Below are 57671 nucleotides of genomic sequence, written 5' to 3'. Positions count from 1 at the left end.
TTGGCGTCTCTCGACATTTTTGGGCAGTAGCATTTCTCTATACAGGAGCCTCACCTAACAGAGACTTATTTTTATTACATAGAAAATGTTACTCTTATTTAAAATAGATGTCAACAGTAGCCTACAATTTTTTCGAAAGGTATGGCGAACTAACGTATATAAAATAAAAACCTTTACGTCTAAACGTAAAGGTTTTAATAAGTTATACAACCAGCAATTACAATCCCAATGGAAAGCGATAAAAACATAAGAAAAAGACCGACTGCTTGATTATCTTCTTCAAGACTTTTGTTTATATTAAAGCGTGGTGTAAGCCACTCAGCTAAATAAAAGACGATAATTTGAGCCAAAATCCCAACGGCTCCCCACGAAACCATATCAAGAAGTGAAATGGAATTAGCTGCTGTCGAATATAAAATAATAGCTAACCCAAGTAATCGTCCTCCAAGTACATAGCTTACCGCCTTATTCCCTTGGGCCATTAACTTGAATTCTTTTACTTTCGTTGTCACTTCCATGAGGAACAGACCAATGCATAAAAGGCCCAGTGTTACTGCTAAATATAATAAAAAATTAATCATATACTTTCCTCCTTTTTTATACCTACCGGTAAATAGTACGATTCATTCCCCGTAATTTTTTCCCCAGCGCGAATACCGATACTACTCGCTTTTCCAGCAATTAAAAACGAACCAAACACATACGACAGTTTCTCCATCCCTTTCTCTGTTTCCAAAGATACGACTGGAAGTTCTGTATACTTTTGAAATATCGGCAGTGACGCTTTATACGTTTGGTGTGCATTTTGAATCATAATATTTTCGTCCTTATCGCGAACGGTAATTGTGTCTCCTTCTCTACCAAATGAAGGTTTTTGAACGAAAGAACCTTTTCCCAAAAATAAATCTCGTTCTAAATATGTAGGTAACATATATTCTTTAATCCACTGTTGTTCCTCATTTGTATAAAAGGCCTTTTCTTCTGCTAACCCCCAAATAAGACACTGAATTGATTTTGGCTGAAGTAAAAATGCTGACAAAGGATTTATTATAAAAAGCTTTCCGGCTTTTACAAGTTGCAACAGTTCCACACCTACGAAGTCTCCTGTTTCAGGATCTTGATCCTCAATTAAATCTTCTATCGGATATGTTTGGCGATATAAAATATCAATCTGTACTCCATCCCTATCCACTAAAGCATCTTTTGTAATTCTAAGTTCTGACATTGGCACTACTTTATTTTCAACATGGCATAACTGACTCAAATACATAGTCGTATTCCAATCCTCAATATGTTCATGATGTGCTGTAAAAACAACATTTGGGTTATCTATTCCCTTTGTCGCTTCCATTACGGCCTTTGTAACACCAGAAGATAGTAATCGTTCTTGACCCAAGTTTGGATCATCATAGCCTAGTTTTCCACAAACTTTTCCATTCATTTGAAAGCATTCCATAATAAAAGTTGGTGTATCACTATTAAACTCAAGCATTTTAATTTGGTTATCACTTGTTAAAACGAAATCAAATCGTGAAATAACAGATTCAGGATATAATCCTTTCATTCTAATAAACGATAAGCTTGCAGGAGGATACCCAAGTTCAAGAAGCTGTTCGTCACTTAAATTCCGCAAAAGTTTAGCAGTCTTAAAAAATATTTTCCCCATTCGTTCAGTTGCTAATTGCAATTGTTTCATAGTCTGATTTGTTATAGAGAAAACATGAAACAAACTATACTCACATTCATATAAATCCGACCAAAAATTCGGATATTTCGAATAAAACGCTTTTCGTTCTCTTATGTATTGCGACATATGTTAGCCCCCAAATCCTCCCTTTGAACCGCTTCCAATTCCACCTTTAAATTCCGCAGACGATTGATAAGATTTAAACGCCGATGAATTTTTAAAAGTGGATTTATTTTGATAGTAACTCCCACCATAAAAATAATGCCCACGATAACCTGACCTACTATCATCACACTGCCATACCCCAAGTTCATCATCCCAATCCCAATCTGAACAACTATTATCATTCGGTTTTGGGGGAAGATCTTGTGCGCAGCCAAATAAGGTGCCAGTCATTAAAGACGTTACGACACCACCTACTAGCCATTTCGTTTTTGTCACCTTCGCACTCCCCTTTTTAAATTCTATTCCTATTATATAAGATAGCATGATAAAGTAGAAGAAAAAGGAAGAAGAGGGATAAAATGCGCTTAGAATATCGACTTAATGATGAAACGAAAAGATATCCTGCTTTATGGAGCTACGCAAATATTTCTAACTCTGAAATCATCGCACGCATGACGTGTGAATATTTTATAAAGGATAACAAGACATATGTTGTTACTGCTACTTCAGTAGATCCAGACGGAACAGCAGTTATATATATTCAAAAAGAAGAGTTTGCAAATGACCCTTCAGATCCTACATACTCTCACATCGGTTTTGAGGTTAGAGAACTAAGTGAAACGAGTTCAAGCATAATAGATGGGAAAGATGTATGGAACTATGAAGAAATTTTGCCATCTCTTCATTCAGACCTTATATATATTCAGCGCGACGGCATGCATATGGAGTTCGCTTTAGATTCAAGAGAGATTGATGAAGATAGAAAGTGCTATATTTATTATGGAAACTTCACAGGTGAATCCAGATAAAATAGATATATGTATGCAACAAAAAAACCTTACGTATAAAACGTAAGGTTTTTATATAGCCCCACATATGCCGTTCTCTCTAGATGTCCATAAACCTGCTCTCACAGGTGGATGCTCTCACAAATGTTTGTAACTTCCTTCTTAAAAAGATGGCATGTTAGCTACATTTAAATATTGAACTTCCATATTAAACTTATTGGTTTAAGACATGCATAAGCTACGTACACCGTAGGAATTTTATATAATGTTAGTTGAAATAAGACCCCCGCACGTGCCGCTCCTCGTAAATGTCCAAAAACCCGCTACTCGCAGGTGGATGCCCTCACAGTTACCGTACATCTTCCTCCACAAGGAAGGCTTGATGATGGTCGCTAAATATTGAGCTTCCGTATAACTAACATCGGTTTTAGACATAAATAAGTTACGTACACCGCAGGATGTATTATTTACTTGTCGTTATATTATCACATTGTTTCCAATGTGTAAAATACAAAGTTTTTCGAGCAATTTCTTGCTTGTGACCTTATTTTAATACAAATTATTTTTGCATGCAAGTGATTAATCTTCTTCTTTTGCAATTTGATTTTCTGGATAAGAAATCCAATCACTCCAGCTACCTGCATACAATTTAACATTTTGGAATCCAGCTAATTTCAATGCAAGGATATTTGGACAGGCTGTAACACCAGAACCACAATATACAATTGTTTCCTTATCTTTCGAAAGATTTCGGAATCGTTCTTGTTGCCCAGCTTCATTCTTAAATTGCCCTGATTGTACAATTCCATCCTTCCAAAAATAGTTTACTGCTGTCGGAATATGTCCTGCTTTTGGATCAACTAGTTCCTCTACACCAGCATAACGTTTTGGCTCTCTAGAATCAATTAACGTAACATCTGCACCTGCATGAATATTCTCTCTCACCGTTTCCATCGTTACAAGCATATGATCTTGTACATTTGCTTTGAATGTTTTTCGTATAGCAACAGGAATTTCCATTGTTATCGGTAGTCCATTCTCTTTCCAAGCTGGAAATCCACCATCTAATATATATACTTTCTCATGTCCTACATAGTTTAATAACCACCAGAGACGAGAAGCATTTGCACCCGCTTGACTGTCATATGCAATTACTGTCGTATGTTCATCAATACCAGCTTGTGAAAGCTTGTCTGCAAACTCCTCAATATTCGGCAATGGATGGCGACCACCATGTTCTGTTACAGGACTTGATAAATCTAAATTCAAATCAAAATATAATGCATGAAGAATATGTTCTTCCTCATACTTTTCTCTACCCCAATTAGGATTCGCTAAATCAAAACGACAATCGATTATACGGACATTCTCATCTTCTATATGCTCACGTAACCATTCGACTGTAACTATCATCTTTAACGACCTTCTTTCTCTTGCAAACGACTTACATACTCCATAACCATTTCTTCTGTAACATATTTACGCTCTAGTGTAACACCATTTTTTGCAAGATCATTAATTTGCTTTGTTACAACATTAATGACATCAACCGAAAATTCTTTCCCATTTGACGCAAGAGATACGGCTGCTTCAATAGCTGCTTCACGCTGCGCATCTAATTGTAAACATGCTTTTACACTTTCATTTTGTTTACGAGAATGTGCTGTAATTGCTTTATGTACTTCCATCTTCTCTTCCCCCTAAATAAGTTATACGTTCTCATTCAATTCCATTGCAAGCCGAATCATATCACGGCATACAATCCCATTTTCAATAATCTCTTCTTCATAATGCTTCGAAAAGTAATCAAAATCAATAGAAAAAATACGAAATCCACATTTTTGATATAAAGCAAGTTGTGAAACACTAGAATTGCCCGTACCAACTTCAAGTTTTGACATACCATATCCTTTAGCAGTTTCTACGGCGTGACTTAATAGCTGCTTTCCAATCCCTTTTCCTTGCAAATGCTCTACAACCGCAATATTCATAATTTCCATCGTCTTCGGCCTTGTTTCCAAAAGAACATATACACCGACAACTCTCTCCTCTTGCTTAGCTACATATGTTTTCCCTCTTTGTACATATGTATCAATTTGCCCCTCACTTGGATCAGCAAGCAATAATAAAGGTTTCGGTATAGCTTCTTTCGAAATATACTCTATTACTACACACATAAAAAACTCCCCTTTCTCTATTGTTCTAAACCCTCCTTGTCTACCATAAATAATAGAAAGGAGGGATTCACCATGGACAACAATGAGAAAAAGTGCAACGTCATCTCTATTGATGGAAAGAAGAAGAAAAGCGACACGTATTCCTACCCAAAATTAGTAGTAGAAAACAAAACATATGAATTTTCTTCATTCGTCTTATGCGGTGAAACACCAGACGGCAGACGCCTCGTTCTTACTCATATGATTTCTACCGATGAATTTGCTGGGTTTGTCAAATCTTTAGATACAGTATTGCAAAAGAAAATTGAACGAATCTTTTTCTCATAACGACTATATCACATAAATTTCTTTTTCAATCTCTACTAACTGCTTTTGCAATTGTTCTTTACTTTGTTCATATAGTGATACATCAATTGTTTCAGCCAATGCAAATAATACACTTTCATAATAATTCATCACATCTTGCTGCATCACTTTTTGGAATAAGTTCCATTTCAAATCCCACTCTTGCTTATAATGATGAACAAATAAATCTTTTTCATCAGCTACATAGTTTGATACGAAAGGCTCTAATACAACTTTAGCCTCTTCTTGCATGAAAGCTTTATCATTTTTTTCAAAAAAGCTTTTTTCATTTTTAAAATGCGCCAGTGCTTTTTTGAAATCTTTTATTTCAACTGAAGGGAACGGTTCTTTATGTGCAATATCTTTATATTCATAATCCACTGTTCCACTCATAGAAATTGATTCATTTTCTACTTTACAGTTCACCACAATTTCATTCTTTGCACGCTTCATCGCTTCATCTATCCATTTCTCAAGGCGTAATGATGTCGCACGCATTTCTTGTAGTAAATCATGCTGAATAAATGCCACTAATTCCATAACGCACTGTTGCAACTGCACTTTCACATTCCCATCCGTTCGCAGCGATGCTGGATTAATAAATTCAGTAAACACATCGTTATAGCGTAGGAATAGACGCTGTTGCACGTAATAAAGCAATTCTTTCACTTCATTTTGCATCGCCTGCTCTTCAGCAAGCACACTATATGATGAAATAATATGAAGTAGCTGATCACGCTCTGCTTCATATTTTTTCGTTTGCTTCTCTTTCTCTTCATTCCCCTGCTTTGCACCGTTTATCATATTTACTAAAAGCTGATCTGCGCCTTGCAATGTACCATATAAAGCATGAACAGATACGAGCATTAAATCTCTCATCATAAAGGATGTAAATGATTCCTCGAACTTAGCAACCCCAGAGTTTTGTAAAATACCGTACTTCTCTTTTTCAATATTCTTTCCTTGCTTCTCTTCAAGTGCACATAAACTTGAAATTGCAAATAAACGCGGATTTCTAATACCGTATTGCAGTAGCTGGTCTGCGATATAACCTTTTACCATTTCAAGTTCTTCTTCAGACTCTGCTAAATCGGCCGCATTAATTAAGAAGAACATTTTATCAAGTGCAAAAGTATCCTTTACACGACCAAGCTGGATTAAGAATTCACGGTCAGCACGAGAGAACACATGATTATAATACGTTACAAATAAAATAGCATCTGCGTTTTTAATATACTGGAACGCAACGTCCGTATGGCGGGCGTTAATAGAATCCGCTCCAGGTGTGTCTACAAGCGCTACTCCTTGCCTTGTTAAAGCACAATCATAATAAAGCTCCATGTACTCAACAAAACATGATTTTTCTTCATTCGCTACATAATCAGAAAACTCTTCTAATGTAACTTGTACTTGCTCCCCTAAATGAGCAGAAACCGTATCATACCCTTTTTGTACCGCTCTTAAAAAGCTAAATGTTGTTTTTTGCTTCCCAGTTGGTGAAGGATATTTCATAACTTTATCAATTTGTGCTAACGCTTCATCTAACGTAGTAATCTCATAATGAAACAACTTATAAACAGCTTTCATATCTTCTAATAGAGCTTGCTTTGATTTGAATTGAACCATTACTGTTCCGTGTGGTTTTTCCTCTGTAACCGGCAAAATTTGATTAATCGTTGCCGTCGTCGGATTTGGTGATACAGGAAGTACATTCCCACCAAGCAATGCATTGGCAAATGATGATTTCCCAGCACTAAAAGCTCCGAATAACGCTACTGTAAATTGTTTCGTTTCCACACGACGCCTTTTTTCTATTACCTCTTGCTGTACATGTTTCAGCGCTGGCAATGGCTCTAATATCGTTTCAGCTTTCTTCACTTTCTCTAATATACGCTGAATATTTAAAGCTGCTGTTCCTTTCATCTCTTCCTCACAAGCCATTACGTTATCGTTTACGCTTTCCTGCTCTTGTAGTGTGAATTTCTCACTAACAATTTGTATTTTACTTTGCAATATCTCCTCTATTTGCAAGCCTTCTGGTGTAGCAACACGCTCGTGCCAAACATTTTGCAAATAACTTTCATATGTCTCTAAATTGTTACTGTATTGCAATTGCGTTTCTTTTGCCGTTTGCAACATCATATATTTTTCAATCTCTTCTTCAATGCGTGCAACTGCTTCCTTCACCTTTTGCTTTAAAACGACTGCACTTTTATCAAAAATTTGCTGCGCTTTTGTAAAATAACGTTTCTTCAGTTCATTCGCTACATCCGCTGTATAAAGAAGTAAGTAATCACCTGTGAAACCTGCACCTTGTTTAATGACTTCAGCTAACATTTCTGGTCCAAAAGCAATTTCTAAAGCATATATGTCTTTCCCAATTTCCTCTGTGAACAATCCTTCTTCTTTTAAGAAGGCAACAATAAATTCTTTCACATGAAAATCAAGTTGCGTTTCAACAGTCTTTTGCAAAGCAGAATAAAAAGCATCTAAACGTCTCTGTTTTTCTTGCTCCGTCTTTCCTTTCGCAAACAACAAACCGACCTTAAATTTAGTTAATTTCGTTTCTAAATACGCATTTGCCAATTCTCTCATTTCAAATGGCATTAAATACGCGTTATCTAATATAGCTTGTAAGCCTTTTATAAATTCGTTTCTCACATGAGATTCTTTACTAGCCTCGCGTTGTTTAGTTTCCGTTAGCTCTTCTTTCTTTTCAACTATCTCTGAAATAGAAAGCGGCGATGCTAGCTCTTCCTCATAGTTCAAAAGAGCTTTTTCATTTTCTGAAAGAATAAATGAAAAATGTTCCCCCATTAAATATTCTGTTTCTCGCTCCATTCCATCTCTTACATACTGCACTTTTTCTTTCATAATAGAAGTAATTAATGTTTCTAAGCTCCCAATTTCATTATGTGTATGGTTCATCATTCGTAATGAAGTATAATACACTCCATCTACTTCAATATCCCAGTTAGAGAACGATTGTTTTACACTATCTTTATAATCCTCAAACGATAATTCATTTTCTTTATGTTTATCTATTTGATTTACAACGAGATAAACCGTTTTATTACGTTGTTTCAATTCTTTAACAAATTGCAAATTCACTTCCGATTGGACGTGATTATAATCCATCATATAAAAAATTACGTCTGCTAGATGCAGCGTTGATTCTGTCGCTAATTGATGGGCATCATCTGTTGAATCAATCCCTGGTGTATCAACTAACATAACACCCTCAGGAATTGGCGCATCATTCCGATAAATATGAACACCAATTACCTCATCACCGTCTTTACAAATTTGTTTTAATTCTTCAGCTGAATATGCACCATCATATTCGTACTGTTCTCCAGATTTAACTGTTACAACAACACGATCCATTCCTTTTTCAATTTTGACAACGTTAGCGCTTGTCGGAATTGGACTTGTTGGTAACAACTGCGCTTTATATAGATGATTCATCATCGTTGATTTCCCTGCAGAGAAGTGACCGCAGAACGCTATCATAAGCTGTTCTTGTTTATATTTTTGAATCACCTCAAACAACTTTACACTATTCTCTGCATCGCCGTGTTTTTGCCACTCTTCATAAAAACAAACAAGTTTTTTCATACCGTTTGTCTGTACTATGTTTGTCATCCCCTTGTTCCCCTTTATCCAAGATGTATATACTTTTTCCCGCTATTTGCGAGCTCATAATCATCAGGAGATACATCCCCTCATCGATTACAGTTTCACTTTACTATCATACTAAATTTTCAGCATATTCTCATTAAAAATAAAAAATCCCTTTCATTCTTTTTACAAATGAAAGGGATTTTATGTCATATCACTCATTTTGCTGTTCCTACTCCATTTAAAACATACTTTGCAATAACTGCATATACAGTGACTGTACCTGCTACTAATGCATATACCATACTCATGCACCAACCTTTTTTGATAATGATTATCACTTTTAAATACATTTTATCATTAAAGAGAATCATTATCAATACTTTTCATAAAGAAAGCCCCTTATAGAAAGGAGCTTTACTGCCTGTTTTGAAGAAGGTTAAAACTTGTTGTGCACTCTTATTATATCTCATAATACATATCTTAACAGTTTTAAAAATTGGAAATTACCTATATACCCTCCTCTTTACATTTTGTATAATAAAAGGGAATTACTTAACAAGGAGGAAAATAATGACACAAAATATTTCACAAGGCGAGAGGATACATTCCATAGATATTATTAGAGGAATAGCTGTACTAGGTATTTTTCTTGTTAACTGGCCAATTATCGCCGGGGTTGACTCACGTGATATTACAGGAATTTACGAAGGGATAGACAGCTATATTCGCCTATTTTACGATATGTTTATTCAAACGAAATTTTATACAATTTTTTCGTTTTTATTCGGATTAGGTTTTTATATTTTTATGAATCGTGCTGAGGCGAAAACCGATCGTCCAAAAACTTTGTTTGTTCGCCGCTTACTTATTTTATTATTATTTGGTTTCTTACACTACGTTCTTTTATGGGACGGGGACATTTTACATACTTATGCAATTACCGGATTTTTCTTATTTTTATTTTACAAGAGAAAGCCACGTACTATTTTAATATGGTCAATTGTACTATTAAGTTTCATGCAATTGTTCACATTAGTAGGTTCTCTTCTCATGTTATTAGTGCCGGTAGATGAACTAGGCCTTTCCATAGCCATTATGCCGGTAGAAAACTGGGGCTTACAAATTACAGACAGATTCCATTCTTTCTATTCTGAAGCAATAAGTAACAGTCTTATTATGCTTCCTGAAACACTAGGATTGTTTTTACTAGGATTATATGCCGGTAAAAAAGACATTTTCCGCCGTGCTAAAGAATTAGATCTAAAACTTAAAAAATGGCAAATCATTATGTTCATTTTAACATTACCGATGTGGTTTATTATGGTTTACTTCTTTATGAACAATCAACCATACACACCATTTTCACTTATGGGTATTACGATGATAAGCGGAAAGACATTGTTCATCTTCTACATTGTCACGTTAATGCGTTTATTACAAAAAGAAAGATGGCAAACATTATTACGTCCGTTCCAGTATGTTGGTCGAATGGCGTTAACAAACTACATTTCACATACAATTGTTACATTACTTGTATTTGGACTATTGTTCAAAAATGATTATCTTGCTCCATTATGGGTAGGTCCTCTATTTTGCATTAGTTTCTATACGTTACAAATCTTTATTAGCCGCTGGTGGCTGTCACGTTATCAATACGGGCCACTTGAGTACATTTGGCGTCTTGGTACGTACGGGAAAATGATGCCACTTAAAAAGAAAAGCAAGGTCTCATAATGAGACCTTGCTTTTTTACGCTTCTCTTACTGCACTTTGCATAGACACTGGCTCTTCTTTTACTTTCACTTTACGCTGCGGCACCATATTAAATACGATATTTAAAAGTACTGCTGACGCACTTCCAAGTACAATTCCGTTATCTGTTAAAATACGAATGTTTTCAGGAAGTTGTGAGAATAATGTCGGAACAACTGTAACCCCAAGCCCAATTCCGACAGAACATGCAACTATTAATAAGTTTTCTTGTTTACCAAAATCAACGCTACTTAACATTTTAATACCATATGCCATTACCATACCAAACATCGCTAACATTGCACCGCCAAGTACTGATTTCGGGATAATAGTTGTAATAGCTGCGATTTTTGGAATGAACCCAAGAACGATTAACATACCACCACAAGTATAAATAATAACGCGATTTCTTACTCCAGTTAATTGAACAAGTCCTACGTTTTGAGAGTATGTTGTATATGGGAACGCGTTAAAAATACCACCTAACACCATCGCTAATCCTTCTGCTCGATAGCCTTTTGTTAATTCTTTTTCACCAATCTTTTTATTGCAAATATCAGATAATGCGAAATATACACCTGTTGCTTCTACAATCCCTACGCAAGCAACTAAAATCATCGTAATAATTGGCGTTAATTCAAATGTTGGTGTACCGAAGTAAAATGGCTGAATACCGTGGAACCAATCCGCTTCTCCAACCGCTTGCAAACTTACTTTCCCCATAAACGCTGCAACAATTGTACCGAACAATAGACCTAGTAAAATAGAGATTGAACGAATAAACCCGTCAAAGAAACGATACATAATGATGATAAATAATAATACACCAAATGCTAACCCTAAATTCTCAAGACTACCGAAATCCTTACTTCCTACTCCCCCAGCCATATCATTAATCGCTGCTGGAACAAGTGTAACTCCAATTACGGTAACGACAGATCCTGTTACAACAGGTGGAAACAGTTTTACAAGCTTTCCAAATAATTTCGCAAAAATAACAACGAATAACCCGGCAGCAATAATCGCTCCATAAATAGAAGACACACCGTATTGTTTCCCGATTGCAATCATCGGCCCAACCGCTGTAAATGTGCAACCAAGTACAACGGGAAGTCCAATACCGAAAAAGCGATTTGATAATGCTTGTAAAATCGTCGCAACGCCGCACATTAATAAATCAATCGAGACTAAATATGTTAACTCTTTTTGATTTAAACCAAGTCCGCCGCCCACAATAAGCGGAACGATAATTGCGCCAGCATACATCGCCAGCATATGCTGCATACCAAGCGATGCGATTTTAAATGGATGTTGCTTCATCGTTTATTTCACCTCCGCAGTTTCTTGCTGTACAAATGTAACTGTGCCGTTATCAAGTGATGCAATTTCTGCTAGTGACTCAACACGAACTCCTTGTTCACGAAGCTTCTTTCCTCCATCTTGAAATGCTTTTTCAATAACAATACCAATTCCTGCAATACTTGCTCCAGCTTGCTCTACTAAACTCATTAAACCTAAAGCAGCCTGACCGTTTGCTAAAAAGTCATCAATAATTAAAACACGGTCATTTTCATCGATATGATTTCGAGATAATGAAATTTCATTCGTTTCTTGTTTCGTAAATGAATATACGTTTGCAACGTACATATTATCTTGTAACGTTAACGATTTACGTTTTCTTGCAAAGATTACTTTTACACCAAGCTCTAATGCAGCCATAACTGCTGGTGCAATGCCTGAAGATTCAATCGTTACGATTTTTGTAATGTTCTCTTCTTTGAAACGTTTAGCAAATTCTTTTCCAATCTCTTGCATAAGTACTGGGTCAATTTGATGATTCAAAAATGCATCTACCTTTAATACGTCACCAGATAAAACCTTTCCTTCGTTCAAAATCTTTTCTTGTAATACTTTCATGTTTGTTCCCCCTCTTATGCAATAAAAAACTCCAAAAGCCGCCACCACTCGTTACAAGTGAGAGACGCGCTTTTGGAGTTTCGCAAAAAAGAATGCTAAACAAGCAAATATATTCGTCCTCACTCATAGTCAAAGTATTTACGGTACTTCGGTAGAAACTTGCAGGCCATATCCCCGCGATTATATGAGTGTAGCTAACTATTTATTTTATAGAAGGATTATAACGCACTTTTTATACTTTGAAAAGCATTTATCGAAAAAACACGTACAAAATTTTAAAAAGAACTGTTTTCGTTCGAGTTTTGTAAACTCTTACATATTATTTCAAAGTGTCGTTAAAATAATCGGCCCATCTTTTGTAATCGCAATTGTATGCTCATATTGCGCTGATAATTTCCCGTCCATCGTTCTTGCAGCCCATCCATTTAAATCTACTTTCGAATATCGCATACCTACATTGACAATAGGCTCAATTGTAATTACCATTCCTTCTTGTAGTTCAGGCCCTTGTCCTTGTTTCCCAAAATGAAAAATTGCTGGTTCTTCATGAATCTCTTTACCAATCCCGTGCCCCGTAAAGTCTCTTGCAACCGAAAAACCTTCAGTAGCTACATAACTTTCAATTGCATAGCCAATGTCTCCTACATGATTACCGATTACCGCCTGATCAATCCCTTTATATAAAGCATTCTCAGCTACTAACAATAACTTTTCTGCTTCATCAGAAACATTTCCAATTCTATACGTCCAAGCAGAATCTGAAAGACCACCATTTAAGTTTACTACCATGTCAATTGTTACAATATCTCCCTCAGTTAAAGGAACATCGGCGGGAAACCCATGGCACATTTCAGCATTTACAGATGCACATATCGCATATGGATACCCGTTGTAACCTTTCTGCTGAGATGTTGCACCATGCTTTTCTAAATAAGTTTCAACAAACGTATCAATTTCTTTTGTCGTAATACCTGGTTTCATCATTTTGGCAATTTCCCTATGACATGAAGCAAGTAATTTCCCAGATTCATGCATCAAATCTATTTCATTTTTCGTTTTAATTGTAATCATTCTACCTCTCCTTGCTAAACCTGCTATTTGCTACTAAAGTTCAATCATACACATCCTCTGTCAAAATTTCAAAACTCTCAATTACAACAAGTACAAAAATATGTATCCTATACTTCTAAATCAAAATAAAGAAACAGAAGATCCCCTCTGTTTCTTAATCATTTTTACATATATAATTCATTTTCAAAAACTCAAAACAACTACCATTTGTTTTCTGTATAAACGTTCCAACAGCTTCAAATCCTGCTCTTTTATACACTTTAATCGCTCTCTCATTACATGTCGCTACTGATAGTGTTATATAATTGCAACCATATTTTTCTTTACTAAAAGCTAGTCCAGCGTTTACGAACTGTAAACCAAATCCATTTCCAGTTATATCAGGTCTCATTCCAAGACCTATATCAACCGTTCCATCATTTATTTTACAAACAGTAAAAAAACCAATGAGAGCGCCGTTTTCCTTCACAGAAAATGTATGATTTCCTCTACTCTCATCATGTAAAAACTCAGCTAAATCTTCTTCATCTGCACCTATATCGTAAAAGGAATACCTCCCTTCATAATGCCAGTTATATGCAATTTCTTCTGCTTCTTCTTGCGTCATTACTGTATATGTATAATCCATTCTTCTATCCCCCCTTGAAAAAAAGAGCTGCAATTAAGCAGCTCTTTTTTATAACTCATAGATTTCTTTATACTTCGCTTCTAAATAATCTGCTAAGTAGTTTGCATTTAATCCTTCACCTGTCACATCTTCTAAAATTTCAAGTGGCTTTTTCGTTTTACCGTATTGGTGAATATTTTCTGTTAACCATTCACGAATTGGTGTTACGTTTCCTTCTTCTAATAATGCATCAAAGTTCGGAATGTCTTTTAACATTCTTTGCTTAAATTGCGCTGCATACATATAACCAAGCGCATAAGATGGGAAGTATCCAAATGAACCACCAGCCCAGTGAACATCTTGCAATACACCTTGTGCATTGCTTTCCGGACGAATTCCTAAATATGCTTCCATCTTATCATTCCAAGCCGCTGGCAAATCCTTCACTTGTAATGTACCATCAAATAATTCTTTCTCAAGTTCATAACGAACCATGACGTGAAGCGGATATGTAAGCTCATCTGCTTCTATACGAATGAACGATGGCTTCGATTCGTTAATTGCATCATAAAACTCATCTACTGATATATCATTGAATTGACCATCGCTATACTCTTTTAATAAATCATAATTTTTCTTCCAGAATGATTTATTACGACCGATAAAGTTCTCAAAGAATAATGATTGTGACTCATGAATACCCATAGAAGTTCCACTACATAGCGGTGTACCTTCGAATTTTTCTGCAACATTTTGTTCATATACAGCATGGCCACATTCATGAATTGTTCCAAACACTGCCATACGGAAATCTTTTTCATCATAGCGTGTTGTAATACGAACGTCCCCTCTATTTAATGTAATCTCAAATGGATGTACCGTTTCATCAAGACGACCTGCTTCAAAGTCATAATTCAATTGCTTTAATAACTCTAATGTAAAGCTCTTTTGTTTTTCTTTTGAAAAATGTTCTGATAAAGCACTTGTCTTTAATCTCTTTTGTGACTCCGATATTTCTTTTACGAGCGGAACGATACGCTCACGAAGTTGACCAAATACGTGATCTAACACTTCTACTGTAATACCTGGCTCATACATATCTAATAATGTATTATATTTATATGTTTCGTAACCCCAATATGTAATGAATTTCTTTTTAAATTCAACTATTTGTTCTAAATACGGACGGAACATTTCGAAATCAGATTTTTCCCGAGCTTCTTCCCACACACTTTCCGCTTTCGCTTCTAATTTCACATACGCCTCGTATTCCGCTTGTGGAATTTTCTTATTTCTATCATATTCTTTACGACACTCTTCAACCATTTTCTTCGTCGTTTCAGAAAGTTTATCTTCACTTATTAAAGCTTCAAGCTCTGTTAAATAATTTCCCATCTCATCTGAAGTTGACATGACAAACACTTCTGATGAAAGCATACCAATTACTTCTGAACGCTGGTCTACACCTTTTTTAGGCGCACCTGTTCTTAAGTCCCAAAACATTAAGCTTAATGCTTCACCGTAATTTTGTATCTTCTTCACATATGTTAAAAATTGTTTTTCTACTTCATATGTAGCTACTGTCATCGTATAAAACCTCCCTTTTCTACCTCAAACTTAATTCGACATGGAAACCTAAATTCCTTTTATAATAGAAAAAAAGCTTGGCAAGCGCCAAGCTTTCTCCTTATAATTCTTTACCTTCTACTGGTAGTACGTTTTTCACCGCTTCTATCACTTTCTCATCTTCTGTACCAGATAAGAAGATTGATATAGCCCCTTTATCGTCGCTCGTACGAATTAAACGTCCAATCCCTTGACGAAGACGTAAAATCATATACGGTACATCTACATCCCAGAATGGATCATTTACATGTTTACGCTTCGCTTCAAACACAGGATCGTTTGGAGGGAATGGTAATGACCAAATAATAACATGCGATAATGATGAACCAGGAATATCTAAACCTTCCCATAAATGAACAGCACAAAGTACAGTCTCTTCTTCATTTTGGAAACGAGAAACGAGCTGACTAATTTCTTGATCCCCTTCATATAGGAACGGAACGGACATTTGTTCTTTACTTACATAGTCTTTAAACGCTGCAAGTTCTTGTGTTGTACGGAATAATACAAGTGTACGTCCATTTGTTTTCTGTATATTTTCAAGTGTATATTGACACTTTCTTTCCCATTCGTTCTCTTTCGTATGCGATAGTAAGTTTACTGCCATTTGCTCCTCATAATCAAACGGTGAGGCAACTGAGAATGATAAGTAATCTTTTACCCCTAGGCTATTTGCTGTAAATGCAAATGAATCGTTGTTAGATAATGTAGCAGAAGAGAAAATATACGGGATTTTCTTCGAGAATACTTTCTCTTGTAATACTTCTTCAACTGCACGTGGCATAATCACTAACGTGAAGGCTCCATCACCTTCTTCACCCCATGTAATTACATTTTTCTCGTGCATGAACAGACGAAGTGAATGTTCTAATACATCTAAATGTTCATCAACGATATTTAAATCATACGTGTTTACTGTATGCATTTCACTTTCAAATACTAATGCATCACCGACTTCACCAATTTTCGCATAAAGTCTATTCGCTTCAGCTGTTACTTTTTCTGTCACAGTAATTTCTAAACGATCAGAACCGGCGATTTCCTTTTTATTTTCTTGTAACACATCAAAGAATCGCTCTGTTTGCCAAATTGTTTCTTCTACTAAATGTGCAAACTCTTCACGAATATCGTTTTGCAACAATCTTGTTAAAAGTTGCTCCATCATCGTTTGCTTTAAACGATATGTTAAAGCTTTTTGAGCTGCATATTCTACAAGATGTCCTTCATCGAATACAACGCAGCTACTTTCGGGTAATAACGGAATTTGCCCTTCACGCTTACGAGCATCGTACGTCCAAATATGATCCATGTAGAAATCTTGAGAACAAATAATTAAATCTGCCGCTTTACGATAATGTTCACGAGAAAGAGTTTGACCACAACGATGACGAGAATCACAAGTGAAGCAATCTTGGAAGTAATCCCAATTTACTTTTGACCATTCCTCATCATTTAAAAGTGGAAATTCTTTTCTGTCGCCGTAGTGAGTAAAGTTTTGCATCGTACCATGATCGAATACAAACTGTGGTAATTCGTAGTATACATCTTCAATTACTTCTGGAGCTCGTCCACTCATAACATCTTCAAGTTTACGTAAACATAAATAATTATCCATTGATTTCGCAAGTCTAACATCAACAGATAGTCCTAATGCTTCAGATAACTTAGCAATGTCTCCTTCTTCTTTCACAAGCTGCTCAATTAACGTTTCATCAGCACAAGCGATAATAGCTGGTTTTCCAGTATAACGCGCATAGCAAATTGCATATAGAAGATATACAATTGTTTTCCCTGTTCCTACACCCGCTTCTGCGAACATTACTTTCTTTTCTTGGAAAGCACGCTCTAATTGAAACGCCATAAAAATTTGTTCATCACGCTCTTCAAAGCCTTTTTCCGGAAGGATATCGTAAAACACATCTCCAATCCATTCATTCAACTTATCATAAAAATTATCTTGTTTTCCTACTTCAAATGGTAATCTCTTCTCAGTAAACATCCTTAGCCTCCAACCAAAAAGTTTTTCTATAAAAAGATATAGCAACTGCTACTCATATGTGTGCAGCCACTTTCCCCTGTTGCCATACATAGAAATACACGAAAAAAAATTTTCCTTTCGAAAAAGGAAAATTTTTTTCTATATTAATGACTTTAAATACCGTTTATCAATCGCTGTTTCGTGTGAAAGAGCTGACAAATATTCTTCTTGTGCTTTTTGTATTTCCTCTACAATCGCACCTTGGCTATCCACTTCTTTCCCGATCTCATCATACGTACGATGAATAGCTTTTTGAATCATAGATAATTGGAAACTATCCATATCACGTCCTCCTTTACGCATTACATAATAGCCAGTATATGCGCGCTGGAGGAGTTTTATACTATGAATTACGCGGTGGACGTTTTCCGAAGTATTGGTAGTAATCTGTACGGATAAATCCATTAAACAGTTTACGTTTCTTCGATGCATCTTTTCCATAACACTTTTCAAATGCTTCGTAGCTTGTTAATACATACGCTGACCATGTATCTAATGGGCGGAATACTTGTCCCATTTCTTTGTACAATTGTTCAACGAGTGCTTTTTCACTTAAACGTTCTCCGTATGGAGGATTCGTTACAACATAGCCATAATCCTCTTTTGTTGTGAAATCTTTTACTTGCATTTGTTTAAATGTAATTAAATCACTTAAGCCCACTTCTTCTGCATTATCTTGAGCAACTCGGATCATACGATGATCAATATCTGATCCAATGATTTGTAGTGGTTGATTATAGTTCGCTAAATCTTCAGCTTCTTGACGAGCTTCACGCCAGTTTTGTTTACCAACCCAGCCCCACTCATCTGATGCGAAGCCACGGTTAAATCCTGGTGCAATATTTTGTCCAATTAATGCTGCTTCAATCGGAATTGTACCTGATCCACAGAAAGGATCCACGAAAGGACGATCCGGCTTCCAGTTTGTTAACTTAATTAAAGACGCAGCCAATGTTTCTTTTAATGGGGCTTCCCCTTGATCCATACGGTATCCACGTTTATGAAGTCCAACACCACTTGCATCAATTGTTAATGTTGCAATATCCTTGAGCATTGCGATCTCAATACGGAATAACGGACCATCTTCTTCAAACCAAGTTGTACGTTTATATGTTGTTTTTAATTTCTCAACGACAGCTTTTTTAACGATACGTTGGCAATCTGAAACACTGAACAACTCAGATTTTAACGATTTACCAATTACAGGGAATTCCCCATTCTCTGGAATATAATCTCCCCAGTTTAATGCTTTCGTCTTTTCAAACAGCTCATCAAATGTTGTCGCTTTGAATTCGCCAACTTTAATTTTCACACGGTCCGCAGTACGTAACCATAAGTTCGTGCGACAAATCGCCTTTTCATCTGCTTCAAATGTTACTTTGCTGTTTTCCACTTGGCATTCATAACCAAGATCACGAACTTCTCGGGCAACTAACGCTTCAATACCCATTGCCGCTGTTGCAATTAAAGTAACTTTTCCCATTTGCATTCACCTCTTATGTATAGTTAAACAATAATTAATAGCAATTTGTCCTATTAATTATTACATTTTACGAAGAATTTTCTCATTAACCATTTTAACTCATAATTTATAACTTCATACAAATAAAAAGCCCTCCTCTAACAAAGGAGAGCTGAGTTATTTCATAGTTGGTTCATAACGTTCTGTAAGCCATGTTCTGTTCCTTTGTACTGCAAACGGCCCACGCCTCGTACTCCGGTGGCAATCATCTATCTACAGGTTATACAACCTGTCCTTTCCCATCGTTCATTTCCTTGGAAAAGATTCCCCTACCATTATTTGGGTTTCTCGCTCGTGGGGTTTACCTCGTTCCACTCCTATCATTTCTTCAAGGACTTCGTCACTGTGGCACTTTAAAGGTAGTCAAACCATATCCGAAAGGACTTAGGTTTTTTCCCTGCCGTTAAACCAGCCTTACAGCCAGAATACCCTAGCTTATGAATTGGCTAGGCACGAACACTACAGCCATCTCAGGCCGTGCGAGCATGGACTTTCCTCTACAACGTTGGCGTTGCAGCGATTACCCAAACGTTATGACATCCATTAGTATAGTGGAAACAAAAAGATTTTGCAATGTTTTTTTCTATGTAAAATGCTTTAACCTTTTTACCACTAGAAATTATTCGTATAACTTACTTCCAAATACAGCTTTTTCTAAATTAGATAGACGTTTTAAAATGTCCGTATTCGTGTTGTTATATACAGGTTGTGCAACTGGTGTTTGTACAACTGGTTGTTGTGGCACTTGCGTTGCTACTAATTTTTGTTCCTCTAATTCACGCTTTAAACGAGCATTTTGTTGCTTTAATTGATCAAACTCCTTGTGGAAAGCTTCATAGTCTTTAATGATCATATCAAGAAACTTGTCTACTTCTTCTTGTTGATAGCCTCTCATGCCTGTTTTAAATTCTTTTTCTAAAATATCTTTCGCCGTTAATTTAATTTTATCCGAAATCATTTTCTTCACCTCAAATTTTTGCCAAAACTTTCATTACCTAAATTTTTTCAGAAACAATGCCTTTTGTCAATCATATATACGAGTACTATATTACATATTACTCAGCATTATTCCACTGTTCCTCTTCTATTATATCTTGTAAATCAGAAAAAAGAATAAAATAACTGTGATAATTTTCTATTTCTCCTTTTTTCTTTGCTGCTTCTACAATATATTTGGGACTCCCTGGTTTTTCTTCATCATATACAGCTAAAAGTGCATCACTTTTTTCAATAAAAAATTGATTTTTTAATTTAAATTGTTCCGGGCTTTCGTACTTCCGTTTCGTAATACTATCAATATGGTCTGCTTGAGAGAGAATACATTCGTAATATTCACGGTTATCTTCCTTCCAGCTTTCTTCTTGTTCTAAAAACGGAGTAAATACCGCTAATTTTAGATCTGGATATTCTACTTGAATTTCAAAAACAACTTCAGCAGCCCATAATTCGACTCCTAACTGCCCACTTATTATCACCCATTCCAAACCTTCTTCTACAAAAGTAATTAATTTTCGATGCAATGCTTTTTTTATACATTCCACCCCTGGATGATCATTTTTAAATATACCAAGTTCAAATGGCTTATATCCCGTTACAGCAATAACTTTCATATCAACACTCCAATTACAAAAAAAGAACTAGCATTTCGCTAGTTCTAACATATCATTTACTTTTTAAATATTCCACCAACGTTTGGTCCAATATTCGGACCTACTGGTGATACATTATTCGGTAAGAATGGTGATACATTTGGTCCTGGACCAAATGGAGATATTTGATGTCCAAAATGTCCATGATGTCCAAAATGTCCATGATGCCCATGACCACATGGTCCACATCCACCGCCGAATCCTGGATCAACTGGGTCTACCACATTTACATTCGAGTTTGTTTGTGGGAAGAAGTTTTGGTTTTTAATTTGTTGATGGTGTACATGTGTTGTATGCGTTGGGAAAATGTGTGGCACCACCGTTGTTGAAAAAGAGTGTGTTACGCATTGTTTCGTCGGATGAATGACAGGAGCAGTTGTACAAATAGGTCCTACAGGCTTATGCCCTCCAAAACAAGGATGACAATGATGCATAGTTTTTTCTCTCCTCTCTCGTTAAAAAAATCTGACTACACTTTACAATATGAGAAAAGAGAGAAAGCCGTTTGTTATATATACCCATTTATTACAAGGAAATTTGTCTAGCCTTCTGCTTTATACGTAATGCTTTTTATAGACAACCCCCAAAATTACTTACCAAAAAAACCTCCAACTTGCTTTACAATACCTGTCACTTGGTTCATCGCATTCATCATTTGTCCAGCTGTATTCATCATTTTATTTACATCATAGTTACCATCTGAGTTTTTAAATTGGGAAACAAAACTAGAAAATTGACTCGGTTGCTGTTGTTGTTTTTGTTTATTCTGCGTCGGGTACGGTTGTTTTGGTGGATAAAACATCGCTTGTTGATTTCCATAGGGAGATGGTGGTGGCATATAGTATTGTGAATTCATATAAGGTTGCTGTTGTTGATCCATATAAGGCTGCTGTTGTTGATTCGTATAGGGTTGTTGCTGTTGCTCCATATAGGGCTGCTGTTGTTGATTCGTATAGGGTTGCTGCTGTTGCTCCATATAGGGCTGCTGCTGTTGTTGTGGTTGATTCATAAACGATACTTCAAATGGCTGGTAATAATTTTGATTTCCATAATTAGGCTCGAAAGGATACATATTATACCGTAAATATGTATCCGTATTATATTGGTACATATTTTGCTGTGCATATGGATAAGATTGCTGATATACGTTAGATTGTTGAAACATGCATTCTCTCCTCCTTCACATAAGTTTCTACATATATAATATGTACTTGTAAAATAATTTGTGTGACGGAGTATCTGTCTATTTTTGTCGGAAGTTTAAATTTTTAAAAAATTAAAAAAGAAAACCCTTCCATGCTATGATAATGAAGAAGAAGATTCTCATGGGGGAGGAATCAACATGGTATTAGGGGATTTAAAACAAGCGTTTTCTCAAAAAAAGGGGTATTACACAGAGAATGTAAATGAATTGTTAGACTTTGCGAGACATTGGTATCTCGAAGGGAAAATATGCATTTCAGATTACCGAACATTAATAAAAGAATTAGAAATAAACGGTGCAACAAAACCTACAACAATGACAGAAGCATAAAAAAAAACAAGAGGGTTTCCCCTCTTGTTACTTACATTGCTCAATTATATTTTGCAAAGTATACGAAATGGCTTGATGTGTTTCAAAGAATCGCTTACCTTTACCTTTATTTACAAAACATTGCAACACATTTGTCTGTAAATTATCGTACACTTGATCAATTTGCTGTACATGTATATACTTCGGTTTTTCTTCCTTAATCCATTTATAAGCTAATTCTTTCCACACTTTTAATTCCTCATCTACCATATCTACAAATGGTTTCATATCCTTATAAAAATCGTACTCAATCATTTCTCTTTTTTTCACATTCGCTTCATTATTATACTGCATGAGTTTTTCTGAAGATTGTATCAATGCTTCATACTTCATTTTATTCCCACCTTATTATGCACTCACTACGACGTTTTGAAATGCCTTCACCCAATTCCCTTTTTCTTCGTGATGCACTAATTTATTTTCCATATGCTCAATATGCATTTCTGTTATTTCTATCTTATTGCATATTTTTTCACCCGTATCCTTCAATGCATGATTCATTCTAATCCCTATATTCATTTCCAGCAAATCGAGAGAACTTAACATTTGATCCATTGTTTTCATTACATCTTCCTTCTGAACCATCGCCATATACAAAACGCCCCCTTCTTTGCTTTTCCTTTGTCATGTAATTTCGCCGAATGACTCCTCACTCCTGCTCACATGACAAAACTAGTTGTTATTCGTCAAAGAAATCATTTTGTATGTCATTTATAGAAATGGTAACAATACAAAAAGGAGGTGTATGAAAATGACAAAGAACAAAAACGACAAAAAGAAAAAACAAAACAAACAAAATAAACCCGAGACTGGCAACCCTAAGTTAGATGGTCCAAACTTCCCTGCTACATAAAGTGAAACTTTAATCAGCGGGGTTTTGTTCATCCCCACTGATTATTAGCCTTCTCAATCGGGCTTTTACGGGCAGTTGATTCACACCTAAATTCTTTGCTTTCACTGAATTTTGAGACGTGGGTCTTACTGCCCGGCAAGTAGCGGGATAAAGTGAAACTTTAGCACTTTTACAAAAAGCTAATTTCTGAAGCATCCTTAATCTCTTATATTCATTACGTTTTGAGATTAAATTGTTAGCATACACGGCAGGATTACTTCACATTAAGAAGTCCCGTCTTCATTTATGAAGACGGGACTTCTTTTTTATTATATCACGAACTCATCCATCCTTTTAACAAAACGATTTACGATAGAAGCAACATAGATTTGCTCCCTCTTTCTTTTATACCATTCTGTTATATCAACTTCACCCTTATACTCTTCCAGTAGAAACAACTCATTTATTTCCATATCTCTACAAAACCAATCTCTCATACTTATTTCCTTATGTGCAACGACAGGATAAACCTCTCTAAGGGCTGGCGTACAAGATTTTCTAGCGTCTCTTACATAATATTCATAATCTGCTCTTGATCCTGTGTGTATAGTTTGCAATGCAAACCTATGGAATAAACTTTTATAATTCGGATGAAACAGTAACTCCGCTAATTTCTGCCCTAGTTCTATACGCTTTTGTAACGTTTCAAATTGATAAACTGAAAAACCATACATCCTCCCTTCAACAGTCGGAAAAATAACAGCACTAATATGAAGCATTTCTTGCAATTTAAAAAGTGCAGTATGGAATACATGTTTTTTAAAATATGTATTCTCAATAACTGGTTTTTGAATTTTATTTTGCTCATTTATAATAAGCGCTGTCATGAGCCTATTTATATCTTTTTTTTCCCAAAAATAAATCCATTCTTTTTCCATAAAAATTGATACGTTAAAATATTGTAACAAATAGAATAGTGGTACCTGCCTCCTCTTACTTTCTTCGTATAACAATAGCTGAGGAAATGCATCTAAAAAAATAATCCAATTCGCTTCTTCATAAGTCAGAAACAAATGTTTTTTTACTGTTTGAGGTAAAACAGTAGCATAATATCTCCCTTTTAAATCAGTCATATTCCATCCAGCATTTCTCGAGACCATACTTGCTAAAAAGGCCCACCTAATTTCACTGTTCCTTACATAATATTCTTGATAAGACTGTGTTCGAGAAATATTGTCCATATTAGCCATTTCTATTTTCCTCTTAATGTTATAAACGATTGTTTTTTCTTCGTCTGTACAAACCATATTTTTACGATATTGTTTAATTTTCTCATAATCATTCCATGTAAACATAAATAAGTCATCATACCTTTCTTCAAAAAGGTCACATCTTTTTTCATTTTTTGTTATAATCACCTTTGTAAGTAATTCTTAGCAAGTTGGGAGTGGACACACTATGACCATTCGTTACCCAAACGGAAAACGGTACAATCAAGCTTCACAACCTCATAAAACACCAATTAAAAAACATACTTATAGTAATAGAGGTATGTCCCTTGAAGAGGAATTGAATGAAACAAATGAATATTACTTAACCCATAATATTGCATGTGTACATAAAAAACCTACACCTCTTCAAATTGTAAAAGTAGATTACCCCGCTCGAAGTGCTGCAGTGGTAAAAGAAGCGTATTTTAAACAACCTTCTACAACAGATTACAACGGTGTATACAAAGGGAAATACATCGATTTTGAAGCGAAAGAAACAAAAAATAAAACCAGCTTTCCACTTCAAAACTTCCACCTTCATCAAATTGAACATATGAAGCAAGTAATCGTTCATGATGGAATTGCATTTGTTATTATTAAATTTACACTTTTTGATGAACTTTATTTACTAGATGCAAAACATATTATTGCATTTTGGAATCGTCAAAATACTGGTGGACGGAAATCGATTACGAAAGAAGAAATAGAAGAGCTTGGATCTTTATTATCATGCGGTTATCACCCTCGGATTGATTATATCCGTGTACTAGACACGGTTTATTTTTCGTGATAGAGTCATCACTAAGGCTCTTTTTTCGACTTTTGGGGAGAGAATGAAAGGTAGGAGAAAGTATAATGTCAGATAATTATCGTTCTCGTACAGAACGAAATCATGTAAAAAATCAAAATCAAAAGCAAGAAACAAATAAAGAAAAAAAACCAAAGAAAAAAGGCTCCTTTTTTAAAAAATTCCTTATAGGTTGTCTACTTCTTGGTATCGTTGGTCTTATAGCTAGCGTTTCCGCTTTCTTTGTTATGGTGAAGGACGCTCCAAAATTAGACAAATCAAAACTTGTCAATCCTTTATCAACAAAGTTTCTTGATAAGAATGGGAACTTTTTCTATGAATACGGTGCTGAAAAACGAACCCACGTTACGTATGATCAAATTCCAAAGGTAGTTGAAAGTGCATTCCTTGCAACTGAGGATTCACGTTTCTATGATCATAATGGAATTGATTTTAAACGAACTACAAAAGCAGTTATGGAAAATGTCACTGGAGGGTTCGGATCTCAAGGTGGTAGTACGATTACACAACAAGTAGTCAAAAACTATTTTCTAACGATGGACAAAACTGCGAAGAGAAAAGTACAAGAATGGTACCTATCTTACAAATTAGAGCAACAATACTCTAAACATGAGATCTTAGAAATGTACTTAAATAAGATTAACTTAGGTAACCGTTCGTACGGTATTGCAACAGCAGCCCAAAAATATTATAACAAAGATTTAAAAGACTTACAGTTACATGAAGCTGCTATGCTCGCTGGTTTACCCCAAGGTCCAAACATTTATGATCCAACCAAAAAGGAAAATGTTGAACGAGCAACAAATCGTCGTAATGTCGTATTGTCATTAATGAATCGACATGGTTATATAACAAAAGCTGAAATGGATAACGCAACGAAAATCCCTGTAACTGAGGGTCTTCAACCATCTTCAGAAGTAACAGAGATGAAGTATCAAGCATTTTTAGATGCTGTTGTAAAAGAAGTTGAAAAAGAATATCCCGATGTAAATATCGGTTCAGATGGTTTAACAATTCATACAACACTTGATCAAGATGCGCAAGATTATGCTGATAAAATTATGGATGGCAATCTTATTAAGTATCCGAACGATCAATTCCAAGGATCATTCGTATTTATGGATACACAATCTGGAGAAGTTCGAGCAATTGGAGCTGGGCGTAAAGAAAGTAAGTCTACTTTCAAAGGTCATAATATGGCCACTGATTTAAAACGCCAAGTTGGTTCAACAATGAAACCAATTTTCGACTACGGTCCAGCAATTGAGAATTTACAATGGTCTACATATCATCAATTAAATGACTCAGAGTATACGTATTCCACTGGTAAAAAAATACGAAATGCAACAAATAGTTACAAAGGTGACGTTTCACTACGTGAAGCTTTGAAAAAATCATTAAACATCCCAGCTTTAAAGACAGCTCAAGCGGTTGGTCTTCCTAAGTCACAAGCGTTTGCTGAAGGTTTAGGTATGACATTTAAAGACGGCAAAACATATGAATCAACAGCAATTGGTAGTAACGATAGTTCTCCATTACAATTAGCGGGGTCATATGCAGCCTTTGGTAACGGTGGGAACTACAATAAACCGCACTTCGTAAAAGAAGTTATCTTCCCAGATGGGAAAAAGAAAAGTTTTAAACCGAAAGAACAACGTGCGATGCAAGACTACACAGCTTACATGGTGACTGACGTTCTTCGTGACGTAGTAAAACCTGGTGCTGGCGGTACTGGTCCAACAGCATACGTTTCAGGTGTTGATGTTGCCGGTAAAACAGGAACACAAAACTTTGATGAAGACGTTATTAAAAAATATGGTATTCCAGCTGATGCAAACAGAGATAGCTGGTTCGCTGGATATACACCGCAATATACAATGGCAGTATGGACTGGTTACGAAAAAAATGGCCCAGAAAACTACATTAGTGATCGTTATACTAGAATTGCACAACAAATGTTCCAAGTAATGATGAGCAAATTCGCTACAGATAAATCCCGTTTCGAACGTCCTTCTTCTGTACAAGAATTAAATGGTGAATTGTACGTAAAAGGTGCTAAGAAAGATGCAGTGAAACAAATTAAAGTAGATGCACCTAGTGGTCTTAATGTTACTTTCGATGGGGCTAGCACCGTTACACTAAACTGGTCTGGACCAGCAGAAGTTGATGCGTATGCAGCAAGCTATAAAGCAACTGACGGTTCAAGTGGTAGTTTATCAATAAATGGTACGACAGCTTCTCTTGGTGGTATTAAACCAGGCGTTACTTACAGCTTCTCTGTGGTAGCGAAAAAAGGTACTGGAACAAGCCCAGCAGTTGGAGCATCCTTCACTGCGCCTGGCGGAACTCCAGATGCGAAGAAAACTGAAGAGGAAGCTGCCAAAAAGAAAGCCGAAGAAGAAGCTAAGAAAAAAGCTGATGAGGAAGCTCAGAAAAAGGCTAATGAAGATAAATTAAAACAAGAAGAAGCCAAGAAAAAAGCTGAAGAAGAAGCTAAAAAAAGCTGAAGAAGAAGCTAAAAAACAACAAGAACAACAACATAAACAGCAAGAAGAAGCTCAAAAGAAAGCTGAAGAGGAAGCTAGAAAAAAAGCTGAAGAAGAAGCTAGAAAAAAAGCTGAAGAAGAAGCTAAGAAACAACAAGAGCAGCAACAACAAAATACAGGTGAAGATACACCACACGCAGACGGAAATGTTGTTACAACAGAGTCTTAATACAAAAAAAGAAGTCCTTTCTCTTAACGAGAAAAGGACTTCTTTTTTGTTATCATTTTCTTTACATATAGCTTTTCTATTTCAATATACAACTGCGCTAACTGAATATAAGAATGATAATTATTCGTTTTTTTTATAATGAACGAATATCGCTCTATAAAATTAACTGGTTGTACTTCCAATTTACTCGTATAAGCTTCCATTTCATTCAAACTATCAACAGGTTGCTCATTTAGCCAATATACAATCGATAACAAATGTGCCGCAAAAAGAATCATTGGACCTTCAACTTCTTGCTTATTTCTGTTTCGAAATAGTGTAGCAATGTCTTCATGCTTACTTTTCCATACATTCAACAGTACAGGAATACTATTTTCAATTTCATTCCACGGCTCATATTGTCTTTCAATATCAAATATAAAGTAAGTATTTTGTATTATTTCTTCAAAAGACTGATCTGTATGATACGTAATCGAAGTTACGCTTTCTGTAAAAAATGGTAAGCACCGAAATTCTTTCGGTATTTCTATAACTACTCGCTCCATCCTTTATTTCCCCTTCATTCGCTTCTTTCCTTCACGACACACTTCTAGTAATCGGCACTCTTCACATTGTGGTCGCTGTGCTTTACAGTGGTAACGCCCAAAGAAAATCATACGATGATGTGTAACGCCCCATTCATCCATCGGAACTTTCTTCATTAATGTCTTTTCTACTTCTAACACCGAATCTTTCCACCTACAAATCGCTAACCGTTTACTCACTCTCTCTACATGCGTATCAACAGCAATCGCTGGAATTCCAAATGCAACCGAAACAACTACATTCGCTGTCTTTCTTCCTACTCCTGGTAATTTCGTCAGCTCGTCACGGTCTTCTGGAACTTTCCCGTTATAATCATCTAGCAACATCTGGCACAATTTTTGAATATTTTTCGCCTTATTTCTAAACAATCCAATGGAACGTATATCTTGTTGTAATTCTTCTAAAGACACGCTTAAATAATCTTCTGGTGTTTTATATTTTTGAAATAAATTTTTCGTCACTTTATTTACAAGTGCATCTGTACATTGTGCAGATAACGCCACCGCGATTACTAATTCAAATGGATTATCATGAATTAATTCACAATGTGCTTCTGGATACATATCCGCCATTGTGTCTAAACAATAGCGAATTTGCGTTTTATTTAACATATACTTCCTCCTACATTACTGCTCCAACCAATTATAAAAAGGCACTTTCCCAGTAAATTTCGTCTCTTGTTTTGTCGTTTGCTGCGTTCGTTGTTGATTTGCTCTAAATTTCCGTCCTTGGTTTTGGGCTTGATCTACTGTTTTAATACCATTCTTTTTCCACTCAAATAAAATACGATCAATATATCGGAAATTAAGCTTACCGCTCATTACAGCTTCCCTGAGGGCCGCTTGAATTAAATTCGGATGATGTTGATCTTGATCTTCCCACATACCCAACGTTTCACATTCAAACGGAGAAAGTGGTCTTCCAAATTCTTTTTCAAATACTGTATATAAATTTACTTGCAGTTGTTTTATTTCTTTTTGTTCTTCCTCTATTGATTCGTTCATTAAGAAATGCAATATTTTTTCCCATAGCGGTTGTAAAGAATAACTTTCACACATCATCGCTTCTGATTTTTGTCCACCTTCTAGTGATAAAAAACCTTTTTGAATCAATGTCTGAATTACTTCCATACATTTCATTTCAGTAATCGTCATCCGTTCTGAAATCTCTGACGGAGTCGGAAACGAATTGCCCGATTCTAAAAATGTGTGTACATGAAGTACAACCATAAATTCCATTTCATTTAACCCTAATTTTTTATAATGCATCATAAGTAATTTTGGAATTGCAATGCTTCCCTGCTCAAACCACTGTAACATCATTTTCTTTTTCATCACCAAACACCTCGCTCTCTAGTATAACACACCTTTCGCTATTTCTTTTTGCCACAATTCGTCAAAAAAACCTTCCTATTATGTAGGAAGGTTTTTTGTATTGCGTTAATAAAATATACAATTAAGCTTGCACTTTACTTTTCATAAACGTATGAATGCGTTCTAATGCTTTCTCTACTTGTTCAAGAGATGTCGCATATGATAAACGAACGTTATTTGGAGCACCAAATCCTGTACCTGGTACAAGAGCCACTTTTTCCTCTTCTAATAGAGCTTTTGCCCAATCATCCACAGTTTCGTATCCTGATAAAGCTACAGCTTCTTTTACATTAGGGAATAAGTAAAATGCACCTTGTGGTTTTATGCAAGTAAAGCCAGGGATTTGAATTAATTTATCATAAATAATGTTTAATCTTTCTTCAAATGCTTGACGCATTGTTTCTACAGGTTCTTGTGAGCCTGCATATGCTGCAATTGCGCCGTATTGAGCGATTGAAGTAGGGTTTGACGTACTATGACTCGCTAAGTTCGTCATCGCTTTAATAAGCTGCTTATTTCCTGCTGCATATCCAATACGCCATCCTGTCATAGAATGAGATTTAGATACACCATTAATAATAAGTGTTTGTTCTTTTAATGCATTAGAAAGCTGGGCAATCGAAGTATATTCTGCTCCACCATAAATTAATTTTTCATAAATTTCATCTGAAACGATTAAAATATCGTGTTCTAAACATATTTCTCCAAGCTGTTGTAATTCCTCTTTGCTATAAATCATTCCTGTTGGATTGCTCGGTGAATTAATAATAACTGCTTTCGTTTTCTCTGTAATTGCCTCACGCAGCTGCTTCGCTGTAATTTTGTACTCATTGTCTTCCAGGCCTTCTACGTAAACTGGCTTACCTCCAGCAAGCTTTACTTGCTCAGGATAACTTACCCAATAAGGAGTTGGGATGATAACTTCATCTCCTTCATCAAGTAACACTTGGAATAATGTATATAATGCATGCTTTGCACCGTTACATACAATAATTTCAGATGGATCATACGCAATTCCTTGATCACGTGTAAACTTCTTCACAATTTCTTGTTTTAACGCTTGTAATCCACCTGTTGGTGTATACTTCGTATGTCCTTCTAACATCGCTTTATGTGCAGCATCCATAATATGTTCTGGCGTATTAAAGTCAGGTTCTCCTGCCCCTAATCCAATTACATCATGACCTTCTGCTTTTAATGCTTGTGCCTTTGCTGTAATTTCTAAAGTTGCAGATGGTGTTAAAGCAGCTACTCGCTTTGCTAATTTCATTTGTAGTTCCCCCTACATCTATTTTTCAATGCTATATCGTTTTAAAAACTGACCATCTTGAAATGCAAGATTGTAGTAACTATAACGATTGTCATCATCAATATATGTAACTTCCCATAGTGGTATATTGTTTTCAACGCCTAATTTTACTTTTAAAATTTCTTTAGGCTTACTCTTGGACTCTTTACTGTCATCTCCGACTTGTTCAATCGTTCTTTGTAAAGCATCTTTTTCAGAAATACCTTCGCTCTTTTTCCTTACTATAGTTTCCCCTTTTTTCTCAGGCACCCAAACGATAAGTTTTTCTCCTTCTTCATCTGTACCTTGTACGACTGTATATGAAGATTCTCCATTATAATAATCAACAGATTTTACTTTTGTAAGCTTTGCCTTTTCTTTCGCAATTTCTATAGATTTTGCCTCTTTAGGGATTTTCTTTTCCATTGCTTTATTGTAAACATACGCCCCATATATTCCGCTAGCAACGATTACGATAACGATTGCAAAGATCCACTTTTTCATTGTATCACTACGTTCTGTAAATCGTAAATACAGCTATTTCTTTATCTTTTTCGTCTAATGCTAATCCGAACATGAGGTCCTGTTCTTTTAACGTACGATTCAAACTATCAACAATTTTATACAAGTCAGACGAATATTTAATACGCGTCGTTGATAGGACTTCGATTTTCTTATCCATGAAAAAACTCCTCCGTTACACAAAAATTTCTAATTATAGAAGAACGCAATACGGTTACAATAAGAGTACATTCTTTACAACCCCTGCTTCATCACCCATCTATTATAGCAGGACATGTACTGCAAAAAAAGGTTTCAAGTCGAAAACCAATACATTTTGTATACAAGAAGTAAGAAAAATAAAATTCCTCCTACCCACATTTTTTACGCCTGTAGCTTAAATGTACTTCAGGCGTATTTTTCTTCCAATTTTATTTATTTGGCCACGCCTTTAATTGTTCTAATAATTCTTCTAGAGGGCCTTCATAAAGCGGAACAGTTGGGATTGATTGTAAAAAACGTTTTCCATAAGAAGCGCTTATCAAACGACGGTCTAATACAAATACTGTTCCGGTATCTGTACTTGTTCTAATCAGACGACCAAATCCTTGTTTGAAACGCAAGATTGCTTGCGGGAGTGCTAACTTAGCGAATACGTCCTCTCCTTGATTTTTTAACCACTCTCCTTTTGCTTCCATCATCGGTTGATGAGGAGGCGTAAAGGGAAGCCGTACAATAACAAGACAACTAAGGGCATCTCCAGGTATATCTATCCCTTCCCAAAAACTACTTGTTCCTAACAAAATCGATTTGTCGAACTCTTGAAATTTACGAATGAGACGACTTCGGCTCTTATTATTTACACTTTGCGTTAATAATAAATACCCCTCTAATTCCTCATCATTTTTCAAATTCGTATACGCTTCTTTCAACATTTCATACGAAGTGAATAAAACAAGCATTCTACCTTTTGTAGCTTTCGCGATTTTTGCAATATGTGCCGACACAGATTCAATATATTCTTCATTACTTGCTTGCTTAATAAAAGGCACATCTGTTGAAACCATTAATTTCATTTGTTCTTCAAAACGGAATGGTGATGGAACCTGTAATGTATTGGGAGCAAAATCATGTAAACCTAGCTCCTCTTTTATATAGTCAAATGAATCGTTTACTGTTAACGTTGCTGATGTGAAAATAACACTCTTTTTCTGTGTTAAAAATTCATCCGCAAGCCTTTCACCAATATGAACAGGCTGTGCATATAAAACGGTTGAATGAATTGTTCCCTTCGTTTCAGTCTCCATCCATGTCACATATGAATTTTTTTCTAAAATGAGTAATTGTAAAGATTTTTCCATCTTTCTCAACAACTCAATTAAATGCATAAATTCACCTGTAACAACATGCATCTCCCATTCTAATTTACTTTGCAATATATCAACTTGCTTCTCAAGTATAGTCAATAATTTTCTTACATCGTATACAAAACGATTTGTTAACTCGGTAATGCTATCCCATAACTTACCTTTCTCTACTTCCGTGTTATATCGATAAATGAGTGGCATATTGCTTATCCCTTGTTCCTGCTTTGTTTGTTTAAAGATGAAAGCACGTAACATTTGGAATAGCTCATCCGCATCAAATTTCAATTCCTTCAAACTATGACTCACCATACGGAAAGTCGAACGAGAGGCTTGCTCTGATTTTTTCATCATTTTATATACTTTAGAAAGTACATCATCTGTTTCTAGCGTACCAAGGCGAGATAAAACTAATTGAAAATACATACAGGAGAACTGTTCACCTAATATTCTACTCGCCGCTTCCTCGATATGATGAGCTTCATCAAAAATAATATGTTCACATGAAGCAAATAGTGGTTCTTCACTTGAAAAATCTTGAAATAATAACGCATGATTTGTAATAACGATATCTGCAAATAATGCTTTATTCTTTGCTCGTTGATAAAAACAACGGCTATACCAGTTGCTTTGCATCCCGCCTGGACTATGTACATCACTACAAATACGGTTCCAAAGTAACTTTCCGCCCTCAGGAATATTTAATTCATCACGATCGCCAGTTTCTGTTTGCAATAACCACACTAAAATTTTTGCCTTTGTGAGCGCCATATCATAATTTTTCTCTTCCTCTTGCAAAGCATATTCAAATTTATGTAGACAAAGATAATGCTTTCTTCCTTTCAAAAGAGCTACTTCAAATGAAAATGGCATTATTTTCTGTAATAATGGAATTTCTTTTTCTAATATTTGTTGTTGCAGTTGTACTGTTTGGGTACTTATGATGACAGGTTCTTCTTTTTTCGTTGCAAAATAAATACTTGGAAGTAAATATGCAAGAGTCTTTCCTGTTCCTGTTCCTGCTTCAATTAGTGAAAACCTAGAATCTCTTAGTGCTGTATATATTTCCTTCATCATAATCTGTTGGCTTTCTCTTTTTTCAAACCTTGGCATATTCAATTCAAGTTTATCGATTGCCTTATGCAAGAAAGCATCAAATTTAGATGAACATGTTTCACTGAGATTTAAAGCATAATTCCGTTTTCGAAGCGCAATATTTCGATACACTTCATACCCCTCTGCCACTTTTCTACCATGCATCATTTTCTTTAAAATATTTTCAGAAAGTACATCCGCTATATCACTTTGAAAAACATCGCTCAATTCATAAAGCGATTGCAAGGTGACAAGTGGTAACTTTTCAATTTCATTTAAAAATTGTAAAAATAATTCCGCTGTTGCAAGAGCATCACTATCCGCACGATGCGGTTGATCGTGCTCTAATTCATGTTGTTTAGCTAAATCACGTAATTTATAACTATCAGCTGTCGGCAAAAGAATTTGCGCCAACTCCACTGTATCAACTTTGGGACAATGTACTTCTGTATATCCAGCCCACCTTAATTCTTCCGTTAAAAAATTCCAATCAAAGTGAACGTTATGTGCAACAAAAGCTGCACCTTGCAATAGCTCAACAACCATCGGGGCTACATCATGAAATAACGGGGCTTGCTTAACCATACTCTCATCAATCCCTGTTAATTCTGTAATAAATGGCGGAATCTCTCTCTTCGGATTAATAAAAGATGAAAAAATCTCTAGTATCTCTCCATCTTCCACTACAACAGCTGCGATTTGGGTAATTTTATCCTTCCCGTCCTTCCAGGAGTTCCCTGTCGTCTCTAAATCCACAACGACATAACGTTTACTCATATATGTAACACCTCAATTTCTTACCTATCAATCACAAAATTATATAATGTTACTATACCACGTTTTATCTCATCTTAATGAAAAGATGCACAAAAAAGCTATCTCCGTAATAGAGATAGCCTTCTTACTTATAATATCGTACCCGCTTTTTCAGTGCCTAACATTTGGATAATTTGATTATCATCGTCTAATACTGCAATTTTCGGCTCTTGGTTATGAATATTTTCTTCTGCCACTAAACCGTAGCAAATAATAATAACTTTATCCCCTGGCTGTACAAGCCTTGCAGCTGCACCATTTAAACAAACAACACCGCTACCGCGTTCTCCTTTAATAACATATGTCTCTAAGCGCGCACCATTATTGTTATTTACAATTTGTACTTTTTCATTTTCTAAAATATTTACTGCATCCATTAAATCTTCATCAATTGTAATACTACCTACATAATTTAAATTTGCTTCTGTTACCGTAGCGCGATGTAACTTCGCTCTCATCATTGTGCGAAACATAGATGCTCCCCCTTATTAAACCGTTAATGTTATATTGTCAATTAATCGTACATTCTCAAATTTAACTGCAATTGCTAAAATGATTCGTCCTTCAATTTTATCTATTACTTGTAGTGAAGGATAGGCATATAAATCAGCATAATCTACAGTGCCTTTCGTATACGTCTCAATATACTCTTTCACAAGAGTTGTAATGATTTCTGCATTACGTTCGCCTGCTTCAATTTTTTCTTTCGCTATACATAGACTGCGGTATAAATGAGGAGCCTCTTCACGCTCTTCTTGTGATAAATACACGTTACGAGAACTTTTCGCTAATCCATCTACTTCCCTTACAATATCCACTGGTACGATCGTAACCGGAATATTAAAATCAGCGACAAATCCTTCAATGACAGCAACTTGCTGTGCATCTTTCATACCAAAATAAGCACGCGTTGGCAATGTAATATTAAATAGTTTCATTAGTACAGTCGCAACTCCAGCGAAATGACCAGGTCTTTGTTTGCCACATAATACATCGGTACGCTTCACAACTGCTACTGTTGTCGTTTGTTCTGCTGGATACATTTCTTCTACGCTCGGATAAAATAAATAATCTACACCGTTTTCTTTTGCTACATTTTCATCTCTATCAATATCACGAGGGTATCGATCTAAATCTTCATTCGGCCCAAACTGTAGCGGATTGACAAACACGCTTAAAACCACAATTTCATTTTCTTCTCTTGCCTTACGTAATAAAGTCGCATGGCCTTCATGTAAATAACCCATCGTTGGAACAAAACCAATACTTTTTCCACTTATACGAAGTTCGTTTGTAATTTGCTGCATCTCTTGCACTTTAGTTACGATTTTCATTATTGTTTTCCTCCGTATAACGCTAAGCATTCTTCCTCTTTCATTGTGAATGAATGTTTTTCTTCTGGAAATTGCCCTGTCTTTACTTCAGTAACGTATTGTGAAATCCCTCGCACAATCTCCTCTTGAACAGACGTATATTGCTTTACAAATTTCGGAACACGATTTACGCCGTATGAGATAAGATCATGATAAACAAGTACTTGCCCATCTACTTTTTTCCCTGCTCCAATTCCAATCGTCGGAATTGTTAGTTGCTTCGAAATTAATTCCGCTAACTGCATTGGCACACATTCTAACACAAGCGCTATCGCACCAGCTTCCTCACATCTCTTCGCATCTTCTATTAATTTTTTTGCACTTTCAGCATCTTTTCCTTGTACTTTATACCCACCTAGTACTCCTACAGATTGAGGAGTTAAGCCTAAGTGTGCCACGACAGGAATTCCCGCATTCGTCAAGTAATGAATAGTTGATACCACTTCCCCTGCACCTTCTACCTTCAGTGCATGAGCACCACTCTCTTGAACAATGCGGCGGGCATTCACCATCGTATCTTGAGGCGACACATGATACGACATAAATGGCATATCAGTTACAATAAATGTCTCTTTCGCCCCTCGGCGTACAGCTTTCGTATGATGAATCATATCCTCTACTGTTACAGGTACTGTTGAATCGTAGCCTAGCACAACCATCCCAAGGGAATCTCCAACTAGAATCATATCAACTTCAGCTTCTTCTGCTAACTTAGCAGATGGATAATCATACGCCGTTAGCATCGTAATCGGCTCACCTTGCTCTTTCATCTTCAAAAAATCTGTTTTTGTTTTCAAAAACTACTCCTCCTTTATACAGGAGAGAGGAGATGGCCGAAATCATATAAAAAACCCCTCTGGCCATAAAAGGGCAGAAGGGTTGTGTGTTAGTCGGCATTATTCATCCCTCTGTCCCAGTCCGTTATTGGATCAAGGCAGAATCCAAGTTATTATTTTTCGTATTGCTTCGAATCATGGTGCAGTTCGCTTTGATACTGCCCACATTCGAACTAATTATAGCAAACTCCAAAAAGGAATTACTACATTTTTTTGAAAAAATAATTTTTTATTCCTATTACGGTATGTGAAATTTTTATAAATAACTCAATCATAGAAAGATACAGCTTTGTTTAAAATGCCTCGTATAACTCTTAAACTAATGATGCAGGTTAATTGAGAAAAGTACTTACAAAAGGAGAATTGCGAATGTTTATGAACAAATGGTTATTTCCATTCACCGGTTTGCTTCTGATGATTGGAGGGATGATAACTTTTAGCTCCTTCCATGCATTTGCCTCAGTTAACGTCTTAACACAACCTATCGATTCAACGAAAGTAATTGAGGTCGAACTGAATGATGATTACTTTCATCCAAACGTCATCACCATTCCAATTGAAGAGTCAACAACATTGTTATTAAAAAACAAAGGTAAGAATGAACACACCTTTACAGTAAAAAAACTCGGCATTGATGTCGTAGTCGAGTCAGAAAAAGAAAAAAACATTACCGTGAAACCTAAAAATACTGGTACATATGAATTAATATGCCGGTACCACCTTCTTAAAGGAATGGAAGGCAAAGTGATAGTCAAATAAAAAGAAGTTCCAAAAAGGAACTTCTTTTACTTAATTTCGATATCCGCAGAATGAATGTGATGTACTTTCCCTTCATGATCCTCCAGAAGCAATACACCATCCTCTGTAATTCCTTTTGCTACCCCTGTAATTGTCTCTCTCATCGTTCGAGCGATAATTTCTTTCCCGATGCTCACAGCGTAACTTTCCCAAAGAATTTTAATGACAGAGAAACCATTTTGTAAATACTCTTCATATAATTTTTCTAGTTGTAAAAAGATTTGTTGCATCAGCTCTGCACGAACAATTGGCTCACCGGATTCAATCGCTAAAGAAGTAGCAATATGCTGAATTTCCTCATCAAAATGTTCTTGCTTTTGATTCGCATTAATACCAATACCCATAATGACAGCATTAATTTTATCAGGGTCCGCTTGCATTTCTGTTAATATACCTACAGCCTTTTTACCTTGAATTAAAATATCATTTGGCCATTTTATTCCTACGTTTACACCCGTGCATTTTTCAATTGCTTGTGCAACACTAACAGCCGCTAATAAAGTAAGTTGTGGTGCATGATGAACCGGGATTGATGGACGTAAAATAATACTCATCCAAATTCCTGTTCCTTTTGGTGAATGCCATTTCCTACTTAAACGGCCTCTGCCCGATGTTTGTTCTTCTGCCACAACAATCGTTCCTTCTTCTGCACCTTCATAAGCAAGTTTTGCTGCAATATGCTGCGTAGATTCAACAGATTCTTCAAAACATACCGTTCTACCGATATGTTTTGTTTGTAACCCTAACTGAATTTCATTAGCAGTCACTTTGTCTGGCTTACTCGCAATTCGATAACCTAATCGACGCACAGCTTCAAGTTCATATCCCTCATTCCGAAGGTCCTCCATATGTTTCCACACAGCGGTTCTTGAACAACCAAGTTTATCACTAATCGTTTGGCCAGATACAAACGCGCCATCCGCTTCTGAAAAAACTTGCAATAACTGCTTTCTTATAGTAGATTGCATTCTTGCAGCCACTCCCTTATACACTCTTTCTCATTACCTACGTTTCCTTGTACGATTGCTTCTTCAACCTTTTGAATCATTTCAGCAACCCACGGACCTGGCTTTTTATTTGCCCAGTTTAATAAATCATTCCCAGTCACATTCATTTCTTGTCGATTCTTGATTGGCAATGCTTCAAACAACGTTTGTACTCGTTTCACAGATGTATTATCATAGCTTTCAATCATCGCTTCATATACTCTTTCTGCCATTTCAGCGATATGAATTCCCGTTTTATAAAGAAGGACTGTATCCCAATCCTTCTCCTTTCTCGTACGGAGTGTTAATAAAACTGCGACGATATCTTTTATTTTTTTATTCGAAAACTTCCATTGACGTAAAAAGACAGATGGATGCTCTTCCCCAATACAATATAAGAAGAATGCCCATGCCTCAATGTCCGTTTCAAAAGAATCCCAGTTATACTGCGTAGCTTTTAATAATCTCTCTTCTGACATTTGTAAATATGGCAGATGAGAAAATAGCTTCGTTTCTACTAATTCTTGCAAGCCCTTCACGCAATATGTACCAGTTAACAGTTTCTCAAACTCCACTGTAATTCGCTCAATTGCAATATGTTCTAGCAAATGTCCATATGTTTCTATTGCTTGTTTCGTTTTCATTTCTAAAGAAAAACCTAACGTACTTACGAAACGAATACCACGCATCATTCGCAGGGCGTCTTCTTGAAAACGATCCGCAGCATTGCCAACCGTCACAATTTCTCTCTTTTGAATCGCTTGCTGTCCAGCAAATAAATCAACCATTTTGCCTTCTTCTGTCATCGCAATTGCATTCATTGTGAAATCACGACGTTTTAAATCCTCTTCTAATGAACGAACAAATTGAACACTACTAGGTCTTCGAAAATCTTCATATTCGCTCTCTGTTCGAAAAGTGGTTACCTCATAAGATTCACCATTTTCTACCACAATTACAGTTCCATGCTCAAGACCAACAGGAACATGTCTTGGAAATATAGCCATCACTTCTTCTGGTAAAGCAGATGTCGCAATATCAATATCTCCAATCGGCCTATCGATAATAAGATCTCGTACGCTTCCACCGACAAAGTAGGCCTCATGTCCTTGTTGCTTTAAAGTCTCAATAATAGAACTAGCTTTTTTAAATCTTTCCATTTTTGTCATCCCTTAGTACATCATAGTAAATCGTTTCATATTGTGAGACGATTTTTTCAGAGCGGAACTGCTCGTAAACACTTTCTCTTGCTCGCTCTCCCAAATTACGGTGAAGTTCTTCATTCTTTAATAGCTGAATGGCTTGATTTGCCACTCCTGTTGGATCGCCAACTTCACATAAATATCCTGTTTCACCATGTTGAATGACTTCTGGAATACCTCCAACCCTTGTTCCGATACAAGGTACACCACACGCCATCGCTTCTAATAAAACAAGACCAAAACTCTCCTTCTCTGAAAGAAGCAACATTAAATCACTCATCGCAAGTAGCTCTGCAACATTATCTTGCTTCCCTAAGAATAAGACGCGATCTTCAATATGTAAATTTTTTACTATCTGTAAAATCGTGCAAAATTCTGGTCCATCTCCAACAAGAAGCAACTTCGCATCTACTTCTGTAACAATTTTAGCAAATGCCTGAACAACATCTTGCACACGTTTCACTTTACGGAAATTTGAAATGTGAATCAGTATCTTTTCACTCTCACTTATACCGTATTCTTTCTTTAATTGAGACATATCACGCTTGAAATATACACGCTCGTCTATAAAGTTATATACCGTTTGAATGTTTTTATTTGGTTTTACAAGCTCATGCGTTTCGTTAATCAATGAATGCGAGACAGCCGTCACAACATCAGATTGCTCAATACCAAAACGAATTAAATTATTTAACGAAGGGTCGGAACCTAACACAGTAATATCTGTTCCATGCAAGGTTGTAACAATTTTAATACGCTCTCCAATCATTTGTTTTGCTAAATAAGCACAAATGGCATGTGGTATTGCGTAATGCACATGTAAAATATCTAGGTTCTCTCTTTGTGCAACCTCTGCCATTTTACTCGCTAACGCTAAATCGTATGGTGGATATTGAAATACAGAGTATTGATTTACCGTCACTTCATGAAAATAAATGTTTGGATACACTTTATTTAACCGGAATGGTAAACCCGATGTAATAAAATGAATTTCATGCCCGCGTTCCGCTAATTGCTTTCCTAATTCTGTTCCAACAACTCCAGAACCACCTACAGAAGGATAACATGTAATACCTATTTTTAATTTCATTTACATCCCCCCTATTAAATCAGCATGTAATAAAACCGGTTTCTTACTCATAAATCCCTCGGCATATAAGACTCCAACTTCTTTTCCAAACATTTTCTCTCGAGCGACCACAGTTTCAACGTAACCTTCTGTTAACGGTGTTTTCACACCATCACTCCCTGTTGAAAACTGACTTTCATACGCTTCTAATGCTTCCACTTTTATAGAAAGGTACTCACTTATATCTATACAAAAATTCGGTTTATGAAAACCATTAATCATATAATAATAAAAAGACTCCACGCGATGTGGCGAAACCTCTGGCATATATTTACGAATTCCCGCTGAAAAAATAGCTTCTTCCACAAGTTTTGCACAATTTGCATGATCTGGATGACGATCTTCATAATACGGCGCGAAAACTAGTTTCGGTTTATATGTACGAATCACCTTTACAATTTCACGTATATACTCTTCTTTCATATACAAACCACGGTCTGGCATCGCTAAATTCAGTCTCGTTTTTACTCCCATTATACGAGCTGCCGCCTTTGCTTCTTCTTTTCTCAATTCTATCGTTCCATTAGAAGAAAGGTCAGCTTCTGTTAAATCACAAATACCTACTTCATACCCTTGCTTCGTATATTTAGCAATGGTACCAGCCATGCCGATTTCAACATCATCAGCATGAGCACCAAACGCTAATATATGTAATCCACTCATAATTGTTCCCCTCATTTTCTAAACTTGCGGTAATCTAAATCTCCTCGCTCTAATGCGTGCATTAACATTTCAGCACTTGCCATATTCGTTGCAAGTGGAATCGCATATACATCACATAAACGAAGCAATGCATTTACATCTGGTTCATGCGGCTGAGCAGTTAGTGGATCTCGGAAAAAAATCACCATATCCATATCGTTTTTTGCAATCATGGCACCAATTTCTTGATCGCCACCAAGAGGACCCGACTGAAATCTTGTTACAACTAAACCAGTTGCCTCCATAATACGAAGTCCTGTCGTCCCTGTTGCAAATAATTCATGTTGTTCAAAAATTGGTTTATATGCGTATGCAAACGAAACCATGTCATCTTTCTTTTTGTCATGTGCGATTAAGGCAATTTTCATCCGTTGTCTCCCCTTTAGTCGATAATATTTTCTAAACCGTACACAAGATGATCTAGATTCATTACTGTATCAATTGATAGTTTTACACCCGACATAAATGATGCACGATTGAATGAATCATGACGAACCGTTAACATTTGTCCATCTCCACCAAACATTACTTCTTGGTGTGCAATAAGTCCTGGTAAACGTACACTATGAATGTGAATGCCGTCTACATTTGCACCACGAGCACCTTCTAGTTGTTCTACTTCATTCGGATGACCTTGCTGCTTTGATTCACGATTTTGACGAATTAATTCTACTGTTTTTACTGCTGTACCAGATGGTGCATCTAACTTTTGATCATGATGCAATTCAATTACTTCAACATCTTGGAAATACTTCGCTGCCATTTGTGAGAATTTCATCATAAGAACTGCACCAATTGCAAAGTTTGGAGCGATAATTGTTCCTACTGCTTTTTCTTTCGCATTCTCTCTTAATTGCTTTAGTTCTTCTTCTGTAAATCCAGTTGTACCAATAACAGAACGAAGTCCACGCTCAACTGCTAGTGTAACGTGTTGTTTCCCAACTTCTGGCGTTGTTAAATCTAACAACACATCTGCTTCTACTTCCTCTAAACAAGTATGTAAATCTGCGTAAATTGGCGCTTGTAACGCTGGCATGCCCGGTAAATCAGAAATTTTCTCTCCACCATGCTTATAATCCACTGCTGCTACCAAATTAAAATGTTCCGTTCTTTCCATAAGAAGGACTGCTTCATGTCCCATACGTCCTCTTGGTCCAGCGATAATTACTTTAATTTCTTTCATTATTCTTTCTCTCCCTCATCAATACGTGTCCAGCGATCTTTATCACGTGTATTAAATTTATTCATTACAATGTTATGTGCCGTTTCTAAATCAATATTTAAACTATTTGCCATACAAATCATAACAAATAATACATCTCCAAGCTCTTCTTCCAGACTACGTTCTTTTTCAGTTGTTTTCTTCGGTTTCTCACCATAATAATGATTTATCTCTCTTGCAAGCTCCCCCATTTCTTCCGTTAAACGAGCCATCATTGCAAGTGGACTGAAATAACCTTCTTTAAACTGACCAATATATGCATCTACTTCTTTCTGCATATCCTTCATCGTTTTTGCTTCCATACAATTCACCTCTAATCCTTCCTCTTTCATGTTAGCCAATTCATCGCGATTTGACAAATATTATTCCCCGCCAAACACCTATTTGCGACCCTTTTTTGGATAGACTATAATAAAGTGAAACTTTCTTTTGCGTTTTTTGCAAAAGATCAGCCAGAACCAATCGGGTTCCTACGGCTGGTTTGTCCTTCTTCAGAGCTTTATCTCCTACCAGCCGTTGGAACGAGGTAAATGGAAACTTCTTTTGCGTTTTTTTTACAGCCTTCTCTATTTTTACTAACAACTAGAAATTACTTATCATTATGTTTTACCGTATCAGCGGAGCAATGCAATTTACATAATTAGGAGGATTTCTATATGACATCAAATTTGAAGATTCGAAATATCATTTTCATTTTAATCGGTTCCGCTATTTTTTCTTTCGGTATTGTGAATATCAATATTGAAAATCACCTTGCAGAAGGTGGATTTACCGGTATTACACTATTATTGTATTTTCTATTTAAGTTTGATCCTTCTTATTCAAACTTAATTTTAAATATCCCTATATTTTTTATTGGTTGGAAGTTACTTGGAAGAACGACATTTATCTATACACTAATCGGCACCTTCAGCGTATCTTTATTTCTATGGATTTTTCAACGTTACGAAGTTCTTAACTTACATTTAAACTTACAAAATGATATGACACTCGCGGCTTTATTCGCCGGGGCATTTATCGGTGTCGGTCTTGGCATAATATTTAAATATGGCGGGACTACTGGCGGTGTAGATATTATCGCAAGACTCGCTCATAAATATGTTGGCTGGAGTATGGGGAAAACGATGTTTATGTTTGATGCTATCGTCATTATCGTCTCTATTCTTACCTATTTATCATACCGCGAGGGCATGTATACGTTAGTTGCTGTTTTTATTGGGGCGAAAGTCATTGATTTTATGCAAGAAGGAGCCTATGCGGCAAAAGGAGCAACGATTATCTCAGATAAAAACGATGAAATTGCTGCCAAAATTTTATCTGATATGGAACGCGGAGCTACTTTTTTAAAAGCTGTTGGATCGTATACCAAAGTGGAACGGAACGTATTATATTGCGTTGTTGCTAAAAATGAAATCGTGAAATTAAAAAATATTATTACTTCTGTAGATCCTCATGCCTTTGTTGCTGTAAGTGATGTACATGATGTAGTTGGTGAAGGTTTTACGTTAGATGAAAATAAAAATCCGTTACATAAATAAACGCAACTAGAAAAGCTCTCTAGCTTTTCTAGTTTTTTATTACATATTTTTTAAGTTTATCTAGATCCTCATAAATAAGCTCCAATAAACCCCGATTATAGAAAATGGAAGCAGGATGAAAGGTCGGGAAAATATGATATTCTTCCTCTGACCATGTAAACGCTGCACTTTGCATATTCTTTAATTTTTGAATAGGCTGTTTTAATAATTGTCCGTGTACATCTGTGATTTTTTTATTTTTTCCTGTTAAACGTTGAAGACCGATATTTCCAAGGGTGACGATAAGCTTCGGGTTTATTTTCTCTAATTCATAATCTAACAAAGGGGCATGGGCAAGTATTTCCCCTTGATTTGGCGTTCTATTATACTTTTTCTGTACGATCTCACCATTTCGTTCTTTTTTCTCTCGCCACTTATACGGTCTGCTTCGTACAGCGCTCGTAATATATACTTCTTCCCTTGTAACATGAATCCGTTCTAAAAAACCCATTAATTGTTTTCCCGCTCTCCCGCTAAACGGAATCCCATTATGAATTTCTGTTTCACCAGGCGCTTCTCCTAACAGCATAAATTTTGGATTTTCAGGACCTTGTCCACTTAAAAAGCCTTCTAACTGATAAGAAGCGCTTTGTTCTTTCACTTGTTTTACTAAACGACTTGGATATTTCACTTCCCCCACCGCCTTTCCGCATTACTTCTATTCCTTCTATTATTTCTATTTGCAATACATTATATAATTCAATCCACAAAACAAAAAAGACTATCAAAATTGATAGTCTTTAGTCGTCGCTACGCTGCATACCAGTATACATTAATACGAGACGTAATAATTCAAATACTGCTACAGCTGCAGCCGCTACATATGTTAATGCTGCCGCATTTAATACTTTACGAGCTTGGCCATATTCATCTGTTGATACGATACCTAACGCTTCAATTTGTTGCATTGCACGCTTTGATGCATCAAACTCAACAGGTAATGTCACAAGTTGGAACACAACACCTGCTGCCATTAAAATGATACCTAATAACAACAAGTTAGACATAGATGCAAAGGCACCAATCATAATAAATACCCAAGAAATATTCGATCCAAAGTTTGCAACTGGCACTAACGAATGACGAATACGCATAAAGTTATAATCTTTTGCGTCTTGAATTGCGTGTCCTACTTCGTGTGCTGCAACTGCTGTACCAGCAACTGAATGACCGTAATAGTTATCTGTTGATAATCGAACTGTTTTGGCAGTTGGATCATAATGGTCTGATAAATGACCTGGTGTTTCTTCTACAGCTACGTTGTATAATCCGTTCTCATCTAAAATTTTTCGAGCCACTTCCGCTCCTGTCATACCTGAAGTTGAATAAACTTGTGAATACTTGCTATAGGCACTACGTACTTTTGACTGTGCATACAACGGTATGATCATTATAATCGCGAAGTAAATTAAATAAAACATCATGAACCTCTGAACCTCCATTGAAGTTTTAATTATAGTACTTCTCATTCTATTTTCTTCTGACATCATTGTCAATGAATAAACCTTACAATCCGTATCTTTATTTATTGCATTATCTATTCTTAGAGTGTACATTACTTTTTCTTTTTTCTCTCTCTCCTTTATACTTTCTCCATCCAACATAAGTTAATGTGAATAAAATAAGACCTCCAGTAATTGTCATAAACCAAATGAGAGAGGGTGCAATTTCATCTTTTTTTACTGTGTGAAATATTTTTTGCAAATCCCCCTTAATGATTCCTACTTGCATTTGCCCCCCTTTCGTATTTAACATAACGTTACGAAACTCATCCAAATAAGATAAATGGGCATTTACAAGCTGCACTTCATTTTCTGGCAGGGCGATCATTAAGCTTGGATAAATAATATTAAATTCATGTAAAAATGTGTTTAACGTTTGTTGAAACTGTCCCGTATCTTCTTTTTTCATCGCTTTTTCCATTTGAGAAAAGGCACCCATTACTTTTCTTTCTCTTTCCATCCAAAGCGGTTGATATTTCGACACTTGCGCATCAACAGCGAGCTGCAGGGCTAACACATTATCAATTTTAACTTGTTTACCTAAATCTGTTTCCGAGAGAGATTGTTTCGCCTTGTCGTAAGCTAAAGAAATAACTCTAACCTGGTCTGGCGTTACTTCTTGCTTCTTTTCATTCCCCTTTATAACAAACTGCTCGGAGAAATGTTGTAATACTTGTACTGCTTTTTCATCTTCATTACGCTTCACTAATTGTAATGAGTCGTCTAACAACCCTGTTAGTTCACTCCACTCTTCAGCATATATACGTAACGGAAACATTATAATTAGAAATGCTATTAATCCAATTAATGTTCTCTTCATCACGGTCCCCCCTATAACTACTAGTACAAAATATGTTAATTTGGACAAGAATAGAACAGTACTGGACCGAAAAATATATTATCGTTTTACAAACAAAAAAATTCTCTTTAAACAGAGAATTTTTCCTTTGAAATCCTTTTCTTTTTTACGAAATATCTATACAAGCTGTAACAAAGTATGCTGCCGCATAAAATAAATAATAAAATAGCACACGCCGCATGCATAAAGAATTCTTCTGGTAACATTAATATAATCGGATCTGTTTCAATATCAAACATCCAATAATCATTACTAAATAAAAGCTTATGGAACAACACAAAACTCTTTTCAAAATTAATAGCGATTGGTAACATAAGCGCTATCGGAAAGATAATTGTTAAAATTGATCCGTGTAGTAAAAACTTTTCATTTTTCTTTTTTAATAAATAAATGCCGCCTATTATTGCAATCATAATTGTCGCATACATCACATATTGAATTTTCACTAAAATATTTTTAACATCTACAAAATGAATACGGCCATTTGTGGACATATCTAATGTTGGAAACTGTAATGCTCCGTCATAAAACGGAGATAAATATGTGATAAGCACATCATAATTTCTTTTAATATCATCCTTCGTCATATCCGCTAAGTCTGGAATGTTTAAAAAATCAATTTCAAAATAATATAGCCATTTTCCGTACACCACCACCGTTGTTGCGAGTGCAAATATAGAAAATGCTATGCTATATGAAACAACTATCGTAATCAATCGATCCAATATTTTTGTACGACTCTTATTCTTCTTCATTTTCTCCCCCTAAATGTTCATAAAGAAAACTGTTTTCGGTTCTCACGTAAGCAATAATAATATGTAACACAAAGCACTGCGATACTTAGCCAGAACGTAAAATAACCAATTTCTCCTACAAACAAATGCATAATTCCATATCTCGGCATTTGCCAAAATAAATAATCAATTGCATCATTATGTAATGTCCATATAGCCGCTACCGCAAAATGCCATTTTTTTATACGGTAAAACGGCGCATATAGCACTGCTTGTACTGCCATCGCAAAATGCGAAAGCATTAACATATACCCCATAAGACCAATAGGACCTTTTACATAGATCATAATTGCATTTACAACAACAGCCCATATACCATATTTCATTAAAGTAACAATCGCTAGCGCCTCTATTAATCCCCAATTTCTCTTTCTTAAAAAAGCAATTAAAACAAAGACAAAAAAGAGACTCGCCATCGGGCTATCGGGTACAAACGGCCAAAATATAGGTGAGGTTTCTTTTAATTGATTTCCATACCATATAAATCCGTATATTGTACCTAATATGTTAACAACTAATAAAAATAATAATATAGAGCGTTGTCTTAACATTGCATACAAATAAACCAAGCTGTATGTCCAACACCTTTCAAACAAAGTCATTCTTTCCTCAAACTCTACTCTATTATATAGTAAACTTTCTTTCATCAAAATAAAAAGCTGACTACAAATTTTTGTAGTCAGCTTTTTATTATTTTTTATTATACTTTGCAACGAATTCCGAAAGTTTCTTCAGTTCCTCATCTGTACCTTTAAATACTCCTTTAGGCATTGAACCTTTTCCATCTTTCGCAATTTTAGCAATTTCTTCTGGCTTTAAAGTTAAATTTTGCAGTGCCGGTGCTGCTGCCCCGCCTTGTAAATTGTCACCGTGACATGTTAAACAAGTATTTTTTTGCATTAATTTATAGCCGTCATCATTTTTATCAACTGGTGCTGTTTTTACAATTGCTCCTTGTTTTTTTGCAGCTTCCCAGTCGTGGTGTGCTACAGATTCCCAAGTTAAAAAGATAATCGATGCAATTGCTAAAAGCATAAATCCAGTTGCTACAGGACGCTTCAATGGGCGTCTTTCTGGGCCTCGATCAAGAAATGGAGCTAACAATAATGCGCCAAACGCAATCCCTGGCATAATAAACGCTCCAATTACAGTAAATGAACCAGAAGCATAAGAATACTTTAATAACTGATACAAGAATAAGAAATACCAATCTGGAAGTGGTATATATCCGGCATCAGTTGGATCCGCCATTCTCTCAAGTGGTGACGGATGCGCCACTGTTAAACATAAATAACCGATTAAAAAAACTGCACCAACCATCCATTCTTTTAACAAGAAGTTCGGCCAAAACGCTTCTGTTTTTCCTGGGTATTCAGAATAGTCTTTTGGAATATTTGGTTTCCGAGCTACTGGTACCCGAGAATCTCCTACAAACTTCATCCCTTTGCCTCGATGCATAATCTCCCTCCTTTAGTTCTTTCCCCTTTAATTTAGCAATCTCTTATAGCGGACCGGAAATACCTTGTTTGCGAATCATGATGAAGTGGAAGGCCATTAAACCTAGAAGTGCTGCTGGTAAGAAGAAGACGTGAATAGCAAAGAAGCGAGTTAATGTTTGAGCGCCAACAATTTCGGAATGACCAGCGAGTAATGTTTTAATATAAGGACCAATGAGCGGCGTTTGCTCTGCAATTTGAATCCCTACTTTCGTAGCAAATAATGCTTTCATATCCCACGGTAATAAATATCCGGTAAAACCAAGACCTAACATAACAAAGAAAATAAGAACACCAACAATCCAGTTTAACTCACGAGGCTTTTTATACGCACCCTGGAAGAAAACTCTAAGTGTATGTAAAAACATCATTACAATGACGAGACTAGCGCCCCAGTGGTGCATACCACGAACAATTTGCCCATATGCAACTTCATTTTGTAAATAATAAACCGATTCCCAAGCATTTTTAATATCAGGCACATAATACATCGTCAAAAACATTCCTGATAAAATTTGAATTACAGTAACGAAAAAGGTAAGTCCTCCAAAGCAATAAACGAATGCAGAAAAGTGATGTGCCGGGTTTACATGTTCAGGTACTTCATGATCAGCGATATCACGCCATATTGGTGTAATATCTAACCTTTCATCTACCCAATCATAAATTTTATTTAGCATCTACTTTGCACCCCCTTTTGGCTTCGCTTTGCCTAAATACAGCGTTCCATCTTTTACTTTGGACTCGTATACATCAAGCGGAGCAAGGGGCGGCGTGCCTTTAATGTTCATCCCGTCTTTTGTGTAACGGCCCCCGTGACATGGACAAAAGAATTGATTCGGATGTGCTTTGTCCGAATTCCAGTTAACTGTACATCCTAAATGTTTACATACTGGAGAGAACGCAACAATGTCTCCGCTTTCATCTTTATGAACCCAAGCTGATTTTGGCTCTTCGGACTTGTACCAACCATCAACCTGCTTCACCTTAAAGTCGAAACGTTTCGGCTCTGTTGTAATATCCTTTACTTGTGCAACAGCAACCATATCCGTTCCCGCTTCTTTTCTTAACACCGGATCAAGCGCAAATCGCGTCATCGGCATTAAAATACCCGCTGCCATAAAGCCTCCTACCCCTGTAAGGGTGTAATTTAAAAACTGTCTTCTTGATACACGATGTTCTTTCTCGCTCACGAAAATTTCCCCCCTCTATCAGAAATTGTCCCCTCGTGATAAATTATATAAAAAATAAAAACTAGGACACTATCATGATATAATACGCTTAGGTACAGGTCAATATCATACTACTCATAATAATAAGAACTTTCTGTTTATTACTACTTTCCCCATTTTTCTTCTAACATCACCATTATATTTTTTATATGTGCATGAATAACTTCTCTTTTCGCTTGATCACTAAATTGTTCTAACGCTAATGAAGGAAACCAAAATAAATCTCCTTGTAACTCTTGCATATCTTCTTTCCATGAAAAATCACTTGTAACATAAGCAATATGCTTAAAACCTTGCTTTTGCAAATGATTTGTCCATTCTTGCAAACGACCTTTTTCATTTTTTTGACTTTCTACTAAATACGTAAATGCAGGTAGTAAAAGTACTCTTCCTTTATATTCTCTTTCCAACTCCATACTCAACAATTCGATAAATTCACCTTGTTCTACTACCATTTTCATTTCTTTTGCTGCCGAAATTGATAAAAGTGGTATAACACCAGTATCTACATAATCTCTTGCTTGCTCAAACTGCTCCACATCTTTTACACTCCATTTCAAATTTCTTCCCTCCCTTCATTTTCAAATGACAGAACTTTCACTTTATATATATTAAACCATACTAAAAGAGGTAAAAAAAGAAAAACTACCTATATTAAGGTAGTTTTTCTTAAAAAGTCTGAAATTTGTAAAATTTTATGAATCCAAATGAATTCTATAACATCTTTAACTCAGCTGTTAACTTATGAAACGCTTCCTTATCTTGCTTATCCAGCGCTTCATCAATTTGTTTCAAAAGACGTTCTCTTCTAAAAGAAAATACACTTTCTTCTAAAAATCTTTCTGCAAGTAAACGATCTTTTTCATTTACTTCAATATGCTTTGGTAAATACGGGTTTTCTTCTAATACAGCTACATAATTGGCATTTTGAAACGATGATTTAAAATTGAGTTGAATATAAATATCTTCATCTCGATTTAAACGAATATCATGAAACGATTTTTCAGCATCTGTTGTCATAACATTTTGTTTAAAAAAGTGAAATGGTGTGTCTTTCACACAATTCGCGGACATCACTAAACCACGCGGACAATATTTTGCATGCTCTACGAAGTGGACTTTATGCATCAATTGGTCATGACTCATTAAATAATTCAAAATCCATACACATTCACGCTGTTTCAGTTGGTAATTATTCAAAAACCATTTTACAAAATCCTTCTTCTCGTTTACAGAAACAGGGGTATTCATAGCAATTAAGTCCCTCCTCTGTCTTTCTCTTTTCTTTTTAGATTCAAGAAGCGGTATTCAGTTTCCTTCCAACTTATGAAAAATCCTCTAAATTATATAACAATTCTTCAATATGAATTTGTGTCGGGTCTAGTTGTATTAACTGAGTAAATACTTCTTTCGCCTCTTTTCGCATACCTTCTTCCAATAAGAAATAACCGTACTCTTCCAAGAAGTCTGGATGATTCTTAAAAGAAGTATATGCACTTTCATAGTGTTTTAATGCATCCGAATACATTTCTAATTGTTTTTTTGCAAACGCAAGATCCCAAAGTAGTTGTGTATCTGGTTCTCCGCTATCAATCGCACGCTCTACAACTGCAATTAACTCTTCATATTTTTCTTGTTCTTTTAAGATATACGCATATTTTAATATCGCACCTAAATGTCCTGGATCTAACTCAAGCGCTTTTTGAAGCACTTCCTCTGCTTCCGCTATTTTTCCTAATTTCGCCGCAATGTTCGCTAATTCTACATAAAATGGTACAGAAAGCTCATCTACTTTAATTCCTTCTTGAAGTGTTTCATAGCTTTCTTGAAGCATTCCTTCTTTTTCATAGCTTTTCGCCAAATACATGTACAGCGATGCATACTCCGGATCTAATTCTTTTAGTTCTTGCCAAGCACCAATTGCTCTTTGATATTCTTCACCTTGGTATAATGTGAAGGCATATCCAAATAATGAGTGGATATCTTTTTGTTCCTCTAAACCTGCTTCATAGTAAGAGATCGCTTCTTCCCAATTTCCAATCGCACTTAACGTTTCTGCGAGGCGAAGTGCAATGACAACACCACCCATGACTTTATGTTCTGCTAATAGCGACTCATAATGAGTGATTGCCTTTTGTTCTTCACCTTTACTACTATATAACTCTGCTAATCCAAACGTAATAACAGGTTCGTCAGGCATCATTTCTTTCGCCTTTAATAGTTTTTGTTCTGCTACATCATCGAAACCTTGCATTTGGAATAAATCTGCAACAAGTAATAACGATTGAACATATAAGTCATCATTTTCTGGAATATCATGAAGCACTTCAATCGCTTCATCTTCTTTGTCTAGATCAATATATAATTCTGCTAAAAATACAGTGAATTCACTTTCTTCCGGATACAATAAACGCAAGTCTTCTGTAATAGCTAACGCTTCATCCGTAAATCCAAGTGTATGATAATAGCGAGCGATATCATACTTCTCTTCATCATTCGCAATTTTTAATTGTTCTTTTAATAATTGTAATCCTTTTTCCGCTTCACCATTTTCAATATATGAAACAGCTTGTTCAAACTTTTGCATAAACGTCTCCTTTAATTCTAACAAATATTATTTTCTGTTCATTTACCCCGATTGGTGCGGGCTAATAATCAGTGAGGGGATGAGCATCCCCTCACTGATTAAAGTTTCACTTTATCATAAGCAACTAGGTGTACGAACGCAACCTTTAGAATGAGCATACTTCATCTTGTACTTTCACTGACAACGATTCAAACATGACACCGATACCGCATTACTACTTTCTATTGTACCGTTTTCTTTCATTACCGTGCAAATAACTTCCCTTATTAATTATTAACACGCACGGATCAAGCTTTACAGGCCTTCATTTAAATAAAAAAGACTCCTATATTAGGAGCCTTCACAAACTCTTAAGAGTATGTTTCTTCTTTCTTTACTTGCTCGTTTACAAGCTCTTTCAATAATTCTATAATTTCATCATTTTCTTCTTTCAAACCGACAGTAATACGAATACCATCATGTATACCAAATGCAGCACCAGAACGAACAATATATCCTTTCTTCATTAATCGTTCGAAAGCCTCATTACCAGGAATACCGAGTTTTAAGAAAATGAAATTTGTTTGAGATGGATAATAGAATACGTTATATTCCTTACAAAATGCGTAATATTGATTTAATCCTTCTTCATTCTTTTTCACACATTCTTGTAAAAATACTTGATCTTCTAATGCAGCGAGTGCTACAGCCTGCGCTACAGTCGATGTATTAAATGGTAACCTTGCTACTTCTAGCTGCCCGATTAAATTCGCATTACCAACCGCATATCCGATACGGAAAGCAGCTAAACCATATGCTTTTGAAAACGTGCGTAAAACCATAAGATTTTCATACTGTTCAAGAAATGGTAATGTTTGCGGATAGTCTTCTGCCCCAGCATATTCATAATATGCTTCGTCCATAATAACGAGCGCTGACTTAGGAACTGATTCTAAAAATGAAAGTAAATTTTGTTTCTCTACATATGTACCTGTCGGATTATTCGGGTTACAAATCCATACAATCTTCGTTTTATCATCTACTTGCTGTAACATCGCATCTAAATCGTGAATGCCATCTTTAAGTGGTACTTCACGAACTTCTGCTCCTTCAATAACAGCATGGTGATGGTATTGCGAGAATGTTGGATTCGCCATTACAACATTTGTTCCTTCATGTAGTAATGCACGACTAATCATTTGAATGACTTCATCTAATCCACTACCAAATAACAGTTGTTCTGCTTTGACACCTAACTGCTCTGCTACTTTTGTCCGAAGTTCAAATGCATATCCATCTGGATAAAGAGCGTATTGACTCGCTAAAGAAGTTAATGCTTCTGTTACGCGTGCTGAGCAACCGAATGGATTTTCGTTCGATGCTAATTTCACAATTTTTGATAATCCATATTCCCTTTTTACTTCTTCAATATTTTTCCCAGGTACATATGCTCTCAAAGTTAACAATTGCTCTTTCACTCTCATTTTTCTTCCCCCAGTCGTTTTATTCAATTCAATTACAATAAGGTTGTAATTTCTCACTGTAATCGTTTATCTTAACCGTCACTATTACGAGGATACCTTTAAACAAGCACTTCTTAGCTCTTAAACCATATCCTTTTGAAATGCCTCTAACGCAATATGAACAGTCTCATCTGGAATAGATACGACATTCACTACCCCATATTCCTGCATTAACACCATATGAATTGCTCCAGCGTTCGCTTTCTTATCTTGTTTCATCAATTGAACGAGACGCTCTACACTCAAATCACTTGGCATTTTTGGATATCCGTACTTTAAGAACCACTGCTTCATCTCTTCATAAGAAAGATTAACCTTGTACACTTGCTCACTTAAAAACAAGGCAAATAACATTCCAACCGCTACTCCGTCACCGTGAGTAATATTTCCATATCCTAGTTCTTTTTCAAGAGCATGGCCTAACGTATGTCCAAAGTTCAAATGAGCACGTACACCTTTTTCTGTTTCATCTTGCGATACAATGTTTGCCTTTACAGGAATTGCCTTCGTTAATATATGGATTAACTTCTCATCACGAAGATCCGCTAATGTTTGCACTTCTTCTTTTAACCAATGATACAGCTTTACATCACCAATAAGAGCATGTTTTATCACTTCTGCATAACCTGAACGCCACTCTTTTTCAGGAAGTGACTGTAAAAACGGCGTATGATATACAACTACTTCCGGTTGATGGAATGCACCGATCATATTTTTACCTAACGGATGATTGATCGCTACTTTCCCACCCACTGCGCTATCGTGAGCTAATAAAGTCGTTGGAACTTGAACGAAGCGAATTCCACGCATAAACGATGCAGCAACAAAACCAGCTAAATCTCCAATCATCCCGCCTCCAAGTGCAATAATTAAAGAATTTCTATCTAATTTATTTTCAAGAGCTGACGTATGAGCCGCATAGAAATTTTCAAAAGACTTCTCTTTTTCGCCACTCGGTACGACAAATGAAAATACTTTTTGCTTTATTTGCAACGCGTCTACAACTGTCTGTAAATGTAAAGACGCAACAGCTTCATCTGAAATGATCATGATGTTTGACACAGATGGCTGCATGTTTTGAACAATCGTTGTCAACTTTGACAACGATTGTTTTCCTACATGTACATCATATTCTTTTGATTTCGTTTGAATATGTATGTTTCCCATTAAAATCCCCTCGCATATTCATTATGTTTCTCAGTATTTTCACGAATAAGGTCCATACGATCTAATCCGAATTGTTCTATTAAAGCTGTCGCTAATTCCCAAGCCACAACCGCTTCTGCAACGACACTAGCTGCTGGCACAGCACAACTATCTGAACGTTCAATACTTGCTGTAAAAGGCTCTTTCGTATCAATATCTATACTTTGAAGAGGTTTATATAGTGTAGGGATCGGTTTCATCACACCGCGCACAACAATTGGCATTCCAGTCGTCATACCGCCTTCTAATCCACCTGCATTATTTGTTCTTCGTGTATATCCATGTTCCTCATTCCACAGAATTTCATCATGAACTTCACTTCCCGGTCTATGCGCTGCTTCAAAACCAATTCCAATCTCGACACCTTTAAAAGCATTAATGCTCATAATTGCAGCAGCTAATTTTGCATCCAGTTTTCGATCATAATGCACATAGCTACCGACCCCAATTGGCATTCCTTCCACAATCACTTCAACGATTCCACCTATTGAATCACCATTTGCTTTCGCATCATCAATTGCTTTCATCATTTGGTTACTTGCTGCTTCATCTAAGCAACGTACTGGTGATGCTTCTGTAATACTTTTTAATTCTTCAATTGAACTATAGGTAAATTCCTGAGCCTGTACACCGCCAATTTCAATTACATGGCCCGCCACTGTAATACCAAGTTCTGCTAACACTTTTTTAGCAACCGCACCAGCAGCAACACGCACTGTCGTTTCGCGTGCTGAAGAACGCTCCAGTACATTTCTCATATCTCTATGACCATATTTAATCGCACCATTTAAATCAGCATGCCCAGGTCTTGGTTTTGTTACTTTCCTTTTCATTTCTTTTTCTTCTTGTTCCGTTAAAGGCTCTGCGCCCATAATTTTTGTCCAATGTGCAAAATCACGATTTTCAACAACAAGTGCAATTGGAGAACCTAATGTCTCTCCATGTCTAACACCACTTACAATTTGCACTTGATCTGTTTCAATTTGCATGCGTCTACCACGCCCATGCCCCTTTTGCCTTCTAGCTAACTCTTCATTTATATCATCCGCTACTAAAGGCAGTCCTGCCGGAACACCTTCTATAATCGTTGTAAGTTGTGGACCATGAGATTCACCAGCTGTAATATATCGCATACGTTATTCCTCTTTTCGTATATGTATTTATCCCGCTATATTAAGCAATGATATTATCTTTCCTTACTCTAAAAATATGAAAGAAATTATATATTTGATCAGCCATTCGCTTATTCTCCGATAGGCCTTTTACTTTACATATCAATATATCATAACAGCTCTAACTTCGTAACTAATTGAAACAAAAAAAGTGCAAGAAGAATACCCCTATTCTCCTTGCACTTTCTACTATTATCACAGTGATTAAAGCGTTTACAAATTATTTCAAAATAATTAGTAAATCCATTCATTCATTAATTTTGAGTAGTCAACTAATTCTTCTTCCTTAAAGAAAATAGCAATCTCG

Annotated in this window: 62 protein-coding genes, 3 other RNA genes, 1 pseudogene and 2 riboswitches (2 of these 68 running past the window's edge); of the genes and pseudogenes, 9 read left to right on the top strand and 57 right to left on the bottom strand. The window is 36.0% G+C overall.

From position 1 onward, the window contains the following. Positions 1-69: riboswitch (M-box (ykoK) riboswitch) on the bottom strand (it extends 97 nt beyond the left edge of the window). Positions 70-194: 125 nt separating this feature from the next. Genes DM800_RS17650 through DM800_RS17640 form a run of 3 tightly spaced genes read right to left on the bottom strand, consistent with a single transcriptional unit; the run spans position 195 to position 2128 of the window. Next, a complete protein-coding gene (locus tag DM800_RS17650) occupies positions 195-581 on the bottom strand; it encodes a DUF350 domain-containing protein (RefSeq protein ID WP_147787281.1) in 387 nt (128 codons plus the stop codon). Beyond that, a complete protein-coding gene (locus DM800_RS17645) occupies positions 578-1813 on the bottom strand; it encodes a glutathionylspermidine synthase family protein (RefSeq protein WP_088062737.1) in 1236 nt (411 codons plus the stop codon). The genes DM800_RS17650 and DM800_RS17645 overlap by 4 nt, the downstream gene beginning before the upstream one ends. A 3-nt stretch (positions 1814-1816) precedes the next feature. Beyond that, entirely contained in the window at positions 1817-2128 is a 312-nt protein-coding gene (locus DM800_RS17640) for a hypothetical protein (RefSeq protein WP_000169026.1), read from the bottom strand. Between the two features lie 83 nt (positions 2129-2211). Here DM800_RS17640 and DM800_RS17635 point away from each other — a divergent pair, with 83 nt between their 5' ends. Next, the gene (locus DM800_RS17635; protein WP_147787280.1) at positions 2212-2661 is read left to right on the top strand and encodes a hypothetical protein; all 450 of its coding nucleotides are present in this window, start codon (positions 2212-2214) and stop codon (positions 2659-2661) included. Positions 2662-2715: 54 nt separating this feature from the next. Here the strand turns inward: DM800_RS17635 and ssrS (DM800_RS17630) are convergent. The 5 genes from ssrS (DM800_RS17630) to DM800_RS17610 all read right to left on the bottom strand — a co-directional run bounded on the left by ssrS (DM800_RS17630) (position 2716) and on the right by DM800_RS17610 (position 4817). Then, a non-coding RNA gene (gene ssrS / locus DM800_RS17630) (6S RNA) lies at positions 2716-2899 on the bottom strand. Between the two features lie 21 nt (positions 2900-2920). Next, a non-coding RNA gene (gene ssrS, locus DM800_RS17625) (6S RNA) lies at positions 2921-3103 on the bottom strand. Between the two features lie 116 nt (positions 3104-3219). Beyond that, complete coding sequence (locus DM800_RS17620; RefSeq protein WP_000637539.1) at positions 3220-4053, bottom strand: sulfurtransferase; 834 nt, start codon at positions 4051-4053, stop codon at positions 3220-3222. A 2-nt stretch (positions 4054-4055) separates the two neighbouring features. Next, positions 4056-4328 carry a YpbS family protein gene (locus DM800_RS17615; protein ID WP_000451816.1) on the bottom strand — a complete coding sequence of 91 codons (273 nt, stop codon included), beginning with the start codon at positions 4326-4328 and terminating at the stop codon, positions 4056-4058. Positions 4329-4349: 21 nt separating this feature from the next. Continuing rightward, positions 4350-4817, bottom strand: a complete 468-nt coding sequence (locus DM800_RS17610) for a GNAT family N-acetyltransferase (RefSeq protein ID WP_087985571.1) — start codon at positions 4815-4817, stop codon at positions 4350-4352. A 72-nt stretch (positions 4818-4889) separates the two neighbouring features. Between DM800_RS17610 and DM800_RS17605 the strand changes: the two genes are divergently transcribed. Further along, entirely contained in the window at positions 4890-5144 is a 255-nt protein-coding gene (locus DM800_RS17605; RefSeq protein WP_000369740.1) for a DUF3931 domain-containing protein, read from the top strand. A 3-nt stretch (positions 5145-5147) separates the two neighbouring features. Here the strand turns inward: DM800_RS17605 and DM800_RS17600 are convergent, their stop codons facing one another. Then, on the bottom strand, positions 5148-8807 hold the full coding sequence (locus tag DM800_RS17600) for a dynamin family protein (RefSeq protein WP_147787279.1): 3660 nt from the start codon (positions 8805-8807) through the stop codon (positions 5148-5150). A gap of 549 nt (positions 8808-9356) precedes the next feature. Here DM800_RS17600 and DM800_RS17595 point away from each other — a divergent pair. Continuing rightward, positions 9357-10520 carry a DUF418 domain-containing protein gene (locus DM800_RS17595; RefSeq protein ID WP_147787278.1) on the top strand — a complete coding sequence of 388 codons (1164 nt, stop codon included), beginning with the start codon at positions 9357-9359 and terminating at the stop codon, positions 10518-10520. A 15-nt stretch (positions 10521-10535) separates the two neighbouring features. Here DM800_RS17595 and pbuX read toward each other — a convergent pair whose 3' ends face one another. The 13 genes from pbuX to DM800_RS17525 all read right to left on the bottom strand — a co-directional run bounded on the left by pbuX (position 10536) and on the right by DM800_RS17525 (position 22133). Then, positions 10536-11858, bottom strand: a complete 1323-nt coding sequence (gene pbuX / locus DM800_RS17590; protein ID WP_088608767.1) for a xanthine permease PbuX — start codon at positions 11856-11858, stop codon at positions 10536-10538. A gap of 3 nt (positions 11859-11861) precedes the next feature. Then, positions 11862-12455 carry a xanthine phosphoribosyltransferase gene (locus DM800_RS17585; RefSeq protein ID WP_000866483.1) on the bottom strand — a complete coding sequence of 198 codons (594 nt, stop codon included), beginning with the start codon at positions 12453-12455 and terminating at the stop codon, positions 11862-11864. A 106-nt stretch (positions 12456-12561) separates the two neighbouring features. After that, positions 12562-12663: riboswitch (purine riboswitch) on the bottom strand. Between the two features lie 116 nt (positions 12664-12779). Continuing rightward, positions 12780-13526, bottom strand: a complete 747-nt coding sequence (locus DM800_RS17575) for a type I methionyl aminopeptidase (protein WP_147787277.1) — start codon at positions 13524-13526, stop codon at positions 12780-12782. 154 nt (positions 13527-13680) lie between these two features. Beyond that, positions 13681-14154: a GNAT family N-acetyltransferase gene (locus tag DM800_RS17570; RefSeq protein ID WP_147787276.1), complete on the bottom strand. Its 474-nt coding sequence runs from the start codon at positions 14152-14154 to the stop codon at positions 13681-13683. Between the two features lie 48 nt (positions 14155-14202). Further along, positions 14203-15720, bottom strand: a complete 1518-nt coding sequence (gene ypwA, locus DM800_RS17565) for a carboxypeptidase (protein WP_147787275.1) — start codon at positions 15718-15720, stop codon at positions 14203-14205. Between the two features lie 100 nt (positions 15721-15820). Then, positions 15821-17758, bottom strand: coding sequence for an ATP-dependent DNA helicase (locus DM800_RS17560; RefSeq protein ID WP_147787274.1), 1938 nt, complete (start codon positions 17756-17758; stop codon positions 15821-15823). A 138-nt stretch (positions 17759-17896) separates the two neighbouring features. Then, positions 17897-18079 (bottom strand): DUF3921 family protein, encoded by a 183-nt coding sequence (locus DM800_RS17555; RefSeq protein ID WP_000376888.1) that lies wholly within the window; start codon positions 18077-18079, stop codon positions 17897-17899. 61 nt (positions 18080-18140) lie between these two features. Then, a complete protein-coding gene (locus DM800_RS17550) occupies positions 18141-19280 on the bottom strand; it encodes a THUMP domain-containing class I SAM-dependent RNA methyltransferase (RefSeq protein WP_000521230.1) in 1140 nt (379 codons plus the stop codon). Between the two features lie 180 nt (positions 19281-19460). Then, positions 19461-19851: RNase P RNA component class B (gene rnpB, locus DM800_RS17545), an RNA gene on the bottom strand. Positions 19852-19938: 87 nt separating this feature from the next. Then, positions 19939-20277 (bottom strand): cell division regulator GpsB, encoded by a 339-nt coding sequence (gpsB, locus tag DM800_RS17540; protein WP_000622425.1) that lies wholly within the window; start codon positions 20275-20277, stop codon positions 19939-19941. A gap of 97 nt (positions 20278-20374) precedes the next feature. After that, on the bottom strand, positions 20375-20929 hold the full coding sequence (locus tag DM800_RS17535; RefSeq protein WP_147787273.1) for an SLOG family protein: 555 nt from the start codon (positions 20927-20929) through the stop codon (positions 20375-20377). 56 nt (positions 20930-20985) lie between these two features. Continuing rightward, positions 20986-21402: a CotD family spore coat protein gene (locus tag DM800_RS17530; RefSeq protein ID WP_088608764.1), complete on the bottom strand. Its 417-nt coding sequence runs from the start codon at positions 21400-21402 to the stop codon at positions 20986-20988. Positions 21403-21557: 155 nt separating this feature from the next. After that, positions 21558-22133: a YppG family protein gene (locus DM800_RS17525; protein WP_147787272.1), complete on the bottom strand. Its 576-nt coding sequence runs from the start codon at positions 22131-22133 to the stop codon at positions 21558-21560. Between the two features lie 177 nt (positions 22134-22310). Here DM800_RS17525 and DM800_RS17520 point away from each other — a divergent pair, with 177 nt between their 5' ends. Then, positions 22311-22502: a YppF family protein gene (locus DM800_RS17520; protein ID WP_000242661.1), complete on the top strand. Its 192-nt coding sequence runs from the start codon at positions 22311-22313 to the stop codon at positions 22500-22502. Between the two features lie 27 nt (positions 22503-22529). On the opposite strand, the gene DM800_RS17515 is transcribed toward DM800_RS17520, so the two are convergent. Both DM800_RS17515 and DM800_RS17510 read right to left on the bottom strand, forming a co-directional pair. Next, on the bottom strand, positions 22530-22874 hold the full coding sequence (locus tag DM800_RS17515; RefSeq protein ID WP_000872967.1) for a YppE family protein: 345 nt from the start codon (positions 22872-22874) through the stop codon (positions 22530-22532). Between the two features lie 15 nt (positions 22875-22889). Next, positions 22890-23132 carry a hypothetical protein gene (locus tag DM800_RS17510; protein WP_001252041.1) on the bottom strand — a complete coding sequence of 81 codons (243 nt, stop codon included), beginning with the start codon at positions 23130-23132 and terminating at the stop codon, positions 22890-22892. 85 nt (positions 23133-23217) lie between these two features. On the opposite strand from DM800_RS17510, the gene DM800_RS29255 reads away from it, so the two are divergent. Next, entirely contained in the window at positions 23218-23394 is a 177-nt protein-coding gene (locus DM800_RS29255; RefSeq protein WP_087985562.1) for a phage portal protein, read from the top strand. Between the two features lie 308 nt (positions 23395-23702). On the opposite strand, the gene DM800_RS17505 is transcribed toward DM800_RS29255, so the two are convergent. Continuing rightward, positions 23703-24728, bottom strand: a complete 1026-nt coding sequence (locus DM800_RS17505; protein ID WP_147787271.1) for a DUF2515 domain-containing protein — start codon at positions 24726-24728, stop codon at positions 23703-23705. Between the two features lie 103 nt (positions 24729-24831). Here DM800_RS17505 and recU point away from each other — a divergent pair, with 103 nt between their 5' ends. Both recU and DM800_RS17495 read left to right on the top strand, forming a co-directional pair. Beyond that, positions 24832-25434 carry a Holliday junction resolvase RecU gene (gene recU / locus DM800_RS17500; RefSeq protein ID WP_147787270.1) on the top strand — a complete coding sequence of 201 codons (603 nt, stop codon included), beginning with the start codon at positions 24832-24834 and terminating at the stop codon, positions 25432-25434. 65 nt (positions 25435-25499) lie between these two features. Further along, positions 25500-28167: pseudogene (locus DM800_RS17495) on the top strand (PBP1A family penicillin-binding protein). Positions 28168-28190: 23 nt separating this feature from the next. On the opposite strand, the gene DM800_RS17490 reads toward DM800_RS17495, so the two are convergent. The 10 genes from DM800_RS17490 to panB form a co-directional block, all read right to left on the bottom strand. Continuing rightward, positions 28191-28712 (bottom strand): YpoC family protein, encoded by a 522-nt coding sequence (locus DM800_RS17490; protein ID WP_147787269.1) that lies wholly within the window; start codon positions 28710-28712, stop codon positions 28191-28193. A 3-nt stretch (positions 28713-28715) separates the two neighbouring features. Then, entirely contained in the window at positions 28716-29363 is a 648-nt protein-coding gene (nth, locus tag DM800_RS17485) for an endonuclease III (RefSeq protein WP_046958931.1), read from the bottom strand. Between the two features lie 15 nt (positions 29364-29378). Next, the gene (dnaD, locus tag DM800_RS17480; RefSeq protein ID WP_000728534.1) at positions 29379-30086 is read right to left on the bottom strand and encodes a DNA replication protein DnaD; all 708 of its coding nucleotides are present in this window, start codon (positions 30084-30086) and stop codon (positions 29379-29381) included. Between the two features lie 121 nt (positions 30087-30207). Then, entirely contained in the window at positions 30208-31395 is a 1188-nt protein-coding gene (gene aspB, locus DM800_RS17475) for an aspartate transaminase AspB (protein ID WP_088062716.1), read from the bottom strand. 18 nt (positions 31396-31413) lie between these two features. After that, positions 31414-31917: a cell wall elongation regulator TseB-like domain-containing protein gene (locus tag DM800_RS17470; protein ID WP_147787268.1), complete on the bottom strand. Its 504-nt coding sequence runs from the start codon at positions 31915-31917 to the stop codon at positions 31414-31416. 7 nt (positions 31918-31924) lie between these two features. Further along, positions 31925-32095, bottom strand: coding sequence for a YpmA family protein (locus tag DM800_RS17465; protein WP_000358351.1), 171 nt, complete (start codon positions 32093-32095; stop codon positions 31925-31927). A gap of 250 nt (positions 32096-32345) precedes the next feature. After that, a complete protein-coding gene (gene dinG, locus DM800_RS17460) occupies positions 32346-35150 on the bottom strand; it encodes an ATP-dependent DNA helicase DinG (protein WP_147787267.1) in 2805 nt (934 codons plus the stop codon). A 128-nt stretch (positions 35151-35278) separates the two neighbouring features. Next, entirely contained in the window at positions 35279-35662 is a 384-nt protein-coding gene (panD, locus tag DM800_RS17455; protein ID WP_088062713.1) for an aspartate 1-decarboxylase, read from the bottom strand. A 15-nt stretch (positions 35663-35677) separates the two neighbouring features. Beyond that, complete coding sequence (gene panC, locus DM800_RS17450; protein WP_147787266.1) at positions 35678-36523, bottom strand: pantoate--beta-alanine ligase; 846 nt, start codon at positions 36521-36523, stop codon at positions 35678-35680. Beyond that, positions 36523-37359, bottom strand: a complete 837-nt coding sequence (panB, locus tag DM800_RS17445) for a 3-methyl-2-oxobutanoate hydroxymethyltransferase (protein ID WP_000853116.1) — start codon at positions 37357-37359, stop codon at positions 36523-36525. Before panB ends, panC begins: the two co-directional genes overlap by 1 nt. Before the next feature lie 408 nt (positions 37360-37767). Here panB and DM800_RS17440 point away from each other — a divergent pair, with 408 nt between their 5' ends. Next, on the top strand, positions 37768-38157 hold the full coding sequence (locus tag DM800_RS17440) for a cupredoxin domain-containing protein (RefSeq protein ID WP_147787265.1): 390 nt from the start codon (positions 37768-37770) through the stop codon (positions 38155-38157). A 26-nt stretch (positions 38158-38183) separates the two neighbouring features. Here the strand turns inward: DM800_RS17440 and DM800_RS17435 are convergent, their stop codons facing one another. Genes DM800_RS17435 through DM800_RS17405 form a run of 7 tightly spaced genes read right to left on the bottom strand, consistent with a single transcriptional unit; the run spans position 38184 to position 43739 of the window. Next, on the bottom strand, positions 38184-39164 hold the full coding sequence (locus tag DM800_RS17435; protein WP_147787264.1) for a biotin--[acetyl-CoA-carboxylase] ligase: 981 nt from the start codon (positions 39162-39164) through the stop codon (positions 38184-38186). After that, complete coding sequence (locus DM800_RS17430) at positions 39149-40342, bottom strand: CCA tRNA nucleotidyltransferase (RefSeq protein ID WP_147787263.1); 1194 nt, start codon at positions 40340-40342, stop codon at positions 39149-39151. The genes DM800_RS17435 and DM800_RS17430 overlap by 16 nt, the downstream gene beginning before the upstream one ends. Further along, positions 40329-41474, bottom strand: a complete 1146-nt coding sequence (gene bshA, locus DM800_RS17425; protein WP_147787262.1) for an N-acetyl-alpha-D-glucosaminyl L-malate synthase BshA — start codon at positions 41472-41474, stop codon at positions 40329-40331. The genes DM800_RS17430 and bshA overlap by 14 nt, the downstream gene beginning before the upstream one ends. Continuing rightward, entirely contained in the window at positions 41475-42176 is a 702-nt protein-coding gene (bshB1, locus tag DM800_RS17420) for a bacillithiol biosynthesis deacetylase BshB1 (RefSeq protein WP_048543522.1), read from the bottom strand. Between the two features lie 11 nt (positions 42177-42187). After that, complete coding sequence (gene mgsA, locus DM800_RS17415; protein ID WP_046955216.1) at positions 42188-42583, bottom strand: methylglyoxal synthase; 396 nt, start codon at positions 42581-42583, stop codon at positions 42188-42190. Between the two features lie 14 nt (positions 42584-42597). Continuing rightward, positions 42598-43398: a dihydrodipicolinate reductase gene (gene dapB, locus DM800_RS17410; RefSeq protein ID WP_048543525.1), complete on the bottom strand. Its 801-nt coding sequence runs from the start codon at positions 43396-43398 to the stop codon at positions 42598-42600. Next, on the bottom strand, positions 43398-43739 hold the full coding sequence (locus tag DM800_RS17405) for a nucleotide pyrophosphohydrolase (protein WP_147787283.1): 342 nt from the start codon (positions 43737-43739) through the stop codon (positions 43398-43400). The genes dapB and DM800_RS17405 overlap by 1 nt, the downstream gene beginning before the upstream one ends. A 354-nt stretch (positions 43740-44093) precedes the next feature. On the opposite strand from DM800_RS17405, the gene DM800_RS17395 reads away from it, so the two are divergent. Then, the gene (locus DM800_RS17395) at positions 44094-44975 is read left to right on the top strand and encodes a YitT family protein (RefSeq protein WP_000203306.1); all 882 of its coding nucleotides are present in this window, start codon (positions 44094-44096) and stop codon (positions 44973-44975) included. Between the two features lie 28 nt (positions 44976-45003). Here DM800_RS17395 and DM800_RS17390 read toward each other — a convergent pair whose 3' ends face one another. The 15 genes from DM800_RS17390 to ndk all read right to left on the bottom strand — a co-directional run. Continuing rightward, positions 45004-45645, bottom strand: coding sequence for a uracil-DNA glycosylase (locus DM800_RS17390; protein WP_147787261.1), 642 nt, complete (start codon positions 45643-45645; stop codon positions 45004-45006). A gap of 109 nt (positions 45646-45754) precedes the next feature. Next, complete coding sequence (locus DM800_RS17385; RefSeq protein WP_002096760.1) at positions 45755-46435, bottom strand: zinc metallopeptidase; 681 nt, start codon at positions 46433-46435, stop codon at positions 45755-45757. A gap of 112 nt (positions 46436-46547) precedes the next feature. Further along, positions 46548-47336 carry a sporulation protein YpjB gene (ypjB, locus tag DM800_RS17380; RefSeq protein ID WP_147787260.1) on the bottom strand — a complete coding sequence of 263 codons (789 nt, stop codon included), beginning with the start codon at positions 47334-47336 and terminating at the stop codon, positions 46548-46550. Positions 47337-47443: 107 nt separating this feature from the next. Then, positions 47444-48130, bottom strand: a complete 687-nt coding sequence (gene lit, locus DM800_RS17375) for a lipoprotein intramolecular transacylase Lit (protein ID WP_147787259.1) — start codon at positions 48128-48130, stop codon at positions 47444-47446. A 17-nt stretch (positions 48131-48147) separates the two neighbouring features. Beyond that, positions 48148-48738 carry a lipoprotein heptaprenylglyceryl N-acetyltransferase LhaT gene (gene lhaT / locus DM800_RS17370; protein WP_097907594.1) on the bottom strand — a complete coding sequence of 197 codons (591 nt, stop codon included), beginning with the start codon at positions 48736-48738 and terminating at the stop codon, positions 48148-48150. Positions 48739-48859: 121 nt separating this feature from the next. After that, positions 48860-49627 carry a menaquinol-cytochrome c reductase cytochrome b/c subunit gene (gene qcrC, locus DM800_RS17365; RefSeq protein WP_000554601.1) on the bottom strand — a complete coding sequence of 256 codons (768 nt, stop codon included), beginning with the start codon at positions 49625-49627 and terminating at the stop codon, positions 48860-48862. Between the two features lie 43 nt (positions 49628-49670). Beyond that, positions 49671-50345: a menaquinol-cytochrome c reductase cytochrome b subunit gene (gene qcrB / locus DM800_RS17360; protein ID WP_000932700.1), complete on the bottom strand. Its 675-nt coding sequence runs from the start codon at positions 50343-50345 to the stop codon at positions 49671-49673. Next, complete coding sequence (qcrA, locus tag DM800_RS17355; protein WP_001290419.1) at positions 50346-50858, bottom strand: menaquinol-cytochrome c reductase iron-sulfur subunit; 513 nt, start codon at positions 50856-50858, stop codon at positions 50346-50348. It lies immediately after the preceding gene. 143 nt (positions 50859-51001) lie between these two features. After that, a complete protein-coding gene (locus DM800_RS17350; RefSeq protein WP_048543535.1) occupies positions 51002-51457 on the bottom strand; it encodes a YpiF family protein in 456 nt (151 codons plus the stop codon). A gap of 154 nt (positions 51458-51611) precedes the next feature. Further along, positions 51612-52148, bottom strand: a complete 537-nt coding sequence (locus DM800_RS17345) for a ReoY family proteolytic degradation factor (protein WP_001095922.1) — start codon at positions 52146-52148, stop codon at positions 51612-51614. Between the two features lie 73 nt (positions 52149-52221). Next, positions 52222-53484: a tetratricopeptide repeat protein gene (locus DM800_RS17340; protein WP_001168667.1), complete on the bottom strand. Its 1263-nt coding sequence runs from the start codon at positions 53482-53484 to the stop codon at positions 52222-52224. Positions 53485-53834: 350 nt separating this feature from the next. Beyond that, a complete protein-coding gene (gene hisC, locus DM800_RS17335) occupies positions 53835-54947 on the bottom strand; it encodes a histidinol-phosphate transaminase (RefSeq protein WP_147787258.1) in 1113 nt (370 codons plus the stop codon). Positions 54948-55067: 120 nt separating this feature from the next. After that, positions 55068-56153: a 3-dehydroquinate synthase gene (aroB, locus tag DM800_RS17330; protein ID WP_088062697.1), complete on the bottom strand. Its 1086-nt coding sequence runs from the start codon at positions 56151-56153 to the stop codon at positions 55068-55070. Further along, positions 56153-57325 carry a chorismate synthase gene (aroC, locus tag DM800_RS17325; RefSeq protein WP_147787257.1) on the bottom strand — a complete coding sequence of 391 codons (1173 nt, stop codon included), beginning with the start codon at positions 57323-57325 and terminating at the stop codon, positions 56153-56155. The genes aroB and aroC overlap by 1 nt, the downstream gene beginning before the upstream one ends. 273 nt (positions 57326-57598) lie before the next feature. Beyond that, positions 57599-57671, bottom strand: partial view of a nucleoside-diphosphate kinase gene (ndk, locus tag DM800_RS17320; protein ID WP_000415885.1) — the final stretch only. It continues 374 nt past the right edge of the window; only the last 73 of its 447 coding nucleotides appear in the window; its start codon lies beyond the right edge, outside the window — the gene reads right to left on this strand; its stop codon occupies positions 57599-57601.

This window comes from Bacillus sp. AY18-3 (assembly GCF_008042305.1).
Lineage (GTDB): Bacteria > Bacillota > Bacilli > Bacillales > Bacillaceae_G > Bacillus_A > Bacillus_A wiedmannii.
This window is presented reverse-complemented; position numbering and strand designations above follow the sequence as displayed.

Bases quoted from the DNA above. Each gene is read 5' to 3' on its own strand.
- DM800_RS17650 (WP_147787281.1), bottom strand. From the start codon at position 581: ATGATTAATTTTTTATTATATTTAGCAGTAACACTGGGCCTTTTATGC.
- DM800_RS17645 (WP_088062737.1), bottom strand. From the start codon at position 1,813: ATGTCGCAATACATAAGAGAACGAAAAGCGTTTTATTCGAAATATCCG.
- DM800_RS17635 (WP_147787280.1), top strand. From the start codon at position 2,212: ATGCGCTTAGAATATCGACTTAATGATGAAACGAAAAGATATCCTGCT.
- DM800_RS17620 (WP_000637539.1), bottom strand. From the start codon at position 4,053: ATGATAGTTACAGTCGAATGGTTACGTGAGCATATAGAAGATGAGAAT.
- DM800_RS17615 (WP_000451816.1), bottom strand. From the start codon at position 4,328: ATGGAAGTACATAAAGCAATTACAGCACATTCTCGTAAACAAAATGAA.
- DM800_RS17610 (WP_087985571.1), bottom strand. From the start codon at position 4,817: ATGTGTGTAGTAATAGAGTATATTTCGAAAGAAGCTATACCGAAACCT.
- DM800_RS17605 (WP_000369740.1), top strand. From the start codon at position 4,890: ATGGACAACAATGAGAAAAAGTGCAACGTCATCTCTATTGATGGAAAG.
- DM800_RS17600 (WP_147787279.1), bottom strand. From the start codon at position 8,807: ATGACAAACATAGTACAGACAAACGGTATGAAAAAACTTGTTTGTTTT.
- DM800_RS17595 (WP_147787278.1), top strand. From the start codon at position 9,357: ATGACACAAAATATTTCACAAGGCGAGAGGATACATTCCATAGATATT.
- pbuX (WP_088608767.1), bottom strand. From the start codon at position 11,858: ATGAAGCAACATCCATTTAAAATCGCATCGCTTGGTATGCAGCATATG.
- DM800_RS17585 (WP_000866483.1), bottom strand. From the start codon at position 12,455: ATGAAAGTATTACAAGAAAAGATTTTGAACGAAGGAAAGGTTTTATCT.
- DM800_RS17575 (WP_147787277.1), bottom strand. From the start codon at position 13,526: ATGATTACAATTAAAACGAAAAATGAAATAGATTTGATGCATGAATCT.
- DM800_RS17570 (WP_147787276.1), bottom strand. From the start codon at position 14,154: ATGGATTATACATATACAGTAATGACGCAAGAAGAAGCAGAAGAAATT.
- ypwA (WP_147787275.1), bottom strand. From the start codon at position 15,720: ATGACAGTAGCTACATATGAAGTAGAAAAACAATTTTTAACATATGTG.
- DM800_RS17560 (WP_147787274.1), bottom strand. From the start codon at position 17,758: ATGTTTACTGAGAAGAGATTACCATTTGAAGTAGGAAAACAAGATAAT.
- DM800_RS17555 (WP_000376888.1), bottom strand. From the start codon at position 18,079: ATGGATAGTTTCCAATTATCTATGATTCAAAAAGCTATTCATCGTACG.
- DM800_RS17550 (WP_000521230.1), bottom strand. From the start codon at position 19,280: ATGGGAAAAGTTACTTTAATTGCAACAGCGGCAATGGGTATTGAAGCG.
- gpsB (WP_000622425.1), bottom strand. From the start codon at position 20,277: ATGATTTCGGATAAAATTAAATTAACGGCGAAAGATATTTTAGAAAAA.
- DM800_RS17535 (WP_147787273.1), bottom strand. From the start codon at position 20,929: ATGAAAGTTATTGCTGTAACGGGATATAAGCCATTTGAACTTGGTATA.
- DM800_RS17530 (WP_088608764.1), bottom strand. From the start codon at position 21,402: ATGCATCATTGTCATCCTTGTTTTGGAGGGCATAAGCCTGTAGGACCT.
- DM800_RS17525 (WP_147787272.1), bottom strand. From the start codon at position 22,133: ATGTTTCAACAATCTAACGTATATCAGCAATCTTATCCATATGCACAG.
- DM800_RS17520 (WP_000242661.1), top strand. From the start codon at position 22,311: ATGGTATTAGGGGATTTAAAACAAGCGTTTTCTCAAAAAAAGGGGTAT.
- DM800_RS17515 (WP_000872967.1), bottom strand. From the start codon at position 22,874: ATGAAGTATGAAGCATTGATACAATCTTCAGAAAAACTCATGCAGTAT.
- DM800_RS17510 (WP_001252041.1), bottom strand. From the start codon at position 23,132: ATGGCGATGGTTCAGAAGGAAGATGTAATGAAAACAATGGATCAAATG.
- DM800_RS17505 (WP_147787271.1), bottom strand. From the start codon at position 24,728: ATGTTTACATGGAATGATTATGAGAAAATTAAACAATATCGTAAAAAT.
- recU (WP_147787270.1), top strand. From the start codon at position 24,832: ATGACCATTCGTTACCCAAACGGAAAACGGTACAATCAAGCTTCACAA.
- DM800_RS17490 (WP_147787269.1), bottom strand. From the start codon at position 28,712: ATGGAGCGAGTAGTTATAGAAATACCGAAAGAATTTCGGTGCTTACCA.
- nth (WP_046958931.1), bottom strand. From the start codon at position 29,363: ATGTTAAATAAAACGCAAATTCGCTATTGTTTAGACACAATGGCGGAT.
- dnaD (WP_000728534.1), bottom strand. From the start codon at position 30,086: ATGAAAAAGAAAATGATGTTACAGTGGTTTGAGCAGGGAAGCATTGCA.
- aspB (WP_088062716.1), bottom strand. From the start codon at position 31,395: ATGAAATTAGCAAAGCGAGTAGCTGCTTTAACACCATCTGCAACTTTA.
- DM800_RS17470 (WP_147787268.1), bottom strand. From the start codon at position 31,917: ATGAAAAAGTGGATCTTTGCAATCGTTATCGTAATCGTTGCTAGCGGA.
- DM800_RS17465 (WP_000358351.1), bottom strand. From the start codon at position 32,095: ATGGATAAGAAAATCGAAGTCCTATCAACGACGCGTATTAAATATTCG.
- dinG (WP_147787267.1), bottom strand. From the start codon at position 35,150: ATGAGTAAACGTTATGTCGTTGTGGATTTAGAGACGACAGGGAACTCC.
- panD (WP_088062713.1), bottom strand. From the start codon at position 35,662: ATGTTTCGCACAATGATGAGAGCGAAGTTACATCGCGCTACGGTAACA.
- panC (WP_147787266.1), bottom strand. From the start codon at position 36,523: ATGAAAATCGTAACTAAAGTGCAAGAGATGCAGCAAATTACAAACGAA.
- DM800_RS17440 (WP_147787265.1), top strand. From the start codon at position 37,768: ATGTTTATGAACAAATGGTTATTTCCATTCACCGGTTTGCTTCTGATG.
- DM800_RS17435 (WP_147787264.1), bottom strand. From the start codon at position 39,164: ATGCAATCTACTATAAGAAAGCAGTTATTGCAAGTTTTTTCAGAAGCG.
- DM800_RS17430 (WP_147787263.1), bottom strand. From the start codon at position 40,342: ATGGAAAGATTTAAAAAAGCTAGTTCTATTATTGAGACTTTAAAGCAA.
- bshA (WP_147787262.1), bottom strand. From the start codon at position 41,474: ATGAAATTAAAAATAGGTATTACATGTTATCCTTCTGTAGGTGGTTCT.
- bshB1 (WP_048543522.1), bottom strand. From the start codon at position 42,176: ATGAGTGGATTACATATATTAGCGTTTGGTGCTCATGCTGATGATGTT.
- mgsA (WP_046955216.1), bottom strand. From the start codon at position 42,583: ATGAAAATTGCCTTAATCGCACATGACAAAAAGAAAGATGACATGGTT.
- dapB (WP_048543525.1), bottom strand. From the start codon at position 43,398: ATGAAAGAAATTAAAGTAATTATCGCTGGACCAAGAGGACGTATGGGA.
- DM800_RS17405 (WP_147787283.1), bottom strand. From the start codon at position 43,739: ATGGAAGCAAAAACGATGAAGGATATGCAGAAAGAAGTAGATGCATAT.
- DM800_RS17395 (WP_000203306.1), top strand. From the start codon at position 44,094: ATGACATCAAATTTGAAGATTCGAAATATCATTTTCATTTTAATCGGT.
- DM800_RS17385 (WP_002096760.1), bottom strand. From the start codon at position 46,435: ATGTTTTATTTAATTTACTTCGCGATTATAATGATCATACCGTTGTAT.
- ypjB (WP_147787260.1), bottom strand. From the start codon at position 47,336: ATGAAGAGAACATTAATTGGATTAATAGCATTTCTAATTATAATGTTT.
- lit (WP_147787259.1), bottom strand. From the start codon at position 48,130: ATGAAGAAGAATAAGAGTCGTACAAAAATATTGGATCGATTGATTACG.
- qcrC (WP_000554601.1), bottom strand. From the start codon at position 49,627: ATGCATCGAGGCAAAGGGATGAAGTTTGTAGGAGATTCTCGGGTACCA.
- qcrB (WP_000932700.1), bottom strand. From the start codon at position 50,345: ATGCTAAATAAAATTTATGATTGGGTAGATGAAAGGTTAGATATTACA.
- DM800_RS17345 (WP_001095922.1), bottom strand. From the start codon at position 52,148: ATGAATACCCCTGTTTCTGTAAACGAGAAGAAGGATTTTGTAAAATGG.
- DM800_RS17340 (WP_001168667.1), bottom strand. From the start codon at position 53,484: ATGCAAAAGTTTGAACAAGCTGTTTCATATATTGAAAATGGTGAAGCG.
- hisC (WP_147787258.1), bottom strand. From the start codon at position 54,947: ATGAGAGTGAAAGAGCAATTGTTAACTTTGAGAGCATATGTACCTGGG.
- aroB (WP_088062697.1), bottom strand. From the start codon at position 56,153: ATGGGAAACATACATATTCAAACGAAATCAAAAGAATATGATGTACAT.
- aroC (WP_147787257.1), bottom strand. From the start codon at position 57,325: ATGCGATATATTACAGCTGGTGAATCTCATGGTCCACAACTTACAACG.